Origin of the sequence: Rhizobium sp. BK008 (assembly GCF_014197345.1) — a bacterium.
In the GTDB taxonomy this organism is placed as follows: Bacteria; Pseudomonadota; Alphaproteobacteria; order Rhizobiales; family Rhizobiaceae; genus Rhizobium; species Rhizobium anhuiense.
On sequence record NZ_JACIFK010000001.1, the window covers coordinates 1461603 to 1518265 of the forward strand.

The following is a 56663-nucleotide window of genomic DNA, read 5'->3' on the forward strand; positions in this document are numbered from 1 at the left end:
GCAGAGCGAATACGACATGCACCGCGATCACGCCGGCCAGTGAATTGAACAGGCCGATGGTGGAAGTGATGTGCACGAGCGGATAGATCAGCACCTGATAGGGAAAGAAGCCGCCGATCAGCAGCACGGTGAAAAGCACGTTGGCAAAGCGCACCCGCCAGAAGCTCAGCGCATAACCGGTGACCGCGCCGGCTGCGATGGCAAGGGCGACGCTCGGAATGGTGATCAGCACGGAATTCACGAAGCCGACTTTGAGACCCTCGCAACGCAGTCCCGTACAGGCAGAATTCCAGGCCTTGGACCAATATTCGAAGGTCAGCGCATGGGGCAGGGACAGCAGCGTGCCCGTCCGGATCTCCTCCATCGACTTGAAGGCCGTCACGATCATCACGTAGAGCGGGATCAGCACCACGATCGCGATTGCGATCAGCAAAACGTAGGTCAATGCGCGCGACAGCGGGGCGGCATAGGCATTGCGGTGTACGGGAGCGCGGCCGTTTTCAGTGGTCATTCGACAGCTCCCTTGCGACGGTTCTTGAGATAGAGAAGCGGCACGGAGACCAGCAGGACGAGAAGCAGCAGCGTGGTGGCCGCGGCGGATGCAAGGCCCACCTGCTGGCGTTCGAACATGTGATCGATGATGAACTTGGCCGGCACATCGGTTGCAATGCCCGGTCCGCCGCCGGTCATGGCAACCACGACGTCGAAGAGGCGCACGACCGTCAGACACATCAGGACCAGCGCAGTCGTGATGCTCGCGCCGATACTCGGGACGATGATATAGAGATGCGCCTTCCAGGCGGGGATGCCCTCGATGCGGATCGCCTTCCACAGATCGTCGTCGACGCCGCGTAGCCCGGCGAGGAGAACGACCATGACCAGGCCGGACGAGTGCCAGACGGCTGCGAAGATGATCGTAAAGATCGCCGTATCCGCATTGACGATCCAGTCGAAGGAGGCATTCTCGAAGCCGAGCTTGCGAGCAACGTCGGCAATGCCGTAATTCGGATCGAATAGCCAGCGCCATACCAAGCCGGTGACGATGAAGGACATGGCGAAGGGATAGAGGTAGATCGTCCGCAGCGCGTTCTCACCGCGGACGCCGCGGTTGATCATGGCGGCGAGCGAATAGCCGATGAACAGCGTGACCGGGATGAAAATCACAGCGAACAGGGCCATATTGGTAAGCGAGACATGCCACCGGGCGTTGGAGAACAGGTTTATGTACTGGGTGAAACCGGCAAACCTGTAATTGGGCAGCATGGAGGACCGGGTGAAGGATATGCCCGCCGCCCATAGAACGCCTCCGACATAGACCGACAAAACGACGAATGCGACGGGAACAAGTGTCAGGGTCGCTTGAAGGCGACTGTTTGAAGGCGACGTTGCGAACACGGCTGGGGACTCCGAATATCTCAGTCGTTCGGGGGAGGCGACGGAATACGCTCCCCCCGAAGCGGTTGCGTCAGCTCGCGGAGAGCCCGTTCGCATAGGCCTCGATGAACTGGTCGGCAGTCAGGCCGCCCTTGCTCCAGAAGCGGGTGATCGCATCCTCAACGGCACCGACAACGGCCGGCGGGAACATCATCTGGTCGCCCGCCGTTGCGAGCTTGGCGTCGCTGAAATAATGCGACGCTTGCGCAATACAGCTGTTGAGCTTGGACGTATCGGCGCCCTTCAGGATAGGGATCGTACCGTTGGCAACCGCAAAGGCGGTCTGTGTCGGAATATCCGTGAAGGTCTTGAGGAGCAGATCCTGCGCCTTGGCCATCGCATCATCCGCGGGTTCGGGGAACAGGAACACGTCACCCGAGATGATCATGCCCTGATCGGCGCCGATGATTGCACATTCATAGTCGCTGCCGGCCGATTTCCCGGCAGCAGCAAAGGCTCCGTTCAACCATGTGCCGCCCTGGGTCATAAGCGCCTTGCCTGAGATGACGAGGTTGGTCGAATCCGGCCAGGAGCGCCCCGGCGAGCCGGCATCGGCATAGTCCTTGAGCTTTTCGAACACTTTGACGGCGGCCTTGAACTTGTCGCCCCGCACCGCTGCCGCATCCCTCTTGTAGATAACCGCATCATAGGTTTCGCGCCCTGCAACGCCGAGCACGACGGCATTGAACATCAGCCGCTCCCAGCGCGGCTCCCCGGAGGGCGCGAAAGGAATGAGGCCAGCCGCCTTGGCCTTGTCGAGCGCAGCAAATACCTCGTCCCAGGTCTTGGGCGTCGACACGCCTATTTTGTCGAGGATCGGCTTGTTGAACCAGAACCAGTTGGCGCCGTTGCCGGAGATCGGAAGCGCCCAGATCTTGCCGTCGACCGTGCCCGAATTCAGCAGGGCTTGCGGCATTTTTTCCTGCCAGTTGTCGGCCGTGGCGGTCTCCGTCAGATCACGAAGCAGTTCGTTTTCCTGGAGTTCGATAAACTGGGCACCGGTATTGAACAGCATGGCGGCGGGTGGGTTGCCGCCGACCACCCGGTTGACGGCCGTCGCGCGGGCGTTCGGTCCGCCTGATATGGCATTGTCGACCCAGCTTCCCCCAAGCTCGGTGAACTTCTGGGCCAGAACCTTGACGCCGGCCGACTCGGCGGCGGAGGTCCACTGATGAATTACCTCAGCCTTGATCTCATCTGCATTCGCAGAGGCTGCGAAGCAAAGCGCGACTGCAGTGGTCGCAGTAAAAAGCAATTTGAAAATCACTGTCTTCTCCTCCTGAATTCCGCGGCGGATTATTCAGGAGCGCATTATCATTCGTCCAATAATGGATTTAGCAAATACCATAATCAGAAATTATAGATCTTTTCGACACTCAGACAGCGTTCATAGTTTCTCAAGCTCAACCGTCAGGTGGGCGACGCAGCGTCCGGGGGGTCGCTTTCGAGGTCGGCCCTGATGAAATCGGCGGTCTGTTCGTAGTGCTGCTGCAGCAAGCGTACAGCCTCGTCGCTATTGCGATCGAGCACGGCTTTCAGAATATCCGCATGCTCCTGCGCTACGTTGCGCACGCGAAACGCCTTGCGGCTGGACAGTGAGCGATAGCGATGAAGCCGGTCGGCGAGCTGTTCGCAGAAGCCGATCAACGGTCGCGAGCCGCAGCCGCCGATGAGCTGCGCGTGGAAGGCGCGATGCAGCCGCTCCCATTCCGGATTGCTCTCGAACCGCTCCGGGTTCAATGAGCGAGGTGCGCGCTCCAGCCTGTGGTGCGCAACGAGAAGGGCTTCCTCCCATGCCGGTGTGCTGTTTGCGAGCGACTCCCGCAAAGCCAGACCTTCCACCCAGCAGCGGGTTTTGGTCAGCTCCCCCAATTCCCCCAAGCTGATCGGTTTCACGAAGAAGCCACGCTGCTCCTTGCCGATGACCAGATCCTCGGTGGTTAGGCGGTTCAACGCCTCCCGCAAGGGCGTTTGCCCCGCTTCGTATTGCTCCATCAGGAAGCGCAGTTGCAGCTTGCGTCCGGGTTCCAAGCGCGCGGACAGGATGTCGGCCTTCAGCCGTTCGTAAATGCTGGTTGCCAGTGTTGCGGGGCTCTCCGGCCCCCTGTTCAGCGCATCTGCGTCCATATCGAGTCCATTGTTCAAATCTGTTTTCATATACACGACCACATGCAATTCGTAAAATTTATAAATTTTTACTTTACACGAGCGTTTATGGATATTATTCGAAAGCAGCACAGGAGGACAGCGTGAGCGTAGGCAAGCAAAGCGCAGGGCGGTTCGACAGCGGTTGCGGCTGCTGTGGCATCGACATTCACTGCCATGTCGTGCCGGCACGTTTTCCGCTGCCGGCTAGTGGCGCGCCGGTGCGCGGCTTTCCCTCTATGGTCGCCTCGGGCGATTGCCATGCCACCGTCGTCATCGACGAGAAGCCCTATCGCACGGTCAGCGACGCCTGCTGGGTCGCCGAACGGCGGCTCGAAGACATGGACCGTAGCGGCATAAGGCTTCAGGCACTTTCACCCATGCCGGAACTTTTCGGCTACTGGATGGAAACCAACGCGGCCAACGACCTCCTCCGTCACGTCAACGACGCGATTGCAGCACTCGTTGCGGAAGGAGAGGGGCGTTTCGTCGGGCTGGCCGGCGTCCCCCTGCAGGATATCGACCTTGCTATCGCCGAGCTGCACCGCACGGTCAGTACCCCAGGCTTTCGCGGCGTCGAGATCGGCAGCAATATAAATGGCGTTCCGGTCGGCGATCCCAGGTTCCATCCGTTCTTTGCGGAAGCAGAGAAGCTTGGAGCGGCCGTCTTCGTCCATGCGGTGCGACCGGCCGGCATGGACCGGCTCGTCGGGCCGGCGCCGCTTCAGCAGGTGCTCGGCTATCCCACCGATGTGGGGCTGGCCGCGGCCTCGGTGATCACCGGTGGGCTGCTGTTGAAATTCCCCCAACTACGGATCGCCTTCAGCCATGGCGGCGGCACGCTCGCCTCGCTTCTGCCGAGGCTGGAGCAGGGCTATGCGGCTTTCCCGGCTCTGAAGGAAACGATGGCTGAACCGCCCTCGGCACAGGCCCGCCGGCTCTACGTCGACTCTCTCGTCTTCGATACGGACACGCTGCGCCGCCTGGTTTCAGTTTTCGGAGAGGAACGCGTGTTGCTCGGCACGGACTACCCCTTCAATTTTCGCGACCAGCAGCCCGTTGCGCGCATCGAGGCCGCTTTCGCCGACACAGGACTGCGCGAACGGCTGTCCTTCAGGAACGCGCAGGCCTTCCTTGCCCTGGATGAGGTTTGATCAGATGTCCGACTTTCCCGTCACCGCCCTGCGCAGCGTCGAACTCGGCACGCCCGACCTGGCTGCATCCGTCGATTTTTATAGCCGGGTCTGGGGACTGGACGTGGTCGCCGAAGCCGGCGGCAAGGTTTTCCTCGCCGCGACCGGCGACGATTTCCATGTGCTGGAACTGAAGCCGAGCGACCGCTCGGAACTGCGCAAGATCACGTTCCGCGTCCATTCCGCCGAAGATCTGAAGTCGCTTTTTGCAAAGGCCGTTGCGGCGGGATGCGTCACGATGCGTGAGCCGGGACCTGCCGACGCACCGTCCGGCGGGGAGCGCTTCGTCGTTCGGGAGCCGCAGGGTTCGGTGCTGGAATTCGTCTATGGCGACGACAGGAAGGCGGGCACAGTCGTCGCCAACCGGCCGGAACGCCTCGCGCACGTCAATATCAACAGCGCTGACATCGAGGCCCTTTCGGATTTCTACCGCGATGTCCTGGGCTTCCGCCTGACCGACCGGTCGAAGCTGATGGCCTTCCTGCGCTGCAATGACGATCACCACGCCGTCGTGCTGGCGGAAGCGCCGGTGAACGGTTTGAACCATATCGCCTTCCTCATGCCCGATCTCGAATCGGTCATGCGCGGCTCCGGCCGGGTGGTCGATCACGGTTACCCGATCGGCTGGGGCGTCGGCCGCCACGGGCCGGGCGACAATGTCTTTGCTTACTTCGTCGATCCGCAGGGCGTCGTGGTCGAATACACCGCTGAGGTTCTGGAGGTGGACGATGATTATCGCGTGCGGGGTCCGGACGAATGGGTCTGGCCGCCGGGCCGCACCGATCATTGGGGCATCGCCGCCCCCAAGAGCGACGCCTGCAAGAAGGCACAGATTTCCATCGGATTTTCCGGCGCCTGACGCGGCCATCATCATAGCAGAGGCATTCCGTTGAATAGCGAGAACAACATTTCCCATCGTTATGACGTGCTGGTGGTCGGCTTCGGCCCGGCCGGCGCCGTGGCTGCCGGCATGCTGGGCGCGCGCGGTCATTCCACTCTTATCGTCGACCGGCTGACTGACATCTATGACAAGCCCCGCGCCATTGCCATCGACCACGAGATCCTGCGCCATTTCGACAATATGGGCATCGCCGACGACGTACTGCCCCATATCGCGCCCTTCACCGCTTCCCAGCACTTCGGCGCACAGGGGCAACTCATTCGCCGCATCGACATGGTGCCCGCGCCCTATCCGCTCGGCTACACGCCAAGCATGGTGTTCACCCAGCCTCCGGTCGAGGCCGTGCTCAGGCGGCATGCCGAAAGCTTCGATTGCGTCACGGTCGAACTCGGAACCGAGATGACCGATCTCGATCCGCAGGCCGATCAGGTCGTTGCAACGCTGAGGGACGCCTCCGGCAAGTCCCGGACGGTCGCGGCAAAATACCTGGTCGGTTGCGACGGCGCTTCGAGCCGGGTTCGCGAACTGTCCGGCATGACGCTCGAGGATCTTACCTTCGACGAGCCCTGGCTGGTGGTGGACGTGCAAGTGCATGATGCCGCACTCACCAAGCTGCCGCAGACCTCGGCGCAATTCTGCGATCCCTCGCGGCCGACCAGCTATATCATGGGGCCGAAGAACCATCGCCGTTGGGAAATCATGCTGCTGCCCGGCGAAAATCCGCGCGAAATGGAAAGATCCGAAAACGTCTGGCGGTTGCTGTCGCCCTGGCTCACGTCAGAAGAGGGCGAACTCTGGCGCGCCGCTGCCTATCGCTTCCATGCGCTGGTGGCCGATGAATGGCGCCGCGGCAGGGTGTTGATCGCCGGCGATGCCGCTCACCAGCAGCCGCCCTTTATCGGGCAGGGCATGTGCCAGGGCTTGCGCGACGTTTCCAATCTCGTCTGGCGGCTGGACCGCGTGCTGACGGGACAATCCTCGGAAGCGCTGCTCGATACCTATACGGTCGAGCGCAAGCGCCACGTGCAGACCCTGACCGGCAAGATCAAGGCGATCGGCCAGATGATCTGCGAACGCGATCCGGCGGCAGCGGCCGCGCGCGATGCTCGCATTCTCGCCGAGGGCGGCGGCAAGCCGCCGACCATTACCCGCCAGGAAATCGTTCCGCCGATCGAAGAAGGTCTGCTTGCCGCGGCGGGAACGTCGGCGCGGGGGCTGCTCTTTCCGCAGCCCGCCATCGTCGAAGGCGCTTCCACGCGCCTGCTGGATCATTTCACCGGCCCGAATTGGCGGCTCATCCTCGACGGCCGCCGGATCGGGGCCGGGGAGGGAGAAGCATTTGCCGGGGAGATCGATGGGATCGTGATCAAGACCGTCGTCCCTGAAGGTGCGGAGACAGTCGATCCCTCGGCCCTTCGCGAGAAGGATGGCGTGCTTTCCGCTTGGTTCGACCGGCATGGCGCAATCGCCGCACTGGTGCGTCCTGACCACTATGTTTTCGGCGCTGCCCAGAACGTTCAGGCGCTTCGCCAGCAGATCGCGGATCTGCATGCTCGCCTCGCCTGAAGAGCAGGGCCTGTCACACATTGAAGTTCAATCGGTTTCTGGGAGGAAGATATGACCGAACCAACCACTGTTACCTCAGGCAAATGGCGCCCCTTTGCCGTTCTTGCCCTTCTCTTTCTGTTCCAGACGCTGAACTTTTTCGACAAGCTCGTCTTCGGGCTGTCGGCGGTGCCGATGATGAAGGAGCTTGGGATTTCGCCACAGCAGTTCGGGCTGATCGGCAGCAGCTTCTTTTTGCTGTTTTCGATCTCCGGCGTCCTTGTCGGCCTTTTCGTGATCGGCCGCATGCCGGTCAAGTGGATCCTCGTCATTCTGGCGGCGATCTGGTCGATCGCCCAGATCCCGATCTATTTCACCAGTTCGGTGACGGTCCTGATCGCCTGCCGCATCCTGCTCGGCCTTGGCGAGGGACCCGGCCTGCCGACGGCATTGCATGCCTGCCATAACTGGTTCAGCCCGGAAAAGCGCAGTGTGCCGAGCGCCGTCGTGCTGCAGGGCATCAGCGTCGGCCTGCTCGCCGGCGGTCCGATCCTCACTTATATCATCGTCAGCCACGGCTGGCGTTCGGGCTTCCTGTTCTGCGGCCTCATCGGCATTGTCTGGATCGCGGCCTGGCTGCTCATCGGCGGCGAAGGGCCGCATGCGGGCACGGAGAATGAAAAAGTTCGCGCCACTGTCGGAGATTCGCCGGTTCCGGCCCGCAAGCTCTGGCTCGATCCGACCGTGATCGGCGTCATCATCATGTCCACCATGTCCTACTGGATCGTCGGCATGTCGGCCACCTGGCTGCCACCCTTCCTGCAGCAAGGCCTCGGCTATTCGCAGACTGAGACCGGTTCAGTCATCTCGGCCGTCTACATCTTCCAGTCTCCGTTGCTGCTCGTCGGTTCATGGATTGCGCAGCGGATGCTGCAGAGTGGCGTCAGCAAGCGCACGACGCTCGGCAGCACCTCTGGTTACGCACTGCTTGTCAGCGGCGTGGCGCTCATCGCCTCCGTTCATGTGAGCGGCCCGCTGCAACTGGTACTGATCGCGATCGCCTTTGCCGCGCCGAGCCTGACGACGATCTACGGCCCGATCACGCTCGGCAGCGTGGCGCCCGCCGCCCAACGCGGCCGGCTGATCGTCGTGATCTATTCGGCGAACGCCATCTCCGCACTCGCGTCAAACGCCGTCACCGGCATGATCGTGCAGGCCGCAGGACCCGACCATGTGGCTGCCGGTTATGCGAACGCCATGCTGTTCACCGCCGGCATCCTCATCATTGGTGCAATTTCCGCCTTCGCGCTGATCTTCCCGGACCGCACCATCGAGCGCTTCGGCAGGATGACGCGCTTCACCGAACAAATGCAGCGGGTCTGAACGGCGCGCAGGAAATTCTGATCACAGACAGGAGAAGAAGTCATGAGATTGTCCACCGTCAAGATCGCCGGCCGAACGACCTGGGGCGTCGTGGAAGGCGAACGCTTCCTCGATGTCGGCGCCGCGCTCTCGGCCCGCTATGCCGACCTCAAATCGGCTGTCGCTGCTGGCTTTGACGGCGTTGCCGAGGCCGCTGCTGCCGCGGCCGCCACGCCTGTCGACGCGGTCGAATGGTTGCCGGTCATTCCCAATCCCGACAAAATCCTCTGCGTCGGCCTGAACTACGAAATGCATCGCAAGGAAACCGGCCGTTCGGAGGTGGAGAACCCCACCATCTTCGCCCGCTATGCCAATAGCCAGACAGGACACCTCGCTCCGATCATACGCCCGAAGGTCTCGACCGAACTCGATTTTGAAGGCGAACTGGCCGTCATCATCGGCAAACCCGGCCGCTACATTCCGTACGCCGAAGCCATGAACCATGTCGCCGGTTATGCATGCTACAATGACGGCAGCATCCGCGACTTCCAGCGACATACGCACCAGTTCACCCCGGGCAAGAACTTTCCAGATACCGGCGCCTTCGGTCCATGGATGATGACGCCGGGCGAACTCGGCCCGCTTGGCGAGCTGCGGCTGCAGACGCGCTTGAACGGCGAGGTGGTGCAGGACGCGACCTTCAGCCAGATGATCTTCGATATTGCGCGCCAGATCGAATATTGCTCCGCCTTCACCCGGCTCGAAGCCGGCGACGTCATCGTCAGCGGTACGCCGGGTGGGGTCGGCGCCAAGCGCAATCCGCCGCTTTGGATGAAGCCGGGAGACGTGGTCGAAGTCGAGGTCGATCGGCTTGGCAGCCTGCGCAATCCAATCGTCGACGAGACGTGCTGACGAAAGTCGGCGTGCCGCGATACCTCGGCAGTGAGGAACATCTGACTCGTCCGTCGGCGTCCCGTTGGCTGCGTTACAGCCAACGGACAATTGCTGCGGCCGCATCGATGCTGTCGCCGTCGTCTGGGACGGAGGAGCCACTGCCGCAAGGGCATTGACAGGCGCCAGATTGCTTCTGGAACAGGCCTCGCGCGTTGTCCTGATTTCCGTCACCGACGACAAGCAGATTGACGAGCGCAGTCGAGACCACCTTGCGTCGGCATTCGGCAAAGCTGGTTTTGCCGTCGACGTCGTGGCCATGCAAGCGAAGGGAGACTCGCCAGCCAGCGTCATTCAATCGATGGCCCCAGAACGCAAGGCCGATTTACTCGTCGCGGGCGCATTCGGTCATTCGAGACTGCGCGAATTCGTCTCGGAGGGGTCACACGGTCGCTGTTGAGCCGCCTCGAAATGCCCGCCCTTCTTTGCCACTGATTACAATGCGCGCAAGGCATTGCCGATGACTGCAACATCGATCACTCCTGGAGAAGAGCGCCTTGCACGGGAGGTAAGCAAGGCTCGCACAAACCATAGCGATCACCGAGAGTCGGATGCGACAACGAACGCTTGGGAGGATTCAATGAATCTGCGCGAAGTCCGAAGGCATCGGCTTGGCAAGCTCTTTGAGAATTGCTTCAAGCGCATTGGCCGTCGCCTGCAGGCCGGATGACTGCGCAATTTTCAGCGCCTCACGGCAGTGAACAGACAATTGGTCCTTCTGGTGGTCTTGGTGGATGTGGTCGTTCGTCGGGAATACGATGCCCGCATATTGCGACGGGTTTCCGGCTTCATCCCTGAAGCACCGGCCGAAGGCGGCCACGGTGACCATTTGCCCGCTTCGGTCAAACACCCGGTAGTCATGGCGGTACGGATTTCCTGTGATCACCGATTCTGAAATCGCCTTGGCCACGGATGGCTTGTCGTCCGGGTGAATCCGGTCGAGATATCGCATGACCGGCAGCCCCGCGATGGTCTCTTCCGGATCAAGGCCAAAGAGATTTGCCAGCGCCGTATCCGCATAAACCGTGTCGGTCGCCAACACCCAGGTGAAGATGCCAGCCTCTTCAGAGAGAGGAAATTCGGAGGTTCCAAAAGCTCCGTCGACAAGGTTCATTCGCCATCCCCAGTCTGCTCGCCAATGCTGCCAAATAACCCGTCACCCGGCTCTTGAAAAAATACGACACGCTCGATCAAAGCGGTCGACCATTTCACCCTCGATCCTAGATCTTAGATCTTAGATCTTAGATCTTAGCCGCGTTTCCATCGGACGCAACAGCAGGGAGGTTCCAAGCGCCGACTAGCGTTTCCTTGCTTGGCAGCGATCCATGTTTGATGGGGTCAATCTGTGGCGGATGAATGGCAGGCTTGAACGCACATCGCCCGCAGCCCACGTCCGGCGGGCAGCGGAACCGGCGGAAAGAACCCCGGGGAGCGGCGATACGTGCTTGGAGCTGCCGCTGCCGCGAAGTAGTGTTTCAGAAAATCCACGTAAAGTTCGGGGGCACCATGGATTTTCTGAACGTCGCGGCGATTGTTTTCTTTCTTCTTGTCTGGGTGGCGGTCGAGCCTTTGATGGCCGTGGGGTGGCCGAGGAAGAATGATAGTCTTTCCGTCGATATGGTGCGCATTCGCGCGGCCTGGATGCGGGAGGTGCTGACGCGAGACAACAACTTTATCGGCGACGCCGCGATCCTCGGGCACACGATCAATTCGGCATCCTTCTTCGGCTCGGCCAATCTCATCGTCATCGTTGGGCTGAGCGGCGCGCTTTTCATGGAACCGAACTATGGATCGGGTGGCCTGATTGCGATGTTTGCGGCTCAGGACCCCGCCTGGTTTTTCCAGTGCAAGGTCCTCCTGATCATGGCGACGCTGCTGCGGGGCCTATCCGATTTCATATGGGCGGTCCGGCAGATCAACTACTGCCTGGCGGCGATCGGGGCGAGCCCCTCTCGCGATGAAGACAGGGACATTGTCGGCTGGACGAATGCTCTGACTTTGGTGTTGAACCCTGCGCTTCGATCGTTCAGCGTCGGCGTCCGATCCTACTACTTCACCGTCGCAGCCGCGTTCTGGTTCATCGGGCCAATACCGTTCATTGTCGCCACCATCCTCAGTGTCGGCGTGTTGATCTGGCGTCAGTCCTGGTCGGATGCGGCAAAGGGGATCATGGCCATACGCAAGCTGCTCGACTAGGCCTGCGGCTCGGCGCAAGGTGGTAATCTGGCGGGCGTGCGGTTGAGGACGTTGCGAACGTCCGACACTCGTACGACAATAAACAGAAGCGGTATCTCATGGGCGGCGGCTGATGGATCGTCTTGAAGCAATGCGCATATTGCTGGCGGTCGTCGACGCCGGGAGCATCTCAGCCGGCAGCAGGAAGCTGAACGCGCCACTGCCGAGCGTCAGCCGCAAGGTGGCCGAGCTCGAACGACATCTTGGGGCGAACCTCATCGTCCGCACCAGCCGCAATCTTCAGCTCACGGACGCCGGACGCGACTATGTCGATGCGGCTCGAAAGATCATGGCGGATCTGGAGGAGGCCGAGCGAAGGGCGTCCGGGGAATACCAGACGCCCCGAGGCGTGCTGACGATCACGACGCCGGTCGAATACGGTAGCCGATACGTCCTGCCGGTCGCGCTGAGCTTCATGGAGAAGTACCCGGAGGTGTCACTGAACCTTCTGTCGCTCGACCGCACAGTGGATCTCGTCTCCGAGCAGGTGGATATCGCGATCCGTCTCGGCGACCTCGCCGACAGCTCCCTCCATGCCGCCAAGGTCGGGGAGTTCCGGCTGCTGACCTGCGCGAGCCCCACTTATATCAAGCGGCATGGCATGCCTGAGCGTCCCGGCGATCTCATCCATCGCGACGGGATCATCTTCAACAAGCGGACATTCTTCTGGACATTCGACGTCGACGGCACGCCGATGGAGGCCGTGCCCCGCAACCGGCTGGAAGTGAATACCGCGGCGAATTGTGTTGCGGCGGCTGTCGGCGGGGCAGGGATCGCGCGGCTGTTCGACTATCAGGTTTCGGACGAACTGGCGTCCGGCGCGCTCATTCCCATCTTGCGCGACTTTGACGGCGCACCGCAGCCCATCCATATCGTCTACGCGCGCCAGGGGCTTCTCGCCTTGAAGGTACGGGCTTTCGTCGACTGGGCGCTGCCGCGGTTGCGGGTGCAGACAAACCATAAAGATAATCAAATATTATCTGAATGATGCGTGGATTTCCTCAACCGTTTGTTTCGGATTCTGAAGGTGCGGGAAATGACCGATGCCCGGCAGGGTATCGACTTTTGCACCGATCTTGGCGGCGAACTCGATGCCCATTTCGCTTCTGATGTAGATGTCCTTCTCGCCCCAGATCACCCTCACGGGCGTCTTCAGCCGGTCGAGGTTGGCCTCGAGAAAGTTCTGGTCACGTGTGAAATTCGCGTAGTAGTGGGCGAAGGCATCTGCCGCCGTCGCGCCGTCGAGGCTCCAGGAGCGAGCCATGTCTTGCTGGACGTCGACAGGTAGATCGAATTGCTCAGCGGGGGAGAGGCCGCGCCTGTGCACGTTCTGAAGGATCTCGTCGCTCGTCTTGTTCATGTAGGCGCGCGTCGGCGAGGCGGTCGGCTCGGCTTTGAGGTTCTGCAGGTTCTCCCACATGTATTGCGGCCGGTCGAACGGCGCGAAGTCTCCGACGATGATCCGCCTGGCGATCGTCGGCTCATCGAGAGCGAGCAACAGAACGGGGAGGGCGGCGATGTCAGTCGCATAGATCACGAGGTTCGACCGGTCGATGCCTGCCCGCTCGAGATAGGCTTTCAACACCTGGGCATACGCCTTCGGCGCGTAGGAAAAGAATTCAGGAACCGGGCGCGACGACTGCCCGTAGCCCGGCCAATCGAAGGCATGGACGTCGTAGTCGCGAGCAAGCATCGTCGCGATGTCCTTCCAGACCGTCAGCGTTTCCGGAAACCCATGCAGGAAAAGCACGGTGCCTTTCGGCGCCGGGGCTCGGACAATCATCCTTCTCAGCGTCAGGATCTCATCGATCTCGATGAAGTCGACGGCGTCGTGCGCGGCCTCTCGGGAAGCGATGGTTTCAGACGTGCGGGAAGTCGGAGTTGTTGCGACCGATGCAGCCGTATTTGCGGGTTTGTCCCTAGACATAGGAGGTCCTTTCCTGAACGGCGGTCAGCCAAAGCCCAGAGCCGGCTGTCTCCTGACACAATTGAGCACGGCGTCAGCGCGCGGTAGCCGGAGAAAGTGAGAGGCACCCTCTCGATGGCGGCGGCGCTGCAACGCGGCTGCCCAAGGCGGATATTCCAACGAGAGGGTGCCTCTCACTTTTCCGGGGTGCCGCCGGCAGCCGACCGCGACAATATAAGGAAGAACTGATACTCCTCGAATACGAGCACGAGGAGCGCGAACCGATTAGGTTCAACGCCCGTCAGCAAGAAGTATCGACGAGGGCAGGGCGTCCGAGGTGGCGACCTATGTGGTCATCTGGGGCTTGCCCTTGTCGAATATCTCTCCGTTGGCTCTCGATGTCATGAAAGGACACGTGTCATAGCACTGACCTCTTTGAAGCATAGCCACGCCCTGAAACATGGACATATGTCACGACGCTCACTGCTGTTAGCGGTTGCCGCGGCCGGCATGTCTGCCGCTCTCCTTCCACCCACATCGGATGCTGCCGATGTCGTCGCCGCCACACCCGGGGAGATCCAACCGTTCAAGGCCGAAGTCGCCGAGGCGGCGCTCGCAGACCTCAGGCGGCGTCTTGCCGCGACGCGCTGGCCCGACGGCGAAACCGTCATGGATCGTTCGCAGGGCGTCCAACCCGACAGGATGAAGGAACTGGTGCGTTACTGGCAGTCGTCCTACGACTGGCGGAAGGCGGAGAGCAGGCTGAACAGTTTCCCGCAGTTTCTCACCAATATCGACGGACTGGACATCCACTTCATCCATGTCCGTTCCCGTCACGAAAACGCGCTGCCACTGATCATGACCCACGGCTGGCCGGGGTCGGTCTTCGAACTGCTTGACGTTATCGGGCCGCTCACGGATCCGACGGCGCATGGAGGCGCGGCGGAAGATGCCTTTCACCTGGTGATCCCGTCGATCCCGGGATTCGGCTTCTCCGGAAAGCCTGCTGCAACCGGTTGGAACCCTCAGCGGATCGCTGCTGCCTGGGACGTGCTGATGAAGCGACTGAACTATGACCGCTATGTCTCGCAGGGCGGCGACTGGGGGGCAATCATCAGCGACGCCTTGGGTCGCCTGGCACCCGATGGGCTGCTGGCGATCCACGTCAACAGGGTCGAACGTGCCACGACCCTCCCATCAGACGCGGCCCAGGCGCTTAAAAATGGAGGGCCGGCGCCCGATAGCCTGTCTGCGGATGAGAAAGTCGTCTTCGACGAGGCTCGAGATTTCCTCAACAACGGTTTTGGCTACGCAGCGATCATGAGTACACGGCCGGAGACGATCGGTTACGGCATTGCGGATTCTCCGGTCGGCCTTGCCGCCTGGCTTTACGACAAGATCGCCGACTGGGTGTTTACCGCCGGCGACCCCGAACAGGCGCTTGGCAAGGATGCCATTCTCGACAACATAACCCTGTACTGGCTGACGAACACCGGCCCCTCCAGCGGCCGCATCTATTGGGAAAACGCCATGTCGGGCGCGAAGCTCACGCCCGTCAAAGTGCCGGTGGCGGTCACGGTGTTTCCCGGAGAGGTTTACAAGCCGCCAAGGCAGTGGCTGTCCAAGGCCTATCCGACGCTCATCTACTACAACCGCGCCTCCAAGGGCGGTCACTTCGCCGCCTGGGAGGAGCCGGAACTCTTCAGCCAGGAGACCAGGGCAGGGTTCAGAAGCTTGCGATCTTAGAGCAATTCCAGCAAAAGTGCGTAGCGGCTTTGCCTCCGGAATTGCGTGAAAACAAAGAGATAGAGCATTTCCGTGATTGGGAGAAAAACGTAAATGCTCTAGCGCCTTCTGGCCGTTGGTTCGCAGTCTGCGCCCCGAGACCGGTTCGTCGATTGACGTTGGTCGTGCAACGCTTCACAAAGTCCGAAGTTTCGACCAACCCAGCAAAAGTGACGACAACGTCGCAGGGACCACGGCCACATGCGCATCAACGACGACCGTCATCCCCGCCACAGAATGTGCGCATTCCTGACGCTGGTATTTTCAACGCTTCTGCTCGCGAGCGCAAACCTCGCATCGGCGGCTGAGCCGACCAATTCCTCGGCCCCGATCCGGGTTATTATCGAATTGCCGAATGATGATTCCGGACGAGCGCTGGTCAATCGGATCGTTCCGGGCAATCAGGAAGCGGCGCAGCCGGTAGCAGTCTCGCAAGAGGCGGCACCGACGTCGATTGCGACGTCACTACAGGATTTGCGCCAGAGGTTGCTCACACTCGTCGATGCCGTTCCAACTCTTCCCGGGCAGATCCAGTCGGCGATCCGGGTCTTCCAAACGGATGATCGTATCGAACCTGTCGGCCTGATCTTGGCGGTCATACTCTTCGTCGCCGGCGGGTTCGTTGCGCAGCGCCTGGCCTGGTGGTCAGGGCGAGGGCTGCTCCATTTTGTGCTGAACGCGCCCGCCGGCACCGTCCGGCAACGGATCAAGCTCCACGCAGCCCGGCTTTCAATGGGTCTTCTCGCGTTGGCCGGTTACCTGATCGGAAGCCTCGGCGCGTTTATCCTCTTTCCATGGCCCGCCGTGTTTCGCGATATTGCGCTCATCCTGCTATCGGCCGCGCTCATGGTGCGCCTTGGCGTGCTCGTGGGCCGTATTGTCATCGCGCCAGGCGCCCGCCTGCCGCATATGCGGCTTCTGACGCTTGTCACCTCACTTGCCTGGTTCTGGTACTACTGGCTCCTCGCAATCGTCGCAGTGCTGGCGGCTGGCTGGGCCACCATTGAAGTGATCGGGACGATCCGAGCTTCACCCATCTTGGTCGACCTCTTTACCGCAGCATGGCTTGGTGTCGTTTCAATCGCTTTGATCGTTATGATCTGGCTGCGGCACTATCGTTCTGACGGGCCACCCGTGAGCCGGCTGGTCTGTGTTGGCTTCAGCGCGAGCATCCTGCTCTCGTGGCTGTTATGGGTTTCCGGTCTCCGCGGTGCATTCTGGACAGTGGTCGTCATCGCGCTTCTGCCGCTGACCGTTTCGGTGGCTCATGATATCATTCGTCGCATTATTCAATCTGGGGAGGGGCAGGCGGTCGAGGATCCGGCCATCGTCGGATGGTCCGTCGTTATCATGCAAACGCTGCGGAACGCTCTCATCGTGGTCGCTGCGCTGCTCATTGCCCGCGCATGGAATGTCAATCTCAGTGACCTTGCCGCTGCCGAAACGGTGACCACGCGTTTGATCCGCGCCGGAATTCGCATCGTTATCGTGCTGCTAGTGACCGACGTTATCTGGAAGCTCGCTAGCACGTTGATCGACAGTCAGATGGCGATGGCGTCGCGAAGCGTGCAGGCGGGACATCAGGAGGGACCCGACGCGCGCCGGCGTCAGCGGTTGAATACCCTCCTTCCCATTCTTCGCAATGTACTCTTCCTGGCGATCGGCGCTGTCGGCTTCCTGATGATCCTGGATGCCGTAGGCATTCAGATCGGACCGCTGCTGGCGGGCGCCGGTGTCGTCGGCATAGCCGTCGGCTTCGGTGCCCAAACACTCGTCAAGGACATCATCTCCGGCGTCTTCTATCTGTTCGACGATGCCTTTCGCATCGGCGAATATATCCAGGCGGCGAAATATAAAGGGACTGTCGAAGGTTTCTCGTTGCGATCGATCCGCTTGCGACACCATCGCGGTCCGGTCACCATCGTTCCCTTCGGGGAACTCGGCGCGGTGCAAAACCTAAGCCGCGACTGGGTCATCGATATCATTACGCTCACCCTGAACTATGACAGCGACCTTGAGGAGGTCCGCAAGACCATCAAGCGCATCGGCGTTGAGCTTCTCGAAGATGCCGAACTCGGGCCCAACATCATCGAACCCCTAAAAATGCAGGGGATTGAGCAGATGGCGGATTACGGTGTGCAGATTCGGCTGAAGTTCATGACGAAGCCCGGCGAACAGTTCGGCGTTCGCCGAAAGGCGCTCGCCATGCTCAAGAAAACATTCGCGGAAAAGGGCATTCAATTTGCAACGCCGACCGTTCATGTTTCCGGCGGCCCCGCCGATGCAGCAGCAACCGCTGCCGCCTCGGAGCTGCAAAGACCATCGAAAGTCATCTCGACACTTGAGGAATAGCAACGGCGAGCGGATCAGGTGAGCTTCCGCCGAATCCCGTCGAGCAACACTCTGACCCGCACGTTGCCGCCAAGTGCGCGTCCGTCCGAGACATGGGTTTCAAAAGAGTCTATTGGCTGGGATCAGCTGTTCTATGAGTCACGTTCGCGGTGAACTCGTCGATGCGCTGGATCGTCAAGACGCAAATTCGAGCAGGCCGATTTTAAAAGAGTGGGCCTATGAGATGGATGAAGAAGGTATGCCTTTGTAATCAAACGGCATCCTTATGTTCCATAATCTATCTTATGCGACAGTTGGGCCAGTTAGAGATGCGACATCGATTGGCCTGAGCACCCGCCCCCTCCTTCGAGGCCCTTCGGGGCACCAGGATGAGGTTCTGTTGGATGTTGCGCTCCACAAAACGTCCATCGAATGCGACTCCGGCAGACCGGCGCTGCGCCGTCTCCGCTTGTCATGAGGAACAAAATTCGTATGGCGAGGTTGTCATTACGATAAGCACAAGACTATGGGAGGAACTCATGCGGAAATCTCTTCAATTCGTCCTGGTTGGCTTGGCCGCCATAACTGGGCTCACTATCTCACCGACGATCGTTGCCGCGCAGGACTTGGAGTTACGGCTCGGCCCTGGGGGCGTCGGCGTTTATGACCGTGATCGTGCCTATGACCGTTACGACCGCCGCGACCGCGGACGGCGCGGTTGTGATCCGGACGATGCTCTCGACATCGCCCGTAGCGAAGGACTTCGCAGGGCGCAGATCGTCCGCATATCTGCCCGCAGCATCGTCGTCCAGGGCATGACGCGCCGCGGACCGGAGCGAATGGTCTTTGCAAACCAGCGAGGCTGCCCGGAAATCTGACTAGCGGCGTGAACTGTTAGGTCGGTCGGCCTTTGCGATTGTAGAACGAATCCGCCCGGTGCAGCCTTGTTTGCGCGCCCGGCGCGGAACCTTTGGGCGCTCAGGACATTGCTGCCCATGCGGCGACCTGCATTGGGCCGTCTGCACCTTGGAGCACCATAGGAGGATTCATCATGATGAGCGGTCAATTGAAGGCGCTTCTCGCCGTTCTTGCCGTTGCCGGCTACCAGAACAGAGACAAGATCGGGGAACTCCTGCGGGGCATCCAGAACCCTCAGCAGGCTGGCGCGGGGAACCAGCAGCCGGGCGGTCTCGGGGGCATCCTTGGCGGACTGGGCGGCTCCGGCGGTCTCGGCGGCCTCCTCGGCGGGCTGACCTCAGGCGGCATTGTCAGCGGCGGGCTGGGCGATCTACTGAAGACATTTCAGCAGAACGGTCACGGCGACAAGATCGAGTCTTGGGTACAGCCCGGTCAGAATGCCGACATCAATGATGGGCAGCTGGCGGAAGCACTCGGGCCTGACGTTCTCAACGAGATCGCCGCCAATACCGGCCTTTCTCATGAGGAGATTCTGGGCCGGCTGAGCCGCGACCTTCCCAAGGCTGTCGACGATCTGACACCAGAGGGGAAAGTGCCCAGCGCCGAAGAGGCGTTTTTGTCATCCGCGAGTCAATCAACCACCTCCGGGCGGCCCGGCACCATCTGATATCGGGACGTCGCCCTCGCCTATCACCACTGGGCAGGTGCTCGGTCAACGAACGCCTGCCAAAGTCTTCACTTGCAGGCCTGGGGAAGCAGGTTCATGCTTGTCCCTGTCCGCTGGTTGCGGCTGAATGAGCTGCAACGCATCGGGTTTTCGCGAGATGCGTCCGATGGAGTGCGCGGGCTGCGGTTTCGATATTCAGAGCGGTTTTGCTTTCTGTCCGCGATGCGGCGCAAGGCAGCCTGTCGCCTGCGCCGCCTGCGGCTATCCCTGTCAGCCCGATTTTGCCTTCTGCCCGCAATGCGGCGCATCGATATCAGGCAAAGTCCAACCTGCATCGAAGCCCAACATCGAAGCGATAACGCCTAAGCCGGACAGCGATGCCGACCGGCGGCCGGTGACCGTGCTCTTTGCCGATCTCTGCGGCTTCACGACGCTGAGCGAGCAGATCGATCCCGAAGTCATGCGGGTGCTGCAGAACGAATTGTTCGAAGAGATGGCACAGGCGGTCGAGGCTTATGGCGGCTTTGTCGACAAGTTCGTCGGTGATGCGCTCCTGGCGCTGTTCGGCGCGCCGGTCGCCCATGAAGACGATCCGGTTCGGGCGCTTAACGCCGCACTCAATATGATCAAGCGAGCCACGGAGGTCGGCGAGCGCTGGCACGCACGCGCCGGCGTGCCGTTGCGTCTGCATATCGGCATCAATAGCGGCCCTGTTGTCACCGGCGGTTTCGGTGCAGTCAGTACGAAATCCTATTCGGTGACCGGCGATACGGTGAATACCGCGCAACGCCTGCAATCCATGGCCGGCGAAAACGAGATCCTCGTTGGGCCGCTGACCTACCGCCTCACCCGCCATGCCTTCGCCTTCGACAGTCTCGGGGCTCAGACCTTGCGAGGCAAAAGCGGAAACGTGCAGGTCCATCGGCTGACCGGGCTGTCGGAAGCGCCGCATACGGCGCGTGGGCTTGAAAGCTTTGGCCTGCGGGCGCCAATGATCGGACGGGACAGGGAGTTGTCGGGCTTGCTGACATGCCTCGATCTCGCCTGCGGCGGCGCGGCACAGCTTGTCCGCCTGATTGGCGAAGCGGGTATCGGCAAGTCGCGGCTGGTCAACGAGTTCGTCGCAATCGCTAGCAATACTGCCCGTTTTCAGGGCCTTGCCATCCGCAAAGCGACCTGCTCCCCCCTCGGCGAACAATCCTATGGGACGCTCGCCGCCGTGGTGCGCAGCGCCTACGGCATCGGCGAGCGGGATGATCTTGCCAGGACGCGGCAATTGCTGGCAACGGGGTTCGCCGCGCTCGATCTCACGCCGGAGGACGTGGAGGCACTTTTGCCTCTCTTTTTGCATGTCCTTGGTCTCGGAGATCCCGATGGCGCGTTGCGCCACATCGAGCCGGAGCAGTTGCGGCGGCAGATTTTCTATGCCGTCCGCACCGTCTTCGAGCGGCGGTTGGGACAAGGTCCCCTGCTGCTCGTCATCGAGGATCTGCATTGGGCGGACGCCGCCTCGCTTGAGGTGCTGCGCTTCATGATGGATCGGCTGGAGCGCAGCCGGCTGATGCTGCTTGTGATCTACCGGCCGACATCGCAGACCGACCCGCTGAACTCCAATCGTGTCAGCGTCACCGTGCAACGTCTTGAGCCACTCTTTGCAGCCGACGGGCAGAAGCTGCTTGCTGCCTTTTTTGGCGAGGGCCATAGCAAGTTGCCGGTGACGATGCGCAAGCGCATCCTCGATCGCGCCGGCGGCAATCCGCTTTTCATCGAAGAAATCCTGCGCGGACTGATCGACATGGGCACGTTGCACGATGATGGTCAGCATGGCGACGGCCAGCACTGGCATGTCGCCGCCGAAGACACCGATGTCGATATCCCGGTCAATCTGCAGGCCCTGCTGCTTGCCCGCGTCGATCGGCTGCCGCAGGAGATCAGGCGGCTGGCGCAGGAGGCGGCGGTGGTCGGCCCGAAGTTCGATACCGCCCTGCTCCGCACCGTCGCCACCGACCCGAGCGGCATCGACGCTGCCTTGGATTACCTCTGCGATGCCAATATCATCGAGGAATTGCGCGGGTCCGATGCCGTGGTATCGCCGGGCTATCGCTTCAGCCAGACGCTGATGCACGATGTCATCTACCATAATCTCCTGCTGCAGCGGCGGGTGGAGCTTCATCAACGGATCGGCCGGGCTCTGGAACGTCAGTATGGCGCAGCGCCCGACCGGCCCGAGCATCTGGCGCAACTTGGCCATCATTTCAGCCTGACCACCGAAAAGTCCAAGGGCGCCAGCTATCTGATGGCGGCAGGCGATCTGGCGCGCAAGACCTACGCCAATGATGACGCCATGCGTCTCTATCGGCAGGCGCTTGCGGCCTTTGCCAACGAGGCGGAAGTGACACCGGAGCAACTGGCACTGCTGGAGCGTCTTGCCGATCTCTGCGGTCCTGCCGGCCTGCGCGACGCCGCCTTGGCCCATTATCAGCGAGCGCTTGCGATCCACCGCGCCAAAGACAATCCGATTGCCGCGGCGAGGATATTGCGCAAGATCGGCCGTTTGCATCTCGATGCCGGCCGCCGCGATCAGGCGGAGATCCATTGCGCCGAAGCTGAAGCGACGATCGCAACCGTGGATGCGCCGGTCGAACGTGCGCATGTCCTGCAAGAGCGCGGCCATCTCGCCTTCCGCATGGGCGATCAGGCTGCCGCTGCCGAGTGGGCGACGCAGGCGCTGCAATGCCTGCAAACGCTGCCGATCGACGGCACGACCGAGGCCGGACGGGAGACGGCGCGGGCGATGGCAGAGGCGCTGAATACCAAGGGTGCAGCCCTTGCGCGACTCGGACGTAGCCGCGAGGCCGTGCAGGAAGTGGAGCGCAGTCTCTCCGTCGCCGAAAAGGCCGATCTGCAAAGTGCCGCCTGCCGCGCCTATTCCAATCTTGGCGTTCTCTACACGATCGTCGATCCGGCCAGCGCCATCAAGATCTGCCGGCGAGGACTGGAGGTCGCGACCCGTATTGGCGATCTCGGCTTCCAGGCGCGTCTTCTCGCCAATCTCGCCGTTGCCTGCTGCACCTTTACCGATCGGTGCGCCGCCGAGGGCGTACCGGCGGCGGAGAAATCAGTCGAAATCGACCGGGCGCTCGATCAGCGCGACCATCTCTCCGTGCCGCTGATCGTGCTCGGCCAGATTCATCAATGCCACGGGCAGCCGAAGCTAGCTCGTAAGTATTACGAGGAAGCCCTTGAGGTTGCGAAGGAAATTGATGAACCGCAACTGCTCTTTCCGTGCTATGATGGCTTGGCGACACTCAGCCTCGAGCATGACGACATGGACGCGGCAGAACGGTATTTCACGCTGGCACAGGATGTGTGCATCCGCCACAACCTCGATCCAGGCACGCTCGTCGTCTTGCCGTTTCTCGACTGACCCGTCCTCGTTGCAGTGATCACCGGAGATCGATTTGGCAAGTCGATTCAAAAACATAAAGGGAGGAACGAAACATGCAGGTGAACCACGCCGCAAGGCCATTGCAGCCGGGAGATCGCGCGCCGAACGTGGTGCTGGATGCCATCACCCGCCAGGGGAAAGTTGCCATCGACGATTTTCGCGGCCAGAAGCCGGTGCTCGTCGGGTTGTTCCGCGGATTGCATTGCCCCTTCTGCCGCCGCCAGATCGCCGCCATGGCCGAACTCACCGATGCCTTGCAGGAGAAGGGCATCGACAGCCTGACCGTCGTCAACACACCGATCGACCGCGCCCGCCTCTATTTTCGCTACCATCCGCTTCCCAATCTGCTGGCGGCCTCGGACCCGGAGCGGGTATCGCACAAGGCCTTCGGCCTGCCGAACCTTCAGTTTACCGAAGACGAGAATGACTGGCCGCATAAAATCAGCATGAATGCGGTGACGTCGATGCGCATCGACATGCCGGACGAGCTTCCAGCGCCCATGGACCTGATGGCAGCCGTGGAATTTCTCGACAAGGCCGATGGTTACGAATTCACCGAAGATGACAAGCAGATGATCGCCACCGGCCACGGCCAGCTTGTCGGTGAATTCCTGCTCGATCGGGATGGTGTCGTGCGCTGGTGCTTCACCGAAGTCGAGGAGGATGGTCGTCATATGTTCGGCGGCCCTGCCCCTCGCGAAGTGATGTCGGCAGCGTCGAACATGGCTGTTTGAAGCAAAAGAGGCCGTTCTTGACCGGTTGAACGCCGGAGCAAGGCGGGCCATTCCAAACCCGCGTGCTCGCCGTCATTCCGCCCTGAATTTGGCGTGGCAGGTCGTGCAGGTCTGGAGCATGAGGTGGAACGCGTGTTCCGCCGGCATTGCCAGGAGATCCTGCTCGTTGCGGACGTGAGTGCCGAGCGGTCCGCCGCCCATGGCCTCGCCAGGCTTCATGCGCATGCTGGCGGACATCGATCCCGGGTTACTCCGGGCGGCGGCGTCCAGCGCGACCGCGTAGTCGCGCAGGTCGTTCGCGATCCGGTCGAACCGCTCGCGCTCCGCGGGGATGTTCGGCCTGGCCTTCGACTGTGGACTGACGGCCTCGGACATGAAGTGCCCGGAGAGGACGACACCCGACCTGTCGCGGATTGTGTCGGCAGCCCAGCTGAACTCGGTAGCCTTGTAGCTCGCCGGATCCTTGAACATGCCGGAGATGGTCTTAACCGCCGCGGCCATGGCCTTCATGTCGGCCTGCCGAAGCGCTACGACATCCTCGGTCGCCGGCGACGAGACTGCCATGATCGGCATTATACCCACGACGAAGAGCAAACCAAACATGTTCGCAAAAATGGTTCGTCTCATAAGGCTGCTTTCCGAATCCGAGATCGTGCCGCTTGCGACTACCGATATCCGTTCTCATCGGGGCAATAAAAGGGCGGGCGCCCTCCCCGATACGCCGCATCTCGCGATGCTCCAAGCCGATCAGGAAGCGTTAACCGCCGCCGATTAGTCTGCGCCCCTCGGCAGGAGAGGATCGATGAAAAGTGGCTATTCACTGGCCCAGATAGGGCTTCACTGGCTGGTCGCCCTCATGGTGCCGGTGCAGTATCTGACGGGTGGCAGCATCGAGAGAACCCACCATGCCGTCCACATGGGGATGGCGCCGGCTTATTGGGACGTCGTCCAGCACCAGCTCCATAACTATGCGGGAATGGCGATCGGGCTGCTGATGGGCGCACGGCTGGTTCTTCGCATCCTTCAGCCGCCAGAGATCGGCGCGCCCGGCACATGGAGCGGACGAGCCGCCACGGCGCTTCATCACGCCTTCTACGCCGCCATCATTGGACAGGCCTGCATGGGATTGGTCGCGAGCTACGTCTGGTTCGGGATCGCGCCGTACCACGTTATCGGGTCGAGGATCATCCTGGCGATGGTCGCGCTGCATCTCGCCGCGGCGATCTGGCATACGCTCGTCGTCCGTGACGATACGGTCGACCGGATACTGCTGCCGCGCCGGAAGCGGTCAGCCGAAAATCTGTAACGTGGCGAGCGTCAGTACGTCGTAGCGGCCCGCCTTGGCGACGAAAACCGGGATCGTGTAGCACTATAGCGCCAAAGGAAGCTCTAGCTTGTGCACAACGTGATGTTCGCGCCACATAAAGGACTCGAACATCCGCGACACAGAGGTCTTAATTGAAATCCGGCTGCATTGCATGTAGGCCGTTGGGAATGGGCAAGATGTACCGAATCACAATGAGCAGGCTGCTCGTGATGATACGGCTGGTGATCGTCGTATCACTGGCGGGGTACTCGTTGTCGAATGCTAACGCAGCGATGCACGGCTCCTCCTTCCCCGATCTCAAAGCCGTTGTGTCCGACGTGACGTCGCCCCATGAAGGCCACGACATGACGGAGGCCGCCCATCATGGCCACGCGCATGGCGACGTATCTCATGATGGCGATGGCCCGTCGAAGCTCGTCAAGCAGGAATGCTGCAAGGACTTCTGTGGCGGGCTTGGCATCATTTGTGATGGCCCCGACGTCGGCGGACCCGTCGTGACCTCGATCCGGCAGTTCGTTGACGACCGGACGACCATTGGCGAACTGCCGCCCCTCCACCGTCCCCCGAATATCTGAATAGAGACACACCCGCTTGATCGGGTCCCGTCGGTCGCGTGCCTTTTAGGCGAGCGCCCACAGGTTATCTCTTGTTCGGAAACTTCATAATGAAACCCTCGCTTTTCGTGGTGGGGCTGCCGCTTTTTATCGGCGGCTGCGCATCCACGCTTCCTCCCGACGTGGTGGCATCCTCCGCCGCCGTCGAACAGCCGTCCGCGCGCCCCATCACATACCGGTCGCCGATCTCGGGCTATGAAGCCAGGCAGCCCGTCGACCCCAAGCCTTGGCGCAGACAGAACGATCTGCAGTCTCCAGCAAATGGAGATGCCTCATGATCGGGCCTAGAAGAATGATGATGGCGCTGGCATTCCCGCTGGCGCTAAGCGGTTGTGTCACGGGCGCCGACTATTCCCGCAATGAGGCGGGCTTCATTTCCGTCGCCAACAAGACCGCCAGTGTCGAGGCGAAAGAGACCGTCTGGATCCAGAACCAGAACCAGGCCCGTTCTGCGGGGGCGCAGGTCAAGAGCCTGCTTGCTCGAACGAAACCTCTCGACGTCGAGACGGCCGTCCAGATCGCCCTGCTCAACAACAAAGGCCTCCAGGCCGGCTATGCCGATCTTGGCGACAGCGCGGCTGACGCCTGGCAGTCGACGATGTTCATCAACCCGACAGTCTCCATCGGCACCACAGGGATCGGAACTCCGGAACTTCAAGCGTTCAAGACGATCGAGGGGATGATCACAACGAACATCCTGGCGCTCGCGACGAAGAGCAGGGACGTGGCGATCGCCGACACACGCTTCCGGCAGGCGCAGTTGACCGCGGCCGTGAGAACGCTTCAGGTTGCCGCCGACACGCGGCGTGCCTGGATCGGCGCAGTCGCGGCCTGGGAGAACGTCGGGCAGCTCCAGAGCGCCCAGGCGACGGCCGATGCCGCTTCGGAGCTCGCGGCGAAGCTGGGCGAGACCGGTGCGATGACCAAGGGCGCCCAGGCACGTGAACATGTGTTCGTCGCCGAAATCGCCGGAGAAACGGCGAAGGCCCGCCTGGCGGCCCGCCTCGCCAAGGAGGAGCTGACGCGACTGATGGGCCTCTGGGGCTCCGAGCTGGACTATCAGGTTCCGAACAGCCTGCCGCCGCTGCCCAAGTCCGTCGCAAAACGCGACACCATCGAAGCCGAAGCACTCCGAAACCGGATAGACCTCCAGGTCGCGAAGCTCGAACTCGAAGCCACAGCCAGGTCCTATGGCCTGACCGAAGCGACGCGCTACGTCACCGACCTCGAGATCCTGACCGGCTTCGAAACGGAACGGGAAATCGAGGACGACGAGAAGAAGACAAGGACGACTCCCCAGGTCGAACTGGAGTTCGCAATCCCGATCTTCGACACCGGCAAGGCCCGGATGCGCAAGGCCGAGGTGGCATACATGCGGGCGGCGAACTTACTGGCGGAGAAAGCCGTCAACGTGCGCTCGGAAGCGCGCTCCGCCTACGAGGCCTACCGCTCGAACTACGACATCGCCCGGCACTACCGCAACAACGTCGTGCCGCTGCGCGCCAAGGTCGAGGAGGAATCCCTGCTGACCTACAACGGCATGATCACCAACACGTTCGAGCTGCTGACCGACACCCGCGACAAGATCAACTCCATCCTGCTCTCCGTCAACGCGAAGCGAGACTTCTGGCTGGCCGAAGCCAATCTCGCGCCTGCCATCTACGGCGGCGGCGCGACGAACGCCTCGGCAGAGACCGAGGTCGCCGCTGCTTCCGGGAGCGGCGGTGGCGGCGGCCATTGAGAAAGGAAACCACCATGTTCAACAGACGACAACTGTTCGGTGCAAGCGCGGCCATGCTGGCGGCGGGAGCCTGGACGAAGACGTCGGCGATGGGCTTACCTGACGCTCCGACAATGGAATCGGCGGACATGCAGCCGCCGCTCCACCCGACCTCGGGCCCGGACTACCAGCCGGTCGTCACCCTCAACGGCTGGACCCTGCCCCACCGGATGAACAACGGCGTCAAGGAGTTCCACCTCGTCGCCGAGCCGGTCGAGCGCGAAATGGCCGACGGTATGACGGCCTATCTCTGGGGCTATAACGGCCAGTCTCCGGGGCCGACGATCGAGGCAGTCGAAGGCGACCGCGTCCGTATCTTCGTCACCAACAAGCTGCCGGAGCACACGACGATCCACTGGCACGGCATGATCCTGCCGTCGGGCATGGACGGCGTCGGCGGCCTGACGCAGCCGCACATCCCGGTCGGCAAAACCTACGTCTACGAGTTCGATCTCGTGAAGTCCGGGACCTTCATGTACCACCCGCATTCCGACGAGATGGTCCAGATGGCCATGGGCATGATGGGCTTCTTCGTCATCCATCCGAAGGATCCGAAGTTCATGCGCGTCGATCGCGACTTCGTCTTCCTGCTCAACGCCTACGACATCGATCCCGGCTCCTACGTGCCGCGGATCATGGAGATGACCGACTTCAACATGTGGTGCTGGAACAGCCGCGTGTTTCCGGACATCAGCCCCCTCGTCGTTTCCAAGAACGACAGAGTGCGGGTGCGTGTCGGCAACCTGACGATGACGAACCATCCAATCCATATGCATGGCTACGATTTCGAGGTGACGTGCACCGACGGCGGCTGGGTCCGGCCGGAGGCGCGGTGGCCGGAGGTCAGCATCGACATTCCGGTCGGCGCGATGCGCGCCTACGAGTTCGATGCCAAGTACCTCGGCGACTGGGCGATCCACTGCCACAAGTCCCATCACACGATGAACGCCATGGGTCATGACATCCCGACTTTCATCGGTGCAGACAAGTCGAAGGTCGCCGAGAAGATCAGGAAGCTGCAGCCGGACTACATGCCCATGGGTACCAAGGGCATGGCCGATATGGGCGAAATGGAAATGCCAATTCCCGAGAACACCGTTCCGATGATGACCGGCTGGGGGCCACACGGCCCCATCGAGATGGGCGGCATGTTCTCGGTCGTGAAGGTTCGCGAGGGCATCTCGGCGGACGACTACTCCGATCCGGGCTGGTACGAAAACCCGCCGGGAACGCAGGCCTGGGAGTGGACCGGCGAGCTGCCGGACGCGACCAAGGCCAAAGACGCAAAGACGCAAATCACGCCGAAGCCGACAAAAGGCTGAGGCCCAATCTCCCACGTCAAGAAAGGATCTACGCATGAAGAACTACGTATTGGCACTGGCGCTCGTCGCCCTCGCAACCCCGGCGCTCGCGTCCGGCAATCACGCCGGCGGCCATGGCGACAAGATGGCCATCGGCGAGCCTGGCGACAAGGCGAAGGCGACGCAGACGATCCGCGTCACGATGAAGGAAACCGAGGACGGCAAGATGCTGTTTACTCCGGCCGTCTTCAATGTCCGCAAGGGACAGACGGTCAAGATCGCGATCAAGAATGCCGGAACCGTCGACCACGAGTTTGTGCTCGATCAGGAAGACAAGATTCTCGAGCACAAGGCGGTCATGGAGAAGTTCCCGGAGATGGAGCATGACGATCCGAACTCGATTCGCCTTCCAGCCGGCCAGTCCGGCGAGATCGTCTGGAAGTTCACCACCGATGGCGAATTCAAGTTCGCCTGCCTGATCCCCGGCCACTACGAAGCCGGCATGCACGGCGACGTCACCGTCGCTGGCAAGTAATCTGCAAAAGGAGCCATAAGCATGAAAACTGTTATGATCAAAATCGGCGTTGCCGCCCTGCTTTCGGCCAGCGCAGCCTTCGGTGCGTTCGCCCAGGAATTCACCAAGGGCGTCGTCAACAAGGTCGACACCAAGGCGAAGAAAGTCACCATCAAGCATGAGGACCTGAAGGGCCTCGACATGCCGGCGATGACGATGGTCTTCCGGGTCGAGGACCCGGCGCTGCTCGAAAAGCTGAAGGAAGGTTCGAACATCGAGTTCGTTGCCGAACGCGTGAATGGCAAGCTGACCGTCACCGAAGTAAAGTAGGGGACTCCTGCCGCCCGGCCTCGATCCGGGCGGCAGGACATCGAGGAGTGGAAACGATGCACAGGAGAAGCTTCATCGCATGGGCGGCATCAGCCCTGGCGTTCTGTGGCGGAAGGGCCTTCGCCGTCGCGCCGGCGAAGATGACCGTCTACAAGGATCCGAACTGCGGCTGTTGTCATGAATGGTCGAAGGCGATGGCGGCCGCAGGATTTTCGGTCGACGCCCGCGACACCGACGATCTTGCCGCGGTCAAGGCGCGGCTGGGCGTACCTGTCGATCTGGAGGGATGCCACACTGCCGTCGTCGAGGAATACTACCTCGAAGGACACGTTCCGCTCGAAGCCGTCCAGCGTCTGCTGCGGGAACGGCCGCCGGTCCGTGGGCTGGCCGTGCCCGGCATGCCTCCTGGTTCGGTGGGAATGGGCGACGACCAGCACGCGTCCTTCGACGTCTATGCGATCCCCTCGGGGACCGCCGCGCCATACGTGTTCATGGAGGTCCGCCCCCGGAAGGGCTGACGCACTCGATCGGCCAAGCCATGTCGTGCGACCGCTCAGGAAACCGGACTGTTGCAGAGCGCCGCCCAGAGATCGTGCTTCCAGTCGGCCCCCGGCCGCGCCGACACGTCGACCGCATAGTCGGCGGAATTGATCCGGACCGTGGCGGGCGAAACGCAGCGCACGCTCGCCTGGTGTCTTCCTCCGTCCCGATAGAGCACTGTCCCGCCGCCGTCGAACTCCAAAAGCGCAATGACGACGTCGAAATCGAAGGTGGGATCGCGGGCGGGCCTGCCCTCTGCCAGACTGAGGCTGATCGACCGGCTGCTGCCGAACGAAGCAGTATGGAAGATCGCAAGTTCGGACGCCGCCGATATCGATGCGGACTGCGTGCAAAGGATCAAAAGCAGAAGCATCCGGTGCATTTACCCCTCCCGTGGTCAATGCATGTTGATCCTATCATATCCGAGGAGACCACGCGAATATTCGCATGGCTGGCCGGCCGTGTTTGCGTCACGCGGCGTCACTCCGGAAGACCGGCCTTGCGGTAGCCGTCGATGAAATGTGCAAGCGTCCGGGCGTCGCGGAAGGGCTCGGTCGCCGCCCAGTGGCGGGTTGAAAAATGCGGGTTGGCGACGAGGAACAGTTCGACCTCGGCGCGCGCCTCGTCGAGCCGGCCGAGTTGGGCAAGGCTTGCCGCCAGGAAACGGCGTGAGCTCGTCCGATAGGTCTCGTCCCGGCGCAGCGTCTCGACGGCAGATTCGTACTCACCGGCGGCATATTGCGCCTGGCCGAGCGTCAGATAATACCAGCTTGCCGGAAACGGGTTCAGCCGAAAGGCCTTGGCGATGTGCTCACGCCCCTCCCCGATCCGCCCGGCGAGAACCGCGATGTCGGACAGCGCCGCAAAGGTGTCGGCCTCGTTGGGATCGAGCTCGATCGCCTTGGCGAACTCCGCATCCGCCTTGTCGAAGCTGCGCTCATAGGCCAACAGGTAGGCCAGGATCCAACGACAGCCGGCATCGTTGGGGTCGATTGCGACAGCCTTGCGTGCCAGTTCCAAGGCAAGGCTGCGGGTGGGTTGCGTTGGTCCGCCGCTGTGGACCTCTCCCATCCAGTGGTTGATGGCGAGCCAGCGATAGGCCTCGGCATAGTCCGGATCGAGCGAGATCGCACGCGTCAGCATCAGATGCGCTTCCCGCGCCGTCTGCGGTGAATCATCCATCAGCCTGCGCGCCCGCACACAGAGATCGTAAGCCTCGAGGTTCTTCGGCCGGTTGCGCGGCGGCGGCGCGCGCAGACGGCCGAGCAGCGCCTCGACGATCTTGCCGGTGACCTCGTCCTGAACGGCAAAGATATCGTCCAGGCTGCGGTCGAAGCGTTCCGCCCATAGATGATCGCCACTGACAGCGTCGACCAACTGGGCGTTGATCCGCACCTGCCCTACGGCGCGTCTTGCGCTCCCCTCCAGCAGGTAGCGCACCCCGAGTTCCTCGGCGATGGCGCGCACGTCCATCGCCTTTCCCTTGTAGGCAAAGGCCGAGTTGCGGGCGATGACGAACAGGCCCGGCATCCTGGAGAGATCAGTGATCAAGTCCTCGGTCAGCCCGTCCGCAAAGGATTCCTGCTCGGAATCGTTGCTGATATTGACGAAGGGCAGCACAGCGATCGATGGCTTGTCGGGCAGCGGCAGAGGTGTTCGCTTCACGCCGCCGAGATGATTGATGGCGCCTGTAAAGCGGTAGCCGACGCGCGGCACCGTGGCGATCCATTCACCGCCATCGGCGGCCGGGCCGAGCAGCTTGCGCAACTGCGCGATCTGGACAGTGAGATTGCCTTCCTCGACCGCCCTGCCCGGCCACGCCGCATCCATCAATTCGGCCTTCCCCAAGATTTCGCCGGGCCGCCTGACAAGTGCTTCAAGCAGTTTTACCCCGCGATGGCCAATGGGAACGGGATCGTCGTTCCGAAGGAGCGTTCCCGCCCCCGGATCAAGCACGAACGGACCAAAGGCAAAGCGCGATCCCATGGGGCGCATCCTAGAGACATTAAAGCTTGGATGGAACTATTCGTCCGCTTAAGCCACCATGGCATCAAGGACGCGAGCGGTGTATTCCGGGGCTGACGACGATAACGACCATCAATAACTCTCTGAAAAAATAGAGCGTCGAGGTGATTTCCATGGTTTTCTGGATAGCGGCAGCGGTTGGATTGGCGACCGCTTATCTCCTTGGTTCCACACCCACGGGCTATCTGGCCGGCAAAATGCTCAAGGGCATCGACATTCGAGAGCATGGCTCCAAATCCACAGGAGCAACGAACGTATTGCGAACGCTCGGCAAATGGCCTGCATTGGCGGTGCTCCTGATCGATGTGCTGAAAGGTGTCGGAGCAATTATCTTTGCCCGCTGGTTTTATCCTTGGTTCTCGACAGTCTCTTCGGACACGCCACCGACGGCGCTTGATATGCAAAACTCGATGCCTTGGGCTGTTTTCCTGGCGGGACTTGCCGTGTTGTTAGGGCATGGCCGTTCGGTTTGGCTGAATTTTACAGGGGGCAAGTCGGCTGCAACGGGGCTCGGCGTGTTGCTGGCGATGTCATGGCCCATAGGTTTAGGTGCTGCGATGGTTTTTGGAGTTGCGTTGACGGCGTTCCGGATTGTTTCCCTGAGTTCGATGCTGGCGGCGTTAACGGCCATCGCTCTCGTCTGCGGCTTGGAGCCGCCGCTGCCTTATCGGCTACTGGTGATCACAGGCGGCATTTACGTGATTGTGCGCCATCGCGCCAACATTCGGCGACTGCTGGCGGGGACGGAACCGCGTCTGGGCAAGGTTTCCTAAATCCAAAACGCAACGAATGCACGGCCTGCTGATAGAGGAAGCAGGATTTCAATGCTGCCGGGCGATGGCGCCGATGACATTGACCAGAAGGCGCGCGGCGGTCAGGGCTGACTGACCATCAACGTCTGCAGGAGGATAGAGTTCGACAAGGTCGAATCCCGCAATCTCAGCCCGCTTGCCGAGGCCGGCAATCAGATCGATCACCTCCGTATAAGTGAGGCCGCCAGGGGTACGCGCCGCCACGCCCGGCATGATACTGGGATCGATGCTGTCACAATCGAGGGTGACGACGACCCGGGCTCCTTCCGGAATATACTGAAGAGCGGCTTCGACGCCTCGAGCGTGGATCTCGCGGGCGGTCACGAAGCGGCTGCCATAGCGCTGCGCCGCCTCGATGTCGGCGAGGCGCGCACTGCCGACGCTGCGCAGGCCGACCTGCACCATGCCGGCGACATGCGGCATCTCGCTTGCCCGACGCATCGGACTTGAATAGCCGTAGCGTTCACCATGCACTTCGTCGCGCCAGTCGATATGGGCATCGATCTGCAGGACCCAGACAGGCCCTTGATCGGCAAAGCCGGCAAGGAAGGGAATGGTCACGGAACAGTCGCCACCGAGCAGGATCGGTACCGCCTGCAAAGCCAGCACCTCGCGCGTCTTCGCCTCGATACGGCCCCGGTTGCCGGGATTGTCATGCAGGATGGTCTGGATGTCGCCGGCATCGATGCATGAGACCGGCCCGCCGTCGAACAGCGGGCCGCCGAGATCGAAATCCCAGTGCTCAAGGAGTGGTGCATCGTCCTGGCTCGCCGCGCGGATGGCACCAGCGGCCAGGGCGTAGCCGCTGCTGTTCTTGCCGGGATAGGTGCTGCCATGGGCGGCTGCAAAGATCACCGCACGGGGCAAACCTCCATTGGGGAGGCGATCGGGAAGGCCGAGAAAGGAAAGCGGAGCTGTCATTTCCTGATGGTCCTGATGATGTCTGGCTGAAACTGTCGTGCTGAGGGTTTACGGCTGGGATGAAATTGGGCGCTGACCTGTTTAATCCCTTTGGACGTTTTTGAGAACTTTTTGGAAAAACTTAAGTACGACGCTCCCCTCTGTCCTGCAGAATTCATCCTCTTTGACGTCGAGGCTCCCGGAGCCTCAAAGCCTATGGTCTGACGAGGATAATCTGCATGACTGCCGAAAGCATCACATCACCGCACGCGGACCGCATTCCATGGGCGGCGATGACGGGCATTATCGCCACCGTCACGGTGTTCGCCGTGGCCCAGGGACTGACCTATCCGCTGCTCAGTTTTATCCTGGAGCGAAAGGGAACGACATCGGGACTGATTGGCCTGTCGGCGGCGATGACGCCGCTGGGTTTCATTGTGTCGGCCCCCTTCATTCCGGCGCTTTCGCGGCGCGTGGGCGGAGCGCGGCTGGCGATCCTGTGTTCGATCCTCGCCGCCCTCACGCTGATCGCGATCGCCTGGAAACAGGACGTCTGGGCCTGGATGCCGCTGCGCTTCCTGCTCGGCTTCTTCGCCAATCCGCTCTACGTGATCAGCGAAACCTGGCTGATCTCCATCACGCCAGCGCCACGCCGAGGCCGCATCATGGGCCTCTATTCATCGATCGTTTCGGGTGGCTTCGCCATTGGCCCGCTGTCGCTCGGCCACGCCGGCACTGAGGGTTGGCCGCCCTTCATGATCGGCATCGCCGCCTTCCTCCTCTGCGGCCTGATCGTGCTTGCGGTCGCCCCGCGCCTGCCCGCCACGCCTGAGGAAGGCAAGGCAACATCCGTCGGCGGCTTCTTCGCACTGGCGCCGCTGCTGTTGTTTGCGATTTTCGCGGCCGCCGCCTTCGAGCAGATCCTGCTTTCTCTGTTTGCGGTCTATGGCGCAGCCCTGGACAGCGGCGAGGAGCGTATCGCTTCGCTGATCACCTGCTTCATCGCAGGCAATGCCGCGCTGCAGATCTTGCTCGGGCGCGTGGCCGAGCGGTTCGGCTCGAACCGGATCATGTTGCTTTGCGTCCTGACTTGCCTGGCCAGTTGCCTCTTGCTGCCGCTCGTCTTCGATGCGTGGCTCATCTGGCCGCTGGTTTTCACTTGGGGCGGCGTCTCGTTCGGGATTTATACCCTGTCGCTGATCCAGCTCGGCGAGCGTTTCACCGGCCAGGCCTTGATCGCCGGTAACGCCGCCTTCGCCTTGGTATGGGGCATCGGCGGCATCGTGGGCTCGCCCGCGACAGGACTGGCAATGCAACTGATTGGCCATCAGGGGCTGCCATCGTCCCTCGCCCTGCTCAGTTGCATATTGGCGGTGCTTCTGATCGCGGAAAGGCGACGGGGCTGAGCGAGCCACTGGGTTTGACACAAATGCGGGCGTGGCGTCTCACAAGCAGCCCGGTTTTGTGATGGATCACCTGCACTCAATTTAGCAGGTTGAGCAAATATATAAAACGTTATATAACTGTCGATACAAATGGAGGAATGGCATGGTCGAGGATGTGGTCCGAACGCTCGGGTTTCTGTGCATGGGCAGCCGGCTGCGGCGCATCGGCGAGAGGCTGCAGGCGGATACGCAGCAGATCATCGACGAGACCGGCCTTGGCATCCAGGCGGGCCAATACCCATTCCTGGCGGCGATCGACCGGGCCGGGCCGCTGACGGTCGGCGAGCTGGCGCAGGCGGTGGGCATTACCCAGCCGGGCGCCACGCGGACCACCGGCCAGCTTCTCGAACTCGGTTTCGTCGACATGCAGCCGGCGCCGGATGATCAGCGCCGCCGATTGGTCTCGCTGACCGACAAGGGCCAGGAACTCATCGACTATTCAAAGATATCGGTCTGGCCGCGTGTCGCGGCAGCCGTCGCCGATCTCTGCGGCGATCTCGACGGGCCGATTCTCGAACAGCTCGCCGCCATCGAGGACGGGCTTGCAGAGGCGCCGCTGGCACAGCGGAGCCCCGCCAAGGAGAAAACACGATGAAACATGTTCTCGACCGTCCAATCTGGAGCGCGCTGGAGAGCGCGCATTCCCATCTTGCGGAAGGCAATGAAAATGCGCGGCGATACCCGCCGTCGATCGTCCCCTTCGCGGCGTCTGCCGACGACAGGCCGGAGAGCCTCGACGCGCTGGAGGCGCTGCCGGCGTTGGAGGAGAGCATGATCCTCGTTGAAGCCGGACCGATCGTCATCCCAGCGGGGCTAGCCGTAGTCGCCGAGGCATCGTTGGTGCAAATGATTGCCGAGCGGCCTCACGGGCGAATTTCGGATTCTCGCATCGAGCCGCTGACGGAGGCCGATGCCGCCGACATGCTGGCCTTGGCGACATTGACCAAACCCGGGCCGTTCACGCTGCGCGCCCAGAGCCTCGGCAGCTTCTGGGGGATCAGAAGCAACGGCCGCCTGGTGGCGATGGCCGGACAGAGGATGCGGCAGAGCGGCTTCATCGAGCTCAGCGGGCTTTGCACCCATCCCGATTTCCAGGGGCGCGGTTTCGGCACACTGCTCTTCCGTTTCGTTGCCGGCGAAATCGCATCCAGCGGCGACACGGCCTATCTGCATGCCTATGCATCGAATATCTCGGCCATTTCCCTCTACAAAACGCAGGGTTTTGCTCTTCGCTCGGAGATGAATATGCGCGCGGTCAAACGCCGGTCCTGAGCGGTATTCACCACTATCGTACCGCCGCCGGCAGCACTTCGAATTTCCAGAATTTTTCCGGGCCGAAATAGGCCGAGGAAAACGCGCGGATATCGCCGGCGGTGACCTTGTCGTAGCCGCCGAGACTATCGCGTATTCGGTCTAAACGACGCGAATCCGTCTGAGCGTGGTGCAGATATGAGAGCCAATATTCATTGCTCTGCTGCTGATGCTTCAAGGTCTCGATGATGGGTGCCCGGGCGCGCGCAAGCTCGTCCGGCGAGACCTCCTGCGATCTGAGATCATTGGCGATCTCGTCGACAAGGGCGTAAAAGCGCGCAACCTTTTCCGGGCCTGTCTCGACGTAGAAATAGGCGTAGCCGTAACCGGGGACTTCCCTTGACAGGTCGACGTCGCCCTGCACGGCATAGCTTGCGCCTTCTGCAATGCGAAACTGGTCGATCAGCCTGTTTTGAAAAATCTGCACGGCGACATTGGCGGTGAAGGAACGCGGCAGATCGGAGAGCAGATCACCGATGGGAGCCCCAACGACGGCGGCGGCATTGTCTGCCCTGCCGCTATGGGCCTGCAAGACGGGCTGGTTGGTCGCCGGCGGAAAACGCACCTCGTCCCGATCGGTGCTCGACGCAGTCTCCGGGCGCGGCGGCAAAGCGCCGAAGGTTTCAGCCGTCAGCCGGATCGCCTCGTCCACCGTGACGTCGCCGACGATGGTGACATCGATCGGGCCGTTGGAAACCATCGGCCGGAACAGCGCCTCGAAATCGTCCGGCTTGGCGGCGGACAATTGCGCGCGGTCGGGGAAGGTCCAGCGCAGATCTCCGGAATGCACGAGACCTGCGAAATCGCGGCTGACAACGCCGCCGGGCGACGCGTCATACTGATCGAGGCCGCTCAAATAGGCCTGCTGCACACGCTTGAACGCCTCGGGGCGGTAGGCTGGATCGGAGGTGTAAGCGGTCATCAGTTGCAGCTGTGTCGCAAGATCTTCCGTCCGTGTCCGACCGTCGAACCTGAAGGAGCTGTCGCCGACCGAGAAGTCGACGCCGACGATGTTGGCCGTCAGCGCTTTCTGTATATCCTCGTAATCCATGGCCTTCACGCCGGATAGCACCACGGCCGGAGATGCCCAGGTCGCGAGGGAACGGTCGCGCGGCAGATCCAGCCGACCGCGGCCGATATCTTCGCGCACCAGCACTTCGTTGGCACGCAGTTTGGTTGGCTTGACGGTCAGCCGCACGCCATTGGAAAAGCGCACCATGGTCAAGCCAAGATCTTCGACGGCGCGGCGTTCGACCACTGCGCCCGGCTCGCCGAAATGGGTGTAGGGCCAGGCGACGTCAGCAGCACCGGATGGCGCCGAGACGTCAATGGCATTCGAAGCGTCATAGACTTGCCGAACCGTGTCGGCTCCGCCATGCGGTGATTGGGGCGTCTGCAGCACGACCTGCGGACCGTTGCCGGAGAAAGCACGCTGAAGGGCTTGATTGACCTCAGCCATCGTGACGCCCTTCGTTATCGTCTCGAACAGCGAGAGGTCTTCGGCAGGCGAGGTGAAGACTTGATCGTCGTCGACGCTGCCAGCCAGCGCCGAGGCGATGTCGGTGGTCGCGCGCGTCGCGGCTCCGTCTGCGGCGGCTTGCAGGGCCAAGCGATATTCGCGGATTTCGCGATCGATCTCCGCCTTTTCAACGCCGAATTTTTGGATACGACGCTGTTCCTGGTCGATGGCCGTGAGCGCCGCCTGCCATTTGTCCGCCTCGGAATTTGCCGAGACCAGGACGACATGCGCGGAATCGAGGAGATCCTGGGAGCCGACGCCCGCGCTGATGAAAGGGGCATCCGCCTTGCTGGCGATAGCGCTCACCCGCCGTTTGAGCACCAGCAGCCCGAGATCTTCGATAAGCTCGGCGCGGCGCCTGGCAGAGGTGTCAGGCGCGGCGTCATAGGGACGCGTCCAGGCGACCTGTATGCTCGTCATGCCGCCGGGAACAGTGATCACCTCGGCACTTTCGCCTTTCGTCGCCAGTGTGCCAAGATCCGGTTTTGCCGGCGCCGGCCCCACGGCCTTCCAGTCGCCGAAGCGCTGCCGGATTTCGGTTTCCATGGCGGCCGGGTCGATATCGCCCACCACGATCAACGTTGCCCGATCGGGTCGGTAGTTGGCCCGGTAATAATCACGGACGAGGTCTACGGGCGCATTGCTGATGATGTCGGCTTTGCCGATCGGCACGCGCATGGTCGCGCGCTGGCCGGCGAGCAGCGAATTCATGATTCCGAGCGCTGCGCGAGACTGCGGTGTATCGCGCAGCCGCTCTTCCGACAGGATGACGCCGCGTTCGCGATCGAAAGCTCCGGCATCGAGGGTCAGCTCGCTCGCCGTTTCCCGCATCAGCATCAGGCCCGTCGAAACTGTGTCCGCATCGACCTCGGGCAGATCGAGCGCATAGACAGTCTCGTCATAAGAGGTATGGGCGTTGGTGTCCGGTCCAAAGGCCAGGCCCTTGCGCTGCAAGATACGGATCATCTCCCCTTCGGCGACGTGCGTCGAACCCTTGAAGGCCATATGCTCGAGGAAATGCGCAAGCCCCTGCTGGTTGTCGTTTTCCTCGAGCGAGCCGGCGCCGATGCGAAAGCGGATCGCAGCCTGTCCGGGCGGCGTGACGTTGCGCATGATCGCAAACCGCATGCCGTTGGCGAGCGTGCCGAAATGCACGCCAGTCTCGGCTTGCAGGTCGCTTTGCGTTTGCGGCCAAGGCTCGGATGGGGTGTCCGCATAGGCTGGCAACGCGAAGTTTGCAGCAAGGCAGACCGCCGCGAGAAACCACCGCGCCGTGGAGCATTCCATTTGTTTGTGAGACATTCTTGTCCAGGTGATGAGCAGGAGAAGGGTAGATAGCGTCGATTCGACTATTCCACAGGTTGCATTTCGCATCAACGTCCATGTGCGCGAATGGATAAGAAGGAGACAATTCCGGCCAAGCGTCAGACCAATGTCATTGAACCCACTTAAAGGATTGCGCCTTGATGAGGTTACCAGGAGGCGCTTTCATGGCGACGTTGGAGCAGGTCGCATTCCGGGCAGGCTGCTCGCTGGCGACCGCAAGCCGTGTTCTCAACCGCAACGGACCGGCGAGCGACCTGATGGTGCGCAAAGTGCGCCGTGCGGCCGCCGAACTCGGTTATCACTCCGCCGGCAGGCTTGGCCGCAGGCCCGTGGTCGGCGTGCTGATCCCGAGCATCACCAATCCGGTCTTTGCCTCGTCGTTGTCGAGCATCCAGAACCGCATGCTGGTGGCCGGCCACGGCGTCTTGATCGCCCAGTCGAACTACGATCCGGCGCGCGAGGCCGATGCCGTCGCCGCCCTCCTGAACGACCGGCCGACCGGGCTCATCCTCACCGTCTGCGATCCCTCGACCAGCCAGGCGCTGCTTGCCAGGCTGCCGCCGACCGTGCTGCTCAACAACCTGCCGACGGCGCAATTTCCGGCGGCTGTCACCGCCGACAATCGCGGCGCCGGCCGCGAGATCACGGCGTTCCTGATCGGCATGGGTCATCGCCGCATTCTGTTTCTTTCCGGCAATTTCGCTGCCTCCGATCGCGCGCTGCTTCGCTACCAGGGTTATCTCGACGCCATGGCCGAGAGCGGGCTTGCACCGCTCGATGTGACGCAGATCCCCTTCGTCAACGGTTTTGACCAGCTCGATCTCGGCATGCCGATGACCTCGCTTGCGCCGACGGCGATCATCGCCTCCAACGATCTTCTGGCGCTCGGCGTCATCGGCGCGCTGAAGCGCGAAGGGCTCTCGGTGCCGGGCGATGTTTCGGTCGCCGGCTTCGACGGCATCGCCATCGGCCGGCTGATCGATCCGCCGCTGACGACGATCGAAATGCCGGATGCCAGCATGGGGGCGACGGCCGCCTCGCTGCTCCTCGACATGGCGGAGAATGCCGCCCCTGCCCGTCATCTCGACGTCGCATATACGCTACGCCGCGGCGGCACGGTGCGCGCCATCTGAGAAGCTAGGGAAAAGAAGAGGCCGCCACGCGCTCGGCATGGCGACCCCTGCCCTATGCCTGGTGAGAAAGGAGATCAGCTGCGCGGCAGCATGTCCTCGACGTCAGCGGCCGCGTCGTCGAGCGCTTCCTTCGGCTCGGCCGACTGGTCGACGATGCGCGACAGGTTGTCCACGATCGTCTGCGTGACCTTGACGCCGTTCGAGCCGGGGAAGGCATACCAGGGGATCATCACCGGCATCTGGCTGAGGCCGGCCTGGAACAGCGGGTTCTGCTTGTAGAAATCGCCGAGATATTCGGGTGACTTCGCGGCAAGCTCATTGTTCGGAACATAACCGGTGCCAGGCACGACGACGGAAGCACCGTAGGGGCCGGCGGCGAATTTAGCGAACTTCCAGGCAGCATCCTGCTTGGCGGCGTCATGCGTCAGGATGACGACGGCGTTGCCGCCCGTCGGCAGGCGGCCGTTCACCGAATCGATCAGCGGGATCCTGGCAGTGCGCAGATCGAACTTGTTGCCGACATTCTTGATCGTGTTGCGCAGCGCGCCCGTCGTCTGGAATTCGAAACCGACCTTGCCGGCTGCGAAAGCCTGTTCGCCTGCGGGCTTGGTGAAGACAGGCATGCCGCCCTCGGTGACCAAGCGATGCAGGACTTCGACGGCCTTCTGACCTTCCGGACCGTTGAAGGCAACCTTGCTTTCGTCATCGCTCAGCATCTTGCCGCCGGCGCCGAAGAGGAGAGCCGAAAACATCCAGTCGTCGCCCTGCCAGCGGAAATCGATGCCGTCGACACCGTTGCCGAGCGCCTTGATCTTGCCGGCGAGCGCGATGACCTCATCCCAGGTCTTCGGCGGATTGTCGGGGTTGCCGCCAGCCGCCTTCACGAGATCGGCGTTGTAATACATGATCGGGTTGGAGGTCGCGAAAGCCAGCCCCACCTGCTTGGCCTTGACCTGGGCGAGCTTGAGGATGGTGTCGGTGAAGCCTTGCTCGGCCATGTTGCCGTCCTTCTTGACGAGCGGACCGAGGTCGACGGCGACGTCGCGTTCGTCAAGCATGCGCAGGCGGTTGAGGCCGATGAAGGTGATATCGGGCATTTCGCTGGTGCCGACCTGACGAAGGATCGTCTGGATGCCTTCTTCATAGGTGGCCGAGGGGCTGGCGAACTGGATCTTGATATCGGGGTTTTCTTCCATGAATTTCTTCGAGATCGTGTCCATCACGTCCTTGAAGAAGCCCGGCATCGGGTAGTGAACCGTCAGCGTCGTCTCGGCATGCGCGGGAAGCGCGATTGCCAAGGATACGGCCGCTGCGGCGAGAATCTGGGTGATATGTTTCATCGCTCGTTCTCCTGGGTTGAAACCGGTCAGCCTTTGAGTCCGGTCATGGTGATGCCCTCGACGAAACGCTTCTGCGCAAGCAGGAAGGCAGCGACGAGGGGAAGGGTAATCATGAGGGTCGCCGCCATCAGTGCGCCGTAGTCGTCGCCGGCCTCGGCAGCGCGGAAATACATCAGGCCCAGCGGCGGCGTGGCGTAGTCCTGCTTGCTGATGACGATCAGCGGCCAGTAGAGATCGTTCCAATGGGCAACGACCGAGAAGATGGCAAAGGCCGTGACCGCCGGCCAGGCATTCGGCACGATGACGCGGGCAACGATCCCGATTTCCGACATGCCGTCGAGACGGGCGGCATGGATGAGATCATCCGGCATGGCGCGGAAGAACTGCAGGAACATGAAGATCGCGAAGACCGAAATGGCGAAGGGCGCGACCAGGGCGGCATAGCTGTTGAGCAGCGAAGCGCGGTCGAAGGCGACATAGAGCGGCAGCGCGGTCGCATGGATCGGCACCAGCAGGCCGAGCATGACCAGCACCATCATGGCGCGGGCGGCTCCAAAGCGCAGCTTCGCCATGGCGTAGGCGCAGGGGATCGCCACCAGCACCTGGAAGAAGAAGATCAGCCCGCAGACGACGACGCCGTTCCACAAGAGCCGCGCCATCGGCACCCGGCTCAAAGCCTTGGCAAAATTCTCGACATAGGTGAGATGCGCCGGGATGAGCGATAGCGACGAGGTGAAGATATCGCTCTGTGCCTTGCCAGCCGTCGAGATCATGAAGACGTAGGGCGACAGGAAGACGATCGCGCCCAGTGAGAGCAGGGTCAGGCGGATGATCCTGCCGAGGGAAAAAGCGCTGGTCATCATGTGTAATGCACCCGGCGATCGAGGACGCGATACTGCAGGAACATCAGCACCACGAGGATCAGCAGGAAGACCACCGTCATCGCCGAGGCATACCCAACGCGGAGATAGACGAAGCCTTCCTGGTAGATGGTAAAGAGCAGCACTTCCGACGCCTTGTTGGGGCCGCCGTCGGTCAGGGTCTTGACCGTCTCGAAGACCTTGACCGCATTGGTAATGCTGATGGTGATGACGAAGAGCGTCGTCGGCCCGAGCATCGGCCAGGTCACCAGCAGGAAGCGGTCGAAAGAGGATCTGGCGCCATCCACTTCGGCGGCGGCGTAAAGCTCACGCGGGATCGCCGTCAGTCCGGCCAGGAACAGCACCATGTTGAAGCCGGCCGATTGCCAGACGCCGATGATCGAGAGGCTGTAAAGCACGGTGCCGGAGCTGCCCAACCAGTTCGGACCGGGAAGCCCGACAAGGGCCAGCAGCGCATTGATCGGGCCGATTGTGGGGTGGAACATATATTGCCAGACGGTCGCCATGGCGACGATCAGCGAGGCGACCGGCAGGAAATAGGCGGTGCGGAAGAAGCTGCGCGCCGCGGTTTCGCTCTCGATCAGCATGGCGATGCCGAGGCCGAGAAGGATCGAGACGGGGGCGACGATCGCCGCATAGACCGTCGTATTCCACAGCGACTTGCGAAAGGTGCGGTCGGTGATCAGGTGCGCATAATTCTCGAAGCCGACGAAACGGAACTTGCCGTAGCCGAGTTCGAAATCGGTAAAGCCGAGCACGATCACAGATGCAACCGGCAAAAGCACGAAGAGGAACAGCAGGATCATCGCCGGCAGCACCAGCATCCAGGCGATCTGGGCCTCGCTGCGCCGATGCGCAGCGGCGGAATCATGCGGCGCAGCCATCGAGACGACGCTAGCCATGCGCCCTCTCACATTGAGAGCCGCCCGCCATCAGTCCGGCATCGGCAGAGCCGAGCCCGGCATCACCTGCGGTGAGCCCGGCATCACCCGTGGCAACGCTGCCGGCCAGCCGGCTGCCATCCTCAGCAAAGATCAGCGTACGGCCGGGCGAGAGCCGCAGCCCGACGGCATCACCGGCGGCAAGGCCTGCGGCTTCGGACGGTTGAACCTTGGCGATGATGGTCTCTCCGATCGCTTCCAGCCGGCAATGGAGGATGACTTCGGAGCCCAGGAATTCGACGCGTTCGATCCGGGCGGCAAGGCCGTCATGCCGGCTCCTGGACAGAAAGACGAATTCGGGGCGAATGGCGATCGTGACCGGCATCCTCCGGTCCGGCGCATTGTCGAGCATAAGCCGCAGGCCGCCGCAGAGAATGACGCCGCCTTCGGCAAAGGCCGGCAGCAGGTTGATGCGCGGCTGGCCGATGAAACGGGCGACATCGATATGGGCGGGATCGTCGTAGATGACTTCAGGGCTTGCTATCTGCAGCAATTTTCCGCCCATCATCACAGCGACACGGTCGGCCATCGACAGTGCTTCCGCCTGATCGTGGGTGACATAGAGCGTCGGCACGCCGGCTCGGCGATGCAGGTCGACGATCTCGCCGCGGGCGTGGACGCGCAGATTGGCGTCGAGGTTGGACAGCGGCTCGTCCATCAGGAAGATGTTCGGCTGCCGCACCATGGCGCGGGCAAGCGCCACGCGCTGACGCTGGCCGCCGGACATCTGGCCGGGCTTGCGGTCGAGTAGGTGGTCGATCTTCAGCGACGTCGCCATCTCCCTGACGTCGCGGGCGATCTTCACGCGGGTGGCGCGCTGGCCGGGCATCAGCGAGCCGATGAAGGGCAGCCGCTGCATCCTCGACAGCCGGCGCATCGCCAGAGGCACGGCGATATTCTCAGACGCCGTCAGATGTGGATAGAGCGCGTAGGACTGAAAGACCATGGCGATGTTGCGGTCGGCGGCTGCGACGCCGGACATGTCGCGCCCGCCGATCAGGATCTCGCCGCGGTCGGCATGGTCGAGGCCGGCCAGAACGCGCAGCAGCGTGCTCTTGCCGCAGCCGGAGGGGCCGACTAGCGCGATGAATTCGCCGGCCGCAATATCCAGGCTGACGCCATCGAGGATCTGGTTGCCGGCGAAAGCCTTGGTGATGCCGCGAAGCGAGAGCGCGCTCATTCGACCGGTTCCCGCTGCTTGACCGCCTGGGGATACACCTCATGCACGACGTCGTCGAGCACATGGGCGGTCATGCCGGGAACGGCGACAATCGTGCTTTCGACTGAAGTATCGAACTCGTGGATGACGGCGCCGATCAGACGTTCACCCGGCATCTCCCGCTCCATCTTGTCGATGATGAAGGCGGCCGACGGACCCCATGTCAGCTGGGTGTTGTTAAAGCGCCCCTGCCAAGCCCAGTGGAGATGGCCGCTCGCAAACAGCGCCACGTCATGGGAAGCGATGAGATCATAGAGCCGCCGACGCTGGACCGGGCGAACGCTCCAATAGCCGGTATCGCCCTCGTCGGGCGCATCGACGAACAGCGGCTTGTGCGCAAACAGCGCCACGCGCCGCCCTGCCCTGTCGGAAAGCGCCTGATCGAGCCATTCGAACTGGGCCTCCTCCTCGTCATCCTCATGGCCGAGAAGCAGCGCGTTCAAGCCGATGAAACGCCAGCCGGCCGTATCCTCCAGCCAACGGTCGTCGCCGGCAAGGCTGCGCCAGCGGGCGAGCCGCTCGGCATCGACCGGCTGGTCCGATCCTTGGAGATGGCCGACATCGTGATTACCGGGGACGATCAGCATCGGGATCGACACCTGGCGCATCAGATCCATCGAAAAGGTGATGTCCGCCTCCTTGTCGGCGCCGTCGACGGTGAGATCGCCGGTATGGACGACCAGGTCGGCGCCGGTCTCTTCGATCCAGCTCAGAAGCGGCGCCCAGTTGCCGTTGAAATGCGGCTTGTCGGGACTGAAATGGGTGTCGGTGATCTGAATGATTTTCATGTCTGAATCATCTTCATGGGCGCGTCTCCGAGACGTCGGAAGCGCGTCACCCGCGCTTCCTTCTCGGGCCCTCTCTAGAAGGCTCCCATGTCAATCAGACATCTGCTGTTTTCAGCTGTTTTTCAGTTTTGACATCAATTTGTCATGCAAGAAAAAGCTGCCCGCAGGAACCGGGGCAGCCTTGGCCAACATTTGGGATTGAGATTGCGGTGAAATCAATGCCGTGGTGCGTTGGCCGGGATGGACGATACCGTTGCCGAGACAGGGTCGCTTGCAGGGAAGCTGTCTTCAAGGCCCTCGTTCAACTCTTCCTCCAGCGTCTCGCTGTCCCCAGCCGAACGCGCGCTCGGCTGGCCGATCAGACCTTTGCTGCCTTCGTCAAAATTGCCGTTGCTCAAGGCATCGTAACGGTTGATGCTGCCGTCCGGCTCGCCGCCGGCAAAGCTGGTCAGCTGAACCATCATGACCTTGGCGTGGTCGACCGCCGTCGCATCATCAAGCTCGCCATGGGAGTTGTCGATTTTGACGGAAATCGATTCTCCGCCTTCGCCCAAGAATTCGACGGTGAAGATGTCGCCGGCCTGTGTCACTCGCGTATCGATCAACTGCATCGGAACCTCCTGTGTTCATTGACATCAACGGCGATCAACATCCGGAGTTCCATGGGCCAATCATTTCAACGTCAGGTCAACGTCAGGCGATGACTGGTTCTCGCCTGGCGATTATGGTTAATTTATTAATAATTCGGGTTTTATAAATGGAACGAAGCGGCCTTTCCGAGTGTTGATGCTGCGCCGTGGAGGAACCCCAATGATCCTGAAAATCCTTGCCCCCAAAATCGACGCCGATTGCCATGACACCGGCACATGGCCCGATGGGATCTTCGCCGAAAACCGGATCGATCTTTCCGTTCGCCGCGACGGCCGTCGTCGCTCGCCGCATGAGCGCGACTACGGCAATGACAGGAAACTGGAAAATCTGCCGCTCGGCTTTGCCTGACCGTTGCCGACGTGCACTTGTCACAGCCTGCGAAAGACCAGAACGCCTGACGCCGGCAGCACGGGATCGAGCACTCCCGCCGTGGCTCGGAGCCTTCCGCCGCCGTTACCGACGTTCCAGCCGCCATATCTGCGAGAATCGCTGTTGAAGACCTCCTCCCAGAGGTCATCTCCCAAGCGGTCGCTGTGCAACCGGTAGCCGTGTTCGAAGGGAGCATCGTTCAGCGAGCCCACGACGAGGAAATCCTCGCCGTTGTTCCAGCGATGAAAGGCGATCACCCGATTTTCGTCGTGAACCAGGGGAATGGTGATGTTGCGCGAGCGAATGGCTGCCTCTCCGACACTGAGCGCTATCAGATCGCGATAGCAGCTGATCATCCCTGCCCCGTGGCCATCGGCCGCGCCGAGAATATTCTCCCGGTTGGCGAGGAAATCATTGTAGCGATAGGGCTTCAGGGCACCGATTTCCTCGCCCATGAAAAACATCGGCGTCCCCGGCGATAGCAGCGTCATCGCCGCCGCGAACCTCGATCTCGCCTCCGCCCACGTCCTGGTCTCACCGACAACAGGCGCGAAATTGACCGCGATCACAGCGGTTCGCGCCGATCCTTCACGATTGCCGCAATCGTCGTGCGACTGGTTATAGACTACCTTGGAGTGCGCGCTTGTCTGCAAAGCGCCGGCAAGAGACGACATGGTCAGCGCCCGCTGGTCCCCGAAGCCGGCATTCTTCAACAGCTGCGCCTGCGCACCGCCGTGATATTCGACGAGATTGTGATGAAAGTCACCATACCAGGTCGCATCGAAGCCGAGCCCGTCGCCGGTCAGGCTTGGCTCGGTCATCGCCGACCAGTCCGAATAATCCTCGGCCGTCAGGAAAAGCTGCGGCTTGATGAGCCGCATGGTGCGGGTCCATTGCTTCAGGAATTTGGCGCCGAAGGCGGCGGCCCGATCAGCGCGCCGGCCATCGGCATGCAGAACCGGATATTGATGGATCGAACTCGTCTGATCGAGCCGGAAACCATCGATATGGCAGACGGAGACGAAAAAGGCGGCGCTGGAGATGAAAAGCTGGCGCACAGCTTCCTCATGGAAGCGCGGCGCCCATCCCGTCGAGATGTTGTCGATGTAGCCGCCCGCGAGATCGGCGTAATCGCCGGGCCGTCCCTCGTACCAATAGTAGATATTGCGGGTGTGATCGTTGGAATCATAGGCCCATTGCGCCCGCTCGCCATCCGGATCGAAGTGGTTGTAACAGACATCGAGAATGACGGCGATGCCGCGCTGGTGGCAGGTCTTGACGAACATCTTCAACCGGTCGGTGCCGCCGGCCCCTTGATCGGCGGCAAAGAAATGCGAGGTGCCGTAGCCCCAGTTGGCCCGAGTCTCGAATTCCGCAATCGGCAGCAGTTCCACCGCGTTGACGCCGAGAGCTGCGAGATGTTCGACGAAGGCGATGGCATCATCGAGCGTACCGGGCGCGGGCTTGCCGAAACCGAGGGCGCCGACATGCAGTTCATAGATCACCAGATCCTCGAGCCGACCGGGAATCTTTTGGCCGCCGGCGAATTCGTCGGCCCAGAAGGCCTCGGCGGCAAGCTCCTCTCCCGACGGCAGCACCACCCGCTTCGGGTCGCAGACGACCGAACAGCTCTGCGGTCCGTCCAATGACGCCGGCGATCCGTGATAGACCGCTCCATCCGGATCGAAATCTCCAGCGCCGATCTGCATGAGCGACCAGATATCCGTGCGGTAGACGAGCGATCCGTCATCCTTCGTGATGCGGTACATATAGGGCGTGCCGACCATGCCGTCGAAATCGGCAAGGCCGTCATCATCGCCGGTTTCGACGGTCCAGAAGCCGTCGACGGTCTTGCGCATCGCGATGGTCGCGACTGCACCGGTGCCGTCGTCGGCGACGTAGCCGATAGCGGCATCGGCGATCACAAGCGAAACCGCCCTGGCGTTCGGCGCCCAGACCGCGAAGCGAATGCCGTCGGTACCGTCGCGCCGCTCAATCCGATTCGCCCCCAGACGGCCGATCCACGTCAGATGATAGGTCTGCGGCGCGATCCCCTGCTGGAGTTCGAAGGAGCGTTCGCGACGTGTCGAGACCTCGTCGTCCAATTCGGCGGTGATGGCCCATAGGTCTGGAATGCCCGGCCGATCCAGTTCGATTCCCCAGCGAAAATGCGTACCGATCTCGGCGTCGGGAAACGATACATCGGCGACGAAGACATCATAGCCGTCCTCGTCATGGGAAAGCCGCATCGGAACGGAGGTCCAATCGTCCGAAGGACGGCCCTGCCCATCCCAACTGCCGCGCAAGCGGACATTGCTGAACGCCATCGACGGCCTGCCGCTGCGAAACCGGAATTCAACATTGACGGTCATCGGATCCTCCAAAACCATGTCGGATTTCACCAGGCTCTGCCTATGGGCCGTCCCGCTCGGGCATGATCAGTTGGCCGGACGAAAAAATGCAAGCGCAGATTTCATAATAAATACAATCCGAAGCGAGCCACATTCGTAAACCGGGAGAAAAACTTATGGCTCAAGCCGTTAGAATAAACGATATTATTCGCTCCTTTGGAATTGATACACATATCGACTACACCGACGGAAAATATTCCGATGTCGGAGAAGTTGTTAAGGCACTCGACTATCTTGGCCTCGATACAGTCCGCGATCACGCCCCCAACTCCGCTTCCGATCCCAACGGCCAAACGCATCTCGGCGACGCGGCCAAGGCCGGCGTGCAATTCGTCTTCAGCGCGCAGCGGGAAGTCGACCCCGCCACCGTGGTCCAGCGGCTGCATGATTTCGCGCAGGCCCATCCCGGATCGGTCGTCGGCATCGAAGGCCCGAACGAAGTCAATAACTGGCCGGTCAGCTATCACGGCCTGAGCGGCCAGGCCGCAGCGGTCGCCTACCAGAAGGATCTGTCTGCCGCCGTCAACGCCGATCCGTTGCTGAAGGACATCCCGGTCTTCAGCTTTACCGGATATACGGTCGCTTCCGCGTCCGACTACACGACGATCCACACCTATGCGAAGGATGGCGACCAGCCATATTCATGGCTTTCCCGAGAATCCGGCGTTCAGCGCGCTGCCGATCCGGGCAAGCCGCTTGCGATCACCGAGACCGGTTACCATACGTCGCTGACCGCCGACACCAATGGCGGCTGGGAAGGCGTTAGCGAAGCGACGCAGGCCAAGCTCCTGCTCAATACGCTGATGGACGGCGCGGCACTCGGATCGAAAAACACGTTCATTTACGAGCTGCTGGACGCCTATTCCGATCCGCAGGGCACCAATCAGGAAAAGCATTTCGGGCTTTTTCATCTCGACTATTCGGCCAAGCCGGCTGCGACGGCTATCCATAATCTGACCGAAATCCTTGCGGATGACGGCGCTCAGAAGGCGAGCTTCAGCGCCGGAGCGCTCAACTATTCGATCGACGGCCTGCCGTCCTCGGCCCGCAGCCTGCTCACGGAAAAATCGGACGGAAGCTACCAGATCATCCTCTGGAACGAGCCCGATATCTGGAACCAGTCCACCGATGCGGCCATTCAGGCTGCAAATACAGCCGTCAAAGTCAATCTCGGCGCCTCGTTCGGCTCCGTGAAGGTCTTCGACCCGCTGACCGGGACGACGGCGATCAAAAGCCTCAGCAACGTCTCGTCCCTGACGGTTAATGTCGTCGATCATCCCGTAATCATCGACATCGAAGGCGGCATCACCAGCACGCCGCCGCCGGCAACCAACCATATCTATGGCGGCACCGGCAACGACATATTCACCGTCAGCAACTCTGCTCAAATCGTCGACGAAAGCCGGGGCGGCGGGACGGATACCGTCATGTCGTCGATCAGCTTCAGCCTCAAGGATACGGCGCATACGATCGGAAACGTCGAGAACCTGACGCTGACCGGCACCGCCAACCTGAACGGCACCGGGAATGGCCTGGCGAATGTTCTCACCGGCAATTCCGGCAACAATATTCTTGACGGAAGCACTGGTGCCGACCGTATGTCGGGCCGCGCCGGCAATGACACCTATATGGTCGACAATGCCGGCGATTTTGCCGATGAAACAGGGGCATCCGGCAAGGACACCATCAAGGCTTCGACTTCCTTCAGTCTGGCCGATCTGAAGCGCACGGCCGGAACGATCGAAAACCTTGCCTTGACCGGAACGGCCAATCTCAGCGCGACGGGCAACAACACGTCCAACGTGCTGACCGGCAACGACGGCAGCAACAGTCTCAATGGCGGCAAGGGGGCCGACCAGATGAGCGGCGGGCTCGGCAACGACAAACTGATCGGCAAAGCCGGCGCAGACATTCTGACCGGCGGCGGAGGGGCCGATTCCTTCGTTTTCGACGTTAAGCCCGACAATGTGAGCATCGACAAGATCCGGGATTTCTCCTCGGCGGCCGGCGACAAGCTGCTGCTCGACCATTCGATTTTCGCCGCACTCAGCCTATCGAGATTTTCGGATGAGAATTTCGTCGTCGGCACCAAAGCACTCGAAGCTGACGATAGACTGATCTACGACCAGACCAGCGGCATTCTATCCTTTGATGCGGATGGAAGTGCCGCGGGTGCGGCAATCCATGTGGCCGATCTCGACAATTCCCCGGCGCTTCAATTCAAGGATTTCATGCTGATCTGACCCGGCCAGGTCCGTCGCTATTCGGCGGCGGGCTGCGGCACCACGTGCGTCTCTAAAGCGCGTCGCGATCTTTCAACGTCGCGCCTCGCGCTTTAGCTCTTGGTTTTTACGCATGTCGTTGCCGCAAGAATCGCTGCACGCTTCTGTGCGACATGCTTAGCCTCCTCTTGCCGGCAGGAAATTCCCGGCCACATTCCTCCGTCAATGCCACTCGCAGCACCGGAGAAGCCTTTGCCCTGGATTGCGTATATCGCCCATTTCATCGCCGCGGCCTTTCTGACCAATGGCATCCCTCATTTCGTCAACGGCGTCAGCGGCCGGCCCTTCCGCACTCCATTCGCAAAGCTCGGTTCGCCGACAGCCAATGTTGTCTGGGGCTGGGTGAATTTCCTCATCGCCTTCCTGCTCTTTGCCAATATCGGGCCGCTTTATATCGGCTCGCCAGGCGATACGATCTTCGTGGCAGTCGGCATGCTCGTCACCGGCATCGTGCTCGCCCGGATTTTCGAGCGCGAGTCCCGATAGTAACTTGCATGATGATAGTCACTGATGTAGTGACGTCGTCATGCAGCGAACAAGCTTCAGCGATTTCAAATGCCCGGCGGCACGCGCGCTCGAGAGCGTCGGTGACTGGTGGAGCATCTTGATCCTGCGCGACGCCTTCCAAGGACTGTCGCGCTTCGACGAATTCCAGAAGAGCCTCGGCGTGGCGCCGAACATCCTGGCGCGGCGGCTGAAACACCTGACGGATCAGGACCTGTTTGAACGGCGGCTCTACCAGCAGCGCCCTGCCCGCTACGAATATCGGCTGACGGAAAAGGGCCGCGATTTCTTTCCCGTCCTGATGACGCTGTTTTCCTGGGGAAGCCGGCATATTCCGGAAGGGGACCTCGCCTTTCTCTTGGGCGATGCCGCGTCCGGCAAAGAGCGCGAGACCGTGCTAGTCGACGCGCGCACCGGCGAACAGGTGACACCCGAAAACACCAGCCTGCTTGCAGGCCCCGCCGCCGATGACGAGGTGCACGCGCGGATCGCCCGCATGCGCGCCTGGTATCTCGGCATCGACGCATAGAAGGAGAACAGAATGGACCGCATCGTTGTCACCGGCATGGGACTTGTCTCGCCACTCGGCACCGGCATCGAGCCCGCCTGGAAGCGCCTTCTCGACGGCGGTTCGGGGCTGCGGGTATTGGCGGAAGACATCGTCGGCGAGCTAGCGGCCAAGGTCGGCGGCATCGTTCCCGGCATAACCGAGGATGCGCAAGCCGGCTTCGATCCCGACCGATACATCCCGCCCAAGGACCAGAAAAAGATGGACCGCTTCATCCATTTCGCCATGGCGGCGACGGAGGAAGCGGTCAAGCAGGCCGGCTGGATGCCGACCGACGAGGGCGAGCGTGAACGCACCGCGACGATCATCGCGTCGGGCGTCGGCGGCTTTCCGGCGATCACCGAAGCGGTGCGGATCGGCGAGACGCGCGGCGTCCGGCGCCTGTCGCCTTTCACCGTGCCCTCCTTCCTCGTCAACCTCGCCGCCGGCCAGGTCAGCATCCGTTACGGCTTCAAGGGGCCGCTCGGCGCTCCGGTGACGGCGTGCGCCGCCAGCGTCCAGGCAATCGGCGACGCGGCGCGGCTGATCCGCTCCGGCGAAGCGGATGTGGCGATCTGCGGCGGTGCCGAAGCCTGTATCGACAAGGTGAGCCTCGGCGGCTTTGCCGCCGCGCGTGCCCTTTCCACCGGCTTCAACGAAACGCCGGAGCTTGCGTCACGGCCCTTCGACACGGCGCGCGATGGTTTCGTCATGGGCGAAGGCGCCGGCATTCTGGTCATCGAAACGCTGGAGCACGCGCTTGCCCGCGGCGCCACACCACTCGCCGAACTCGTCGGCTACGGTACGGCGGCGGACGCCTACCATATGACCTCGGGCCCCGAAGACGGCGACGGTGCCCGCCGGGCGATCGAGGCCGCGCTCCGCCAAGCGAAGATCGCCGCTTCCGACGTCAAACACCTGAACGCGCATGCGACCTCGACACCGGTCGGTGACAGGGGCGAGATCGCCGCGATCGGCACGGTCTTCGGCCGCAATGGCGGCATTGCCGTCAGCGCGACGAAATCAGCGACCGGCCACCTGCTCGGGGCTGCCGGCGGGCTGGAGGCGATCTTCACCATCCTGGCGCTGCGCGACCAGATCGCGCCGCCGACCCGCAACCTGGATGAGGCTGATCCGGCCGCCGACGGCATCGATATCGTCGGCAAGACGGCGCGGCCGCTCACCATGGACTATGCCATCACCAATGGTTTCGGCTTCGGTGGAGTGAACGCCAGCGCCCTCTTCCGGCGCTGGTCGTAAAGTCTGTTTTGCTTGCGGTAGGCCGGTTCAGTTTTCATGGAAGCACAGAACCGCTCTCATTTTTTGTTTTACGCAATTCCGGACGCAAACCGCTGCGCACTTTTGCTGGCATTGCTTTGGAAATCGCCTACACTTCAGCTCTATCGGGGATTATTCTCCGATAGAGCTGGAGATCAACCCATGCGCGCCTTCTTCGCAGTTCTTATTCTGTGTGCCGCGTCCCTCCTCTCCATCGTCTCGGCCCGCGCCGAAGACCCGATCGACACGACGCGGACGATGATCGAGGAACAGATCAAGGCCTTCCTCAAGGACGATGCCGAGACCGCCTATTCCTTCGCCGCTCCCGGCATCAGGGCGATGTATCCCGACAAGAACCTGTTCTTCGCCATGGTAAAGAAGAGCTACGAGCCGGTCTATCATCCCGGCAACTACGCCTTCGGCCGCAGCCGCTCGATCGACAACGGCGCGCTGATCTATCACGAAGTACTGATTTCAGGCCGCGATGGCAAAGACTGGACGGCGATCTACCAGATCACCCGCCAGCCGGATGGCAGCTACCGGATCAACGGCGTGCAGATCATCCCAGATGCGGACAGCAAGGGTATTTGATCCCGATCGATCCAACCTCGTTGGATTGGATCAAACAGGTTCGATCGAGATCAAACAGGTTCGATCGGGATCAAACAGGTTTGATCGGGATCACACGGGCTGGAGATCGCCTCTTGCCCATTCCTCCTGCGTTTCCGCCATGAAATCGGCGAAGCGGCCTTCGGCGATCGCCTTGCGGATGCCCTGCATCAGTTCCTGGTAATAGGCGAGGTTGTTCCAGGAGAGCAGCATGCCGCCGAGCGCCTCGTTGGAGCGGACGAGATGGTGCAGATAGGCACGCGAATAATCGCGTGAGGCCGGACAATTCGACTGTTCGTCGAGCGGGCGCATATCCTCGGCATGGCGGGCATTGCGGATGTTGACCTTGCCGCGGCGGGTAAAGGCCAGGCCATGGCGGCCGGAGCGAGTGGGCATGACGCAGTCGAACATGTCGATGCCGCGCGCAACCGATTTCAGAATATCATCCGGCGTGCCGACACCCATGAGGTAACGCGGCTTTTCCAGAGGAAGGACCGGCAGTGTCGTTTCCAGCATCTTCAGCATGACATCCTGCGGCTCGCCGACGGCGAGGCCGCCGATCGCATAGCCCTTGAGGTCGAGCTGGCTCAACGCCTCGGCCGAACGGATACGCAGCGCCGGGATGTCGCCGCCCTGGACGATGCCGAACATCGCCTTGCCGGGCTGCTCGCCGAAGGCCACCCGGCAGCGTTCGGCCCAGCGCAGCGACATTTCCATGGCGCGCTCAATCTCTTTCGCCTCGGCCGGCAGCGCCACGCATTCATCGAGCTGCATCTGGATGTCGGAGCCGAGCAGCCCCTGGATTTCTATGGAGCGCTCCGGCGACATGTGGTGCAGGCTGCCGTCGACATGCGATTTGAAGGTGACGCCCTGCTCGTCGAGTTTACGCAGGCCGGACAGCGACATGACCTGGAACCCACCGGAGTCGGTCAGGATCGGATGTTCCCAACGGATGAGCTTATGCAGGCCGCCAAGGCGGGCGACGCGCTCGGCCGTCGGGCGCAGCATCAGGTGATAGGTATTGCCGAGGATGATGTCGGCGCCGGTCTCGCGCACCTGGTCGAGATACATGGCTTTGACCGTGCCGACGGTGCCAACCGGCATGAAGGCCGGCGTGCGGATATCGCCGCGCGGCATGGAGATCTTGCCGAGGCGGGCGCCGGCATCGGTCTTGTCAAGCGTGAATTGGAAGCGGTCGGTCATCTAATCTTTCCGGAAGAGAAGGCTGGCATCGCCATATGAATAGAAGCGGTAGCCCGTCTGGATGGCGTGGTCATAGGCGGCGCGCATAGTGTCGAGGCCTGAAAAGGCCGAGACCAGCATGAAGAGCGTCGAGCGCGGCAGGTGGAAATTGGTCATCAGCATGTCGACGGCCTTGAAGCGGTAACCCGGCGTGATGAAAATGCCGGTGGCGCCGCTCCAGGCGCGAATTTCGCCACTGTCTTGTGTTGCGCTCTCGATCAGCCGCAGTGAGGTGGTGCCGACGCAAATGATGCGTCCCCCTCTTTGCTTGACGGCATTCAGCCGGGCGGCGGTTTCGGTGCCGACATAACCGCTTTCGAGATGCATTTTGTGATCGGCGGTATCGTCTGCCTTGACGGGCAGGAAGGTGCCGGCACCGACATGCAGCGTCACGAAATGGCGTTCGACACCGGCCTTGTCGAGCGCCTCGAACAAAGCGGGTGTAAAATGCAGGCCGGCCGTGGGGGCTGCAACAGCGCCCTCCTCCCGTGCATAGATGGTCTGATAGTCGGCGCGGTCGCGTTCATCCTCCGGCCGCTTGGCGGCAATATAGGGCGGCAGAGGAATGTGACCGACGCTGGCAATCGCTTCGTCCAGTGCGGGGCCGGAGAGATCGAAGGCCAGTGTCACTTCGCCGGCCTCGCCCTTTTCTTCCACCGTCGCGTCAAGCGAGCCGATCATGCAGCTTTCGCCGGAATGGCCGAAGGCGATGCGGTCGCCCTCCTTGATACGCTTGCCGGGCTTGGCGAAGGCCTTCCATTTGTTGGCGCCGATACGCATGTGCAGCGTCGCCGACACCTGCTGGCCGCCCGCACCCTCTCGATGGCGAATGCCCTCGAGCTGGGCCGGAATAACCTTGGTGTCGTTGAAGACGAGCGCGTCACCGGGCCGCAGAAAAGACGGCAGATCGCCGACGCGATAATCCCGGATGTTCTCCACATTCGGATCGACGACGAGCAGCCGCGCGCTGTCGCGCGGCTCGGCGGGCCGCAACGCGATGCGTTCATCAGGCAGGTCGAAATCGAAAAGGTCTACGCGCATCAGGGCACTTTCAGGCAAAGCGAAACCCGCCCCGCGCTTTCGCGCAAGGGCGGGTTTCAGCAGAAATCACAATCAGACGTCGGCGGCAACCCGCATGGAGACGATCGAGTCCGGATCGGAAACCGGCT

54 protein-coding genes and 1 pseudogene (2 of these 55 cut by a window edge) are annotated in these 56663 nt (G+C 61.7%); 34 read left to right on the forward strand and 21 right to left on the reverse strand.

The genetic code is table 11. From position 1 onward, the window contains the following. The 4 genes from FHT69_RS07085 to FHT69_RS07100 all read right to left on the reverse strand — a co-directional run. Positions 1–511, reverse strand: partial view of a carbohydrate ABC transporter permease gene (locus FHT69_RS07085; protein ID WP_063475618.1) — the 5' portion only. The gene continues 383 nt to the left of window position 1, outside the view; only the first 511 of its 894 coding nucleotides appear in the window; its start codon is at positions 509–511; its stop codon lies off the left edge, out of view. Beyond that, positions 508–1395: a carbohydrate ABC transporter permease gene (locus FHT69_RS07090; RefSeq protein ID WP_063475617.1), complete on the reverse strand. Its 888-nt coding sequence runs from the start codon at positions 1393–1395 to the stop codon at positions 508–510. The genes FHT69_RS07085 and FHT69_RS07090 overlap by 4 nt, the downstream gene beginning before the upstream one ends. Positions 1396–1465: 70 nt before the next feature. Next, a complete protein-coding gene (locus FHT69_RS07095; RefSeq protein WP_097623430.1) occupies positions 1466–2701 on the reverse strand; it encodes an ABC transporter substrate-binding protein in 1236 nt (411 codons plus the stop codon). Between the two features lie 143 nt (positions 2702–2844). Next, a complete protein-coding gene (locus tag FHT69_RS07100; RefSeq protein ID WP_097623439.1) occupies positions 2845–3561 on the reverse strand; it encodes a GntR family transcriptional regulator in 717 nt (238 codons plus the stop codon). Between the two features lie 122 nt (positions 3562–3683). On the opposite strand from FHT69_RS07100, the gene FHT69_RS07105 reads away from it, so the two are divergent. From FHT69_RS07105 to FHT69_RS07130, 6 genes and pseudogenes are all read left to right on the forward strand, one after another. Then, positions 3684–4733: an amidohydrolase family protein gene (locus FHT69_RS07105; RefSeq protein WP_097623431.1), complete on the forward strand. Its 1050-nt coding sequence runs from the start codon at positions 3684–3686 to the stop codon at positions 4731–4733. Positions 4734–4737: 4 nt separating this feature from the next. Further along, positions 4738–5631, forward strand: a complete 894-nt coding sequence (locus FHT69_RS07110; RefSeq protein ID WP_097623432.1) for a VOC family protein — start codon at positions 4738–4740, stop codon at positions 5629–5631. Positions 5632–5661: 30 nt separating this feature from the next. Next, positions 5662–7239, forward strand: a complete 1578-nt coding sequence (locus tag FHT69_RS07115; protein ID WP_097623433.1) for a bifunctional 3-(3-hydroxy-phenyl)propionate/3-hydroxycinnamic acid hydroxylase — start codon at positions 5662–5664, stop codon at positions 7237–7239. Between the two features lie 51 nt (positions 7240–7290). Further along, positions 7291–8601, forward strand: coding sequence for an MFS transporter (locus FHT69_RS07120; protein ID WP_097544287.1), 1311 nt, complete (start codon positions 7291–7293; stop codon positions 8599–8601). 42 nt (positions 8602–8643) lie between these two features. Beyond that, complete coding sequence (locus FHT69_RS07125; protein ID WP_063475611.1) at positions 8644–9492, forward strand: fumarylacetoacetate hydrolase family protein; 849 nt, start codon at positions 8644–8646, stop codon at positions 9490–9492. 55 nt (positions 9493–9547) lie between these two features. Then, positions 9548–9966 (forward strand): annotated as a pseudogene (locus tag FHT69_RS07130) (universal stress protein); the annotation flags it as partial. Between the two features lie 142 nt (positions 9967–10108). On the opposite strand, the gene FHT69_RS07135 reads toward FHT69_RS07130, so the two are convergent. Then, positions 10109–10645, reverse strand: a complete 537-nt coding sequence (locus tag FHT69_RS07135) for a PAS domain-containing protein (protein WP_063475610.1) — start codon at positions 10643–10645, stop codon at positions 10109–10111. A 392-nt stretch (positions 10646–11037) separates the two neighbouring features. Here FHT69_RS07135 and FHT69_RS07140 point away from each other — a divergent pair, with 392 nt between their 5' ends. Together FHT69_RS07140 and FHT69_RS07145 are read left to right on the forward strand one after the other, a co-directional pair. After that, positions 11038–11727: a DUF599 domain-containing protein gene (locus FHT69_RS07140; RefSeq protein ID WP_063475609.1), complete on the forward strand. Its 690-nt coding sequence runs from the start codon at positions 11038–11040 to the stop codon at positions 11725–11727. Positions 11728–11839: 112 nt separating this feature from the next. Continuing rightward, the gene (locus FHT69_RS07145; RefSeq protein WP_063475608.1) at positions 11840–12754 is read left to right on the forward strand and encodes a LysR family transcriptional regulator; all 915 of its coding nucleotides are present in this window, start codon (positions 11840–11842) and stop codon (positions 12752–12754) included. On the opposite strand, the gene FHT69_RS07150 is transcribed toward FHT69_RS07145, so the two are convergent. Further along, positions 12743–13693, reverse strand: a complete 951-nt coding sequence (locus FHT69_RS07150; RefSeq protein ID WP_097623434.1) for an alpha/beta fold hydrolase — start codon at positions 13691–13693, stop codon at positions 12743–12745. The two genes, FHT69_RS07145 and FHT69_RS07150, sit on opposite strands and share 12 nt — an antisense overlap. A gap of 447 nt (positions 13694–14140) precedes the next feature. Between FHT69_RS07150 and FHT69_RS07155 the strand changes: the two genes are divergently transcribed. From FHT69_RS07155 to FHT69_RS07180, 6 genes are all read left to right on the forward strand, one after another. Continuing rightward, complete coding sequence (locus FHT69_RS07155; protein ID WP_409527525.1) at positions 14141–15418, forward strand: epoxide hydrolase family protein; 1278 nt, start codon at positions 14141–14143, stop codon at positions 15416–15418. A 240-nt stretch (positions 15419–15658) separates the two neighbouring features. Beyond that, complete coding sequence (locus tag FHT69_RS07160; RefSeq protein ID WP_097623436.1) at positions 15659–17809, forward strand: mechanosensitive ion channel family protein; 2151 nt, start codon at positions 15659–15661, stop codon at positions 17807–17809. A gap of 518 nt (positions 17810–18327) precedes the next feature. After that, the gene (locus FHT69_RS07165) at positions 18328–18666 is read left to right on the forward strand and encodes a hypothetical protein (protein WP_183905120.1); all 339 of its coding nucleotides are present in this window, start codon (positions 18328–18330) and stop codon (positions 18664–18666) included. Between the two features lie 173 nt (positions 18667–18839). Then, positions 18840–19373, forward strand: a complete 534-nt coding sequence (locus tag FHT69_RS07170; RefSeq protein ID WP_047615838.1) for a YidB family protein — start codon at positions 18840–18842, stop codon at positions 19371–19373. Between the two features lie 166 nt (positions 19374–19539). Beyond that, entirely contained in the window at positions 19540–22800 is a 3261-nt protein-coding gene (locus tag FHT69_RS07175; protein WP_183905379.1) for an adenylate/guanylate cyclase domain-containing protein, read from the forward strand. 74 nt (positions 22801–22874) lie between these two features. Beyond that, complete coding sequence (locus FHT69_RS07180) at positions 22875–23555, forward strand: peroxiredoxin-like family protein (protein ID WP_097594490.1); 681 nt, start codon at positions 22875–22877, stop codon at positions 23553–23555. 72 nt (positions 23556–23627) lie between these two features. Here the strand turns inward: FHT69_RS07180 and FHT69_RS07185 are convergent, their stop codons facing one another. Beyond that, a complete protein-coding gene (locus tag FHT69_RS07185) occupies positions 23628–24128 on the reverse strand; it encodes a c-type cytochrome (RefSeq protein WP_409527526.1) in 501 nt (166 codons plus the stop codon). On the opposite strand from FHT69_RS07185, the gene FHT69_RS07190 reads away from it, so the two are divergent. From FHT69_RS07190 to FHT69_RS07230, 9 genes are all read left to right on the forward strand, one after another. Continuing rightward, positions 24118–24330 carry a hypothetical protein gene (locus FHT69_RS07190; RefSeq protein ID WP_179874664.1) on the forward strand — a complete coding sequence of 71 codons (213 nt, stop codon included), beginning with the start codon at positions 24118–24120 and terminating at the stop codon, positions 24328–24330. The genes FHT69_RS07185 and FHT69_RS07190 overlap by 11 nt on opposite strands. Before the next feature lie 27 nt (positions 24331–24357). Next, positions 24358–24861 (forward strand): cytochrome b, encoded by a 504-nt coding sequence (locus FHT69_RS07195; RefSeq protein WP_183905122.1) that lies wholly within the window; start codon positions 24358–24360, stop codon positions 24859–24861. 197 nt (positions 24862–25058) lie between these two features. Then, positions 25059–25457, forward strand: a complete 399-nt coding sequence (locus tag FHT69_RS07200; RefSeq protein ID WP_246780697.1) for a hypothetical protein — start codon at positions 25059–25061, stop codon at positions 25455–25457. A gap of 89 nt (positions 25458–25546) precedes the next feature. Beyond that, positions 25547–25774, forward strand: a complete 228-nt coding sequence (locus FHT69_RS07205) for a hypothetical protein (protein ID WP_097594493.1) — start codon at positions 25547–25549, stop codon at positions 25772–25774. Beyond that, complete coding sequence (locus tag FHT69_RS07210) at positions 25771–27237, forward strand: TolC family protein (RefSeq protein WP_183905124.1); 1467 nt, start codon at positions 25771–25773, stop codon at positions 27235–27237. Before FHT69_RS07205 ends, FHT69_RS07210 begins: the two co-directional genes overlap by 4 nt. A gap of 14 nt (positions 27238–27251) precedes the next feature. Then, complete coding sequence (locus tag FHT69_RS07215) at positions 27252–28598, forward strand: multicopper oxidase family protein (protein WP_047615193.1); 1347 nt, start codon at positions 27252–27254, stop codon at positions 28596–28598. A 34-nt stretch (positions 28599–28632) separates the two neighbouring features. Further along, positions 28633–29112: a plastocyanin/azurin family copper-binding protein gene (locus FHT69_RS07220; protein ID WP_097594496.1), complete on the forward strand. Its 480-nt coding sequence runs from the start codon at positions 28633–28635 to the stop codon at positions 29110–29112. Between the two features lie 21 nt (positions 29113–29133). After that, on the forward strand, positions 29134–29421 hold the full coding sequence (locus FHT69_RS07225) for a copper-binding protein (RefSeq protein ID WP_062940207.1): 288 nt from the start codon (positions 29134–29136) through the stop codon (positions 29419–29421). 56 nt (positions 29422–29477) lie between these two features. Then, the gene (locus FHT69_RS07230; protein WP_097594676.1) at positions 29478–29939 is read left to right on the forward strand and encodes a DUF411 domain-containing protein; all 462 of its coding nucleotides are present in this window, start codon (positions 29478–29480) and stop codon (positions 29937–29939) included. Between the two features lie 35 nt (positions 29940–29974). On the opposite strand, the gene FHT69_RS07235 is transcribed toward FHT69_RS07230, so the two are convergent. Further along, positions 29975–30343: a hypothetical protein gene (locus FHT69_RS07235; protein ID WP_183903425.1), complete on the reverse strand. Its 369-nt coding sequence runs from the start codon at positions 30341–30343 to the stop codon at positions 29975–29977. Between the two features lie 98 nt (positions 30344–30441). Continuing rightward, the gene (locus tag FHT69_RS07240; protein ID WP_183905125.1) at positions 30442–31956 is read right to left on the reverse strand and encodes a winged helix-turn-helix domain-containing tetratricopeptide repeat protein; all 1515 of its coding nucleotides are present in this window, start codon (positions 31954–31956) and stop codon (positions 30442–30444) included. Between the two features lie 143 nt (positions 31957–32099). Between FHT69_RS07240 and plsY the strand changes: the two genes are divergently transcribed. Then, positions 32100–32759 (forward strand): glycerol-3-phosphate 1-O-acyltransferase PlsY, encoded by a 660-nt coding sequence (plsY, locus tag FHT69_RS07245; protein ID WP_183905126.1) that lies wholly within the window; start codon positions 32100–32102, stop codon positions 32757–32759. 48 nt (positions 32760–32807) lie between these two features. On the opposite strand, the gene FHT69_RS07250 is transcribed toward plsY, so the two are convergent. Further along, entirely contained in the window at positions 32808–33719 is a 912-nt protein-coding gene (locus FHT69_RS07250) for an agmatinase (protein WP_183905127.1), read from the reverse strand. Positions 33720–33937: 218 nt separating this feature from the next. On the opposite strand from FHT69_RS07250, the gene FHT69_RS07255 reads away from it, so the two are divergent. The 3 genes from FHT69_RS07255 to FHT69_RS07265 all read left to right on the forward strand — a co-directional run bounded on the left by FHT69_RS07255 (position 33938) and on the right by FHT69_RS07265 (position 36415). After that, on the forward strand, positions 33938–35104 hold the full coding sequence (locus FHT69_RS07255; protein ID WP_183905128.1) for an MFS transporter: 1167 nt from the start codon (positions 33938–33940) through the stop codon (positions 35102–35104). Positions 35105–35246: 142 nt separating this feature from the next. Then, complete coding sequence (locus FHT69_RS07260) at positions 35247–35738, forward strand: MarR family winged helix-turn-helix transcriptional regulator (protein ID WP_097594500.1); 492 nt, start codon at positions 35247–35249, stop codon at positions 35736–35738. Further along, the gene (locus tag FHT69_RS07265; protein WP_097594501.1) at positions 35735–36415 is read left to right on the forward strand and encodes a GNAT family N-acetyltransferase; all 681 of its coding nucleotides are present in this window, start codon (positions 35735–35737) and stop codon (positions 36413–36415) included. Before FHT69_RS07260 ends, FHT69_RS07265 begins: the two co-directional genes overlap by 4 nt. Positions 36416–36428: 13 nt before the next feature. Here FHT69_RS07265 and FHT69_RS07270 read toward each other — a convergent pair whose 3' ends face one another. Then, positions 36429–39275 (reverse strand): M16 family metallopeptidase, encoded by a 2847-nt coding sequence (locus tag FHT69_RS07270; protein WP_246780698.1) that lies wholly within the window; start codon positions 39273–39275, stop codon positions 36429–36431. 188 nt (positions 39276–39463) lie between these two features. On the opposite strand from FHT69_RS07270, the gene FHT69_RS07275 reads away from it, so the two are divergent. Continuing rightward, positions 39464–40432: a substrate-binding domain-containing protein gene (locus tag FHT69_RS07275; RefSeq protein ID WP_183905130.1), complete on the forward strand. Its 969-nt coding sequence runs from the start codon at positions 39464–39466 to the stop codon at positions 40430–40432. Positions 40433–40506: 74 nt separating this feature from the next. Here FHT69_RS07275 and FHT69_RS07280 read toward each other — a convergent pair whose 3' ends face one another. The 6 genes from FHT69_RS07280 to FHT69_RS07305 all read right to left on the reverse strand — a co-directional run bounded on the left by FHT69_RS07280 (position 40507) and on the right by FHT69_RS07305 (position 46212). Next, positions 40507–41772, reverse strand: coding sequence for an ABC transporter substrate-binding protein (locus FHT69_RS07280; protein ID WP_097594504.1), 1266 nt, complete (start codon positions 41770–41772; stop codon positions 40507–40509). Between the two features lie 26 nt (positions 41773–41798). Further along, positions 41799–42635, reverse strand: a complete 837-nt coding sequence (locus FHT69_RS07285; protein WP_097594505.1) for a carbohydrate ABC transporter permease — start codon at positions 42633–42635, stop codon at positions 41799–41801. After that, positions 42632–43537, reverse strand: coding sequence for a carbohydrate ABC transporter permease (locus FHT69_RS07290; protein WP_409527531.1), 906 nt, complete (start codon positions 43535–43537; stop codon positions 42632–42634). Before FHT69_RS07290 ends, FHT69_RS07285 begins: the two co-directional genes overlap by 4 nt. Positions 43538–43547: 10 nt before the next feature. Next, entirely contained in the window at positions 43548–44774 is a 1227-nt protein-coding gene (locus tag FHT69_RS07295; RefSeq protein ID WP_183905131.1) for an ABC transporter ATP-binding protein, read from the reverse strand. Continuing rightward, positions 44771–45601: a metallophosphoesterase family protein gene (locus tag FHT69_RS07300; protein WP_097594508.1), complete on the reverse strand. Its 831-nt coding sequence runs from the start codon at positions 45599–45601 to the stop codon at positions 44771–44773. The genes FHT69_RS07295 and FHT69_RS07300 overlap by 4 nt, the downstream gene beginning before the upstream one ends. Positions 45602–45816: 215 nt before the next feature. Then, on the reverse strand, positions 45817–46212 hold the full coding sequence (locus FHT69_RS07305; RefSeq protein WP_063475582.1) for a hypothetical protein: 396 nt from the start codon (positions 46210–46212) through the stop codon (positions 45817–45819). Positions 46213–46411: 199 nt separating this feature from the next. Between FHT69_RS07305 and FHT69_RS07310 the strand changes: the two genes are divergently transcribed. Further along, on the forward strand, positions 46412–46600 hold the full coding sequence (locus FHT69_RS07310) for a hypothetical protein (RefSeq protein ID WP_047615152.1): 189 nt from the start codon (positions 46412–46414) through the stop codon (positions 46598–46600). A gap of 20 nt (positions 46601–46620) precedes the next feature. On the opposite strand, the gene FHT69_RS07315 is transcribed toward FHT69_RS07310, so the two are convergent. Beyond that, on the reverse strand, positions 46621–48993 hold the full coding sequence (locus FHT69_RS07315) for an alpha-amylase family glycosyl hydrolase (RefSeq protein WP_183905132.1): 2373 nt from the start codon (positions 48991–48993) through the stop codon (positions 46621–46623). A gap of 155 nt (positions 48994–49148) precedes the next feature. On the opposite strand from FHT69_RS07315, the gene FHT69_RS07320 reads away from it, so the two are divergent. The 5 genes from FHT69_RS07320 to FHT69_RS07340 all read left to right on the forward strand — a co-directional run bounded on the left by FHT69_RS07320 (position 49149) and on the right by FHT69_RS07340 (position 54234). Then, on the forward strand, positions 49149–51275 hold the full coding sequence (locus tag FHT69_RS07320; RefSeq protein ID WP_183905133.1) for a calcium-binding protein: 2127 nt from the start codon (positions 49149–49151) through the stop codon (positions 51273–51275). A gap of 231 nt (positions 51276–51506) precedes the next feature. Beyond that, positions 51507–51800: a hypothetical protein gene (locus tag FHT69_RS07325; protein ID WP_047615435.1), complete on the forward strand. Its 294-nt coding sequence runs from the start codon at positions 51507–51509 to the stop codon at positions 51798–51800. A 40-nt stretch (positions 51801–51840) separates the two neighbouring features. Further along, positions 51841–52347 (forward strand): helix-turn-helix domain-containing protein, encoded by a 507-nt coding sequence (locus FHT69_RS07330; protein WP_183905134.1) that lies wholly within the window; start codon positions 51841–51843, stop codon positions 52345–52347. 12 nt (positions 52348–52359) lie between these two features. Next, positions 52360–53625, forward strand: coding sequence for a beta-ketoacyl-ACP synthase II (fabF, locus tag FHT69_RS07335; protein WP_183905135.1), 1266 nt, complete (start codon positions 52360–52362; stop codon positions 53623–53625). A 180-nt stretch (positions 53626–53805) separates the two neighbouring features. Continuing rightward, positions 53806–54234 (forward strand): DUF4864 domain-containing protein, encoded by a 429-nt coding sequence (locus tag FHT69_RS07340; protein ID WP_047615141.1) that lies wholly within the window; start codon positions 53806–53808, stop codon positions 54232–54234. A gap of 90 nt (positions 54235–54324) precedes the next feature. Here FHT69_RS07340 and tgt read toward each other — a convergent pair whose 3' ends face one another. From tgt to FHT69_RS07355, 3 genes are all read right to left on the reverse strand, one after another. Further along, the gene (gene tgt / locus FHT69_RS07345; RefSeq protein ID WP_183905136.1) at positions 54325–55455 is read right to left on the reverse strand and encodes a tRNA guanosine(34) transglycosylase Tgt; all 1131 of its coding nucleotides are present in this window, start codon (positions 55453–55455) and stop codon (positions 54325–54327) included. Continuing rightward, on the reverse strand, positions 55456–56535 hold the full coding sequence (queA, locus tag FHT69_RS07350; protein ID WP_097594512.1) for a tRNA preQ1(34) S-adenosylmethionine ribosyltransferase-isomerase QueA: 1080 nt from the start codon (positions 56533–56535) through the stop codon (positions 55456–55458). It abuts the gene before it with no gap. A gap of 72 nt (positions 56536–56607) precedes the next feature. After that, a protein-coding gene (locus tag FHT69_RS07355) for a peptidylprolyl isomerase (protein WP_028756879.1) crosses the window boundary here: on the reverse strand, positions 56608–56663 show its final stretch. Its footprint extends 454 nt past the window's final position; 56 of the gene's 510 nt are visible here — the last part of the coding sequence; its start codon lies off the right edge, out of view; its stop codon occupies positions 56608–56610.

Coding starts and splice junctions, on each gene's coding strand:
- queA (WP_097594512.1), bottom strand. CDS start 56,535: ATGCGCGTAGACCTTTTCGATTTCGACCTGCCTGATGAACGCATCGCG.
- FHT69_RS07315 (WP_183905132.1), bottom strand. CDS start 48,993: ATGACCGTCAATGTTGAATTCCGGTTTCGCAGCGGCAGGCCGTCGATG.
- FHT69_RS07340 (WP_047615141.1), top strand. CDS start 53,806: ATGCGCGCCTTCTTCGCAGTTCTTATTCTGTGTGCCGCGTCCCTCCTC.
- FHT69_RS07155 (WP_409527525.1), top strand. CDS start 14,141: ATGTCACGACGCTCACTGCTGTTAGCGGTTGCCGCGGCCGGCATGTCT.
- FHT69_RS07265 (WP_097594501.1), top strand. CDS start 35,735: ATGAAACATGTTCTCGACCGTCCAATCTGGAGCGCGCTGGAGAGCGCG.
- FHT69_RS07285 (WP_097594505.1), bottom strand. CDS start 42,635: ATGATGACCAGCGCTTTTTCCCTCGGCAGGATCATCCGCCTGACCCTG.
- FHT69_RS07145 (WP_063475608.1), top strand. CDS start 11,840: ATGGATCGTCTTGAAGCAATGCGCATATTGCTGGCGGTCGTCGACGCC.
- FHT69_RS07185 (WP_409527526.1), bottom strand. CDS start 24,128: ATGCCGATCATGGCAGTCTCGTCGCCGGCGACCGAGGATGTCGTAGCG.
- FHT69_RS07190 (WP_179874664.1), top strand. CDS start 24,118: ATGATCGGCATTATACCCACGACGAAGAGCAAACCAAACATGTTCGCA.
- tgt (WP_183905136.1), bottom strand. CDS start 55,455: ATGACCGACCGCTTCCAATTCACGCTTGACAAGACCGATGCCGGCGCC.
- FHT69_RS07210 (WP_183905124.1), top strand. CDS start 25,771: ATGATCGGGCCTAGAAGAATGATGATGGCGCTGGCATTCCCGCTGGCG.
- fabF (WP_183905135.1), top strand. CDS start 52,360: ATGGACCGCATCGTTGTCACCGGCATGGGACTTGTCTCGCCACTCGGC.
- FHT69_RS07165 (WP_183905120.1), top strand. CDS start 18,328: ATGCGGAAATCTCTTCAATTCGTCCTGGTTGGCTTGGCCGCCATAACT.
- FHT69_RS07250 (WP_183905127.1), bottom strand. CDS start 33,719: ATGACAGCTCCGCTTTCCTTTCTCGGCCTTCCCGATCGCCTCCCCAAT.
- FHT69_RS07140 (WP_063475609.1), top strand. CDS start 11,038: ATGGATTTTCTGAACGTCGCGGCGATTGTTTTCTTTCTTCTTGTCTGG.
- FHT69_RS07150 (WP_097623434.1), bottom strand. CDS start 13,693: ATGTCTAGGGACAAACCCGCAAATACGGCTGCATCGGTCGCAACAACT.
- FHT69_RS07125 (WP_063475611.1), top strand. CDS start 8,644: ATGAGATTGTCCACCGTCAAGATCGCCGGCCGAACGACCTGGGGCGTC.
- FHT69_RS07215 (WP_047615193.1), top strand. CDS start 27,252: ATGTTCAACAGACGACAACTGTTCGGTGCAAGCGCGGCCATGCTGGCG.
- FHT69_RS07205 (WP_097594493.1), top strand. CDS start 25,547: ATGAAACCCTCGCTTTTCGTGGTGGGGCTGCCGCTTTTTATCGGCGGC.
- FHT69_RS07240 (WP_183905125.1), bottom strand. CDS start 31,956: ATGCGCCCCATGGGATCGCGCTTTGCCTTTGGTCCGTTCGTGCTTGAT.
- FHT69_RS07225 (WP_062940207.1), top strand. CDS start 29,134: ATGAAAACTGTTATGATCAAAATCGGCGTTGCCGCCCTGCTTTCGGCC.
- FHT69_RS07180 (WP_097594490.1), top strand. CDS start 22,875: ATGCAGGTGAACCACGCCGCAAGGCCATTGCAGCCGGGAGATCGCGCG.
- FHT69_RS07175 (WP_183905379.1), top strand. CDS start 19,540: ATGGAGTGCGCGGGCTGCGGTTTCGATATTCAGAGCGGTTTTGCTTTC.
- FHT69_RS07290 (WP_409527531.1), bottom strand. CDS start 43,537: ATGGCTGCGCCGCATGATTCCGCCGCTGCGCATCGGCGCAGCGAGGCC.
- plsY (WP_183905126.1), top strand. CDS start 32,100: ATGGTTTTCTGGATAGCGGCAGCGGTTGGATTGGCGACCGCTTATCTC.
- FHT69_RS07310 (WP_047615152.1), top strand. CDS start 46,412: ATGATCCTGAAAATCCTTGCCCCCAAAATCGACGCCGATTGCCATGAC.
- FHT69_RS07160 (WP_097623436.1), top strand. CDS start 15,659: ATGCGCATCAACGACGACCGTCATCCCCGCCACAGAATGTGCGCATTC.
- FHT69_RS07110 (WP_097623432.1), top strand. CDS start 4,738: ATGTCCGACTTTCCCGTCACCGCCCTGCGCAGCGTCGAACTCGGCACG.
- FHT69_RS07255 (WP_183905128.1), top strand. CDS start 33,938: ATGACTGCCGAAAGCATCACATCACCGCACGCGGACCGCATTCCATGG.
- FHT69_RS07260 (WP_097594500.1), top strand. CDS start 35,247: ATGGTCGAGGATGTGGTCCGAACGCTCGGGTTTCTGTGCATGGGCAGC.
- FHT69_RS07230 (WP_097594676.1), top strand. CDS start 29,478: ATGCACAGGAGAAGCTTCATCGCATGGGCGGCATCAGCCCTGGCGTTC.
- FHT69_RS07280 (WP_097594504.1), bottom strand. CDS start 41,772: ATGAAACATATCACCCAGATTCTCGCCGCAGCGGCCGTATCCTTGGCA.
- FHT69_RS07170 (WP_047615838.1), top strand. CDS start 18,840: ATGATGAGCGGTCAATTGAAGGCGCTTCTCGCCGTTCTTGCCGTTGCC.
- FHT69_RS07320 (WP_183905133.1), top strand. CDS start 49,149: ATGGCTCAAGCCGTTAGAATAAACGATATTATTCGCTCCTTTGGAATT.
- FHT69_RS07120 (WP_097544287.1), top strand. CDS start 7,291: ATGACCGAACCAACCACTGTTACCTCAGGCAAATGGCGCCCCTTTGCC.
- FHT69_RS07135 (WP_063475610.1), bottom strand. CDS start 10,645: ATGAACCTTGTCGACGGAGCTTTTGGAACCTCCGAATTTCCTCTCTCT.
- FHT69_RS07300 (WP_097594508.1), bottom strand. CDS start 45,601: ATGAAAATCATTCAGATCACCGACACCCATTTCAGTCCCGACAAGCCG.
- FHT69_RS07275 (WP_183905130.1), top strand. CDS start 39,464: ATGGCGACGTTGGAGCAGGTCGCATTCCGGGCAGGCTGCTCGCTGGCG.
- FHT69_RS07220 (WP_097594496.1), top strand. CDS start 28,633: ATGAAGAACTACGTATTGGCACTGGCGCTCGTCGCCCTCGCAACCCCG.
- FHT69_RS07195 (WP_183905122.1), top strand. CDS start 24,358: ATGAAAAGTGGCTATTCACTGGCCCAGATAGGGCTTCACTGGCTGGTC.
- FHT69_RS07100 (WP_097623439.1), bottom strand. CDS start 3,561: ATGGACGCAGATGCGCTGAACAGGGGGCCGGAGAGCCCCGCAACACTG.
- FHT69_RS07305 (WP_063475582.1), bottom strand. CDS start 46,212: ATGCAGTTGATCGATACGCGAGTGACACAGGCCGGCGACATCTTCACC.
- FHT69_RS07235 (WP_183903425.1), bottom strand. CDS start 30,343: ATGCACCGGATGCTTCTGCTTTTGATCCTTTGCACGCAGTCCGCATCG.
- FHT69_RS07295 (WP_183905131.1), bottom strand. CDS start 44,774: ATGAGCGCGCTCTCGCTTCGCGGCATCACCAAGGCTTTCGCCGGCAAC.
- FHT69_RS07200 (WP_246780697.1), top strand. CDS start 25,059: ATGTACCGAATCACAATGAGCAGGCTGCTCGTGATGATACGGCTGGTG.
- FHT69_RS07330 (WP_183905134.1), top strand. CDS start 51,841: ATGCAGCGAACAAGCTTCAGCGATTTCAAATGCCCGGCGGCACGCGCG.
- FHT69_RS07270 (WP_246780698.1), bottom strand. CDS start 39,275: ATGTCTCACAAACAAATGGAATGCTCCACGGCGCGGTGGTTTCTCGCG.